Annotated in this window: 56 protein-coding genes, 1 tRNA gene, 1 pseudogene and 2 riboswitches (1 of these 60 running past the window's edge); of the genes and pseudogenes, 34 read left to right on the forward strand and 24 right to left on the reverse strand. The window is 68.3% G+C overall.

What is annotated here, in order from left to right:
* Positions 1-401: 401 nt before the first annotated feature.
* The 4 genes from EV193_RS05560 to EV193_RS05575 all read left to right on the forward strand — a co-directional run bounded on the left by EV193_RS05560 (position 402) and on the right by EV193_RS05575 (position 4,669).
* Entirely contained in the window at positions 402-1,253 is an 852-nt protein-coding gene (locus EV193_RS05560) for a sporulation protein (RefSeq protein ID WP_130342932.1), read from the forward strand.
* A gap of 97 nt (positions 1,254-1,350) precedes the next feature.
* Positions 1,351-1,452: riboswitch (glycine riboswitch) on the forward strand.
* Positions 1,453-1,561, forward strand: a riboswitch (glycine riboswitch).
* 44 nt (positions 1,562-1,605) lie between these two features.
* Positions 1,606-2,895 carry a serine hydroxymethyltransferase gene (glyA, locus tag EV193_RS05565; RefSeq protein ID WP_130342933.1) on the forward strand — a complete coding sequence of 430 codons (1,290 nt, stop codon included), beginning with the start codon at positions 1,606-1,608 and terminating at the stop codon, positions 2,893-2,895.
* A gap of 10 nt (positions 2,896-2,905) precedes the next feature.
* Positions 2,906-4,288, forward strand: a complete 1,383-nt coding sequence (locus tag EV193_RS05570) for an L-serine ammonia-lyase (RefSeq protein ID WP_130342934.1) — start codon at positions 2,906-2,908, stop codon at positions 4,286-4,288.
* An 84-nt stretch (positions 4,289-4,372) separates the two neighbouring features.
* Positions 4,373-4,669: an iron-sulfur cluster biosynthesis family protein gene (locus EV193_RS05575; protein ID WP_130342935.1), complete on the forward strand. Its 297-nt coding sequence runs from the start codon at positions 4,373-4,375 to the stop codon at positions 4,667-4,669.
* On the opposite strand, the gene EV193_RS05580 is transcribed toward EV193_RS05575, so the two are convergent.
* A complete protein-coding gene (locus EV193_RS05580) occupies positions 4,666-6,423 on the reverse strand; it encodes a glycosyltransferase family protein (RefSeq protein WP_130342936.1) in 1,758 nt (585 codons plus the stop codon). The genes EV193_RS05575 and EV193_RS05580 overlap by 4 nt on opposite strands.
* A 196-nt stretch (positions 6,424-6,619) precedes the next feature.
* Between EV193_RS05580 and EV193_RS05585 the strand changes: the two genes are divergently transcribed.
* A tRNA-Leu gene (locus EV193_RS05585) sits at positions 6,620-6,693 on the forward strand.
* A gap of 238 nt (positions 6,694-6,931) precedes the next feature.
* Positions 6,932-7,891, forward strand: coding sequence for a UbiA family prenyltransferase (locus EV193_RS05590; protein WP_130342937.1), 960 nt, complete (start codon positions 6,932-6,934; stop codon positions 7,889-7,891).
* Positions 7,892-7,989: 98 nt separating this feature from the next.
* On the opposite strand, the gene EV193_RS05595 is transcribed toward EV193_RS05590, so the two are convergent.
* The 3 genes from EV193_RS05595 to EV193_RS05605 form a co-directional block, all read right to left on the reverse strand.
* Positions 7,990-8,439 (reverse strand): hypothetical protein, encoded by a 450-nt coding sequence (locus tag EV193_RS05595; protein ID WP_242613168.1) that lies wholly within the window; start codon positions 8,437-8,439, stop codon positions 7,990-7,992.
* A 622-nt stretch (positions 8,440-9,061) separates the two neighbouring features.
* On the reverse strand, positions 9,062-9,235 hold the full coding sequence (locus EV193_RS33150) for a hypothetical protein (RefSeq protein WP_165401249.1): 174 nt from the start codon (positions 9,233-9,235) through the stop codon (positions 9,062-9,064).
* Positions 9,236-9,477: 242 nt separating this feature from the next.
* Positions 9,478-9,777, reverse strand: coding sequence for a hypothetical protein (locus tag EV193_RS05605; protein WP_130342939.1), 300 nt, complete (start codon positions 9,775-9,777; stop codon positions 9,478-9,480).
* A 607-nt stretch (positions 9,778-10,384) separates the two neighbouring features.
* On the opposite strand from EV193_RS05605, the gene EV193_RS05610 reads away from it, so the two are divergent.
* Together EV193_RS05610 and EV193_RS34540 are read left to right on the forward strand one after the other, a co-directional pair.
* Positions 10,385-11,143: a trypsin-like serine peptidase gene (locus EV193_RS05610; protein WP_165401250.1), complete on the forward strand. Its 759-nt coding sequence runs from the start codon at positions 10,385-10,387 to the stop codon at positions 11,141-11,143.
* 144 nt (positions 11,144-11,287) lie between these two features.
* Complete coding sequence (locus EV193_RS34540; RefSeq protein WP_341273139.1) at positions 11,288-11,443, forward strand: CNNM domain-containing protein; 156 nt, start codon at positions 11,288-11,290, stop codon at positions 11,441-11,443.
* Between the two features lie 302 nt (positions 11,444-11,745).
* On the opposite strand, the gene EV193_RS05620 is transcribed toward EV193_RS34540, so the two are convergent.
* Both EV193_RS05620 and EV193_RS05625 read right to left on the reverse strand, forming a co-directional pair.
* Positions 11,746-12,507, reverse strand: coding sequence for an MvdC/MvdD family ATP grasp protein (locus EV193_RS05620; protein WP_130342941.1), 762 nt, complete (start codon positions 12,505-12,507; stop codon positions 11,746-11,748).
* Positions 12,504-12,818, reverse strand: coding sequence for a hypothetical protein (locus EV193_RS05625; protein WP_130342942.1), 315 nt, complete (start codon positions 12,816-12,818; stop codon positions 12,504-12,506). The genes EV193_RS05620 and EV193_RS05625 overlap by 4 nt, the downstream gene beginning before the upstream one ends.
* 567 nt (positions 12,819-13,385) lie before the next feature.
* On the opposite strand from EV193_RS05625, the gene EV193_RS05635 reads away from it, so the two are divergent.
* Genes EV193_RS05635 through EV193_RS05650 form a run of 4 tightly spaced genes read left to right on the forward strand, consistent with a single transcriptional unit; the run spans position 13,386 to position 16,616 of the window.
* Positions 13,386-14,246: a helix-turn-helix domain-containing protein gene (locus EV193_RS05635; protein WP_130342944.1), complete on the forward strand. Its 861-nt coding sequence runs from the start codon at positions 13,386-13,388 to the stop codon at positions 14,244-14,246.
* 10 nt (positions 14,247-14,256) lie between these two features.
* Positions 14,257-14,517 (forward strand): DUF397 domain-containing protein, encoded by a 261-nt coding sequence (locus tag EV193_RS05640; RefSeq protein ID WP_130342945.1) that lies wholly within the window; start codon positions 14,257-14,259, stop codon positions 14,515-14,517.
* Between the two features lie 10 nt (positions 14,518-14,527).
* Positions 14,528-15,646, forward strand: a complete 1,119-nt coding sequence (locus EV193_RS05645) for an XRE family transcriptional regulator (protein WP_242613169.1) — start codon at positions 14,528-14,530, stop codon at positions 15,644-15,646.
* 43 nt (positions 15,647-15,689) lie between these two features.
* A complete protein-coding gene (locus EV193_RS05650; RefSeq protein WP_130343615.1) occupies positions 15,690-16,616 on the forward strand; it encodes a LysR family transcriptional regulator in 927 nt (308 codons plus the stop codon).
* Positions 16,617-16,693: 77 nt separating this feature from the next.
* Here EV193_RS05650 and EV193_RS05655 read toward each other — a convergent pair whose 3' ends face one another.
* Positions 16,694-17,290, reverse strand: coding sequence for a hypothetical protein (locus EV193_RS05655; RefSeq protein WP_130342946.1), 597 nt, complete (start codon positions 17,288-17,290; stop codon positions 16,694-16,696).
* Between the two features lie 253 nt (positions 17,291-17,543).
* Between EV193_RS05655 and EV193_RS05660 the strand changes: the two genes are divergently transcribed.
* The gene (locus tag EV193_RS05660) at positions 17,544-17,894 is read left to right on the forward strand and encodes a VanW family protein (protein WP_130342947.1); all 351 of its coding nucleotides are present in this window, start codon (positions 17,544-17,546) and stop codon (positions 17,892-17,894) included.
* A 4-nt stretch (positions 17,895-17,898) separates the two neighbouring features.
* Here the strand turns inward: EV193_RS05660 and betT are convergent, their stop codons facing one another.
* From betT to EV193_RS05675, 3 genes are read right to left on the reverse strand one after another with little or no spacing between them, the layout of a single operon-like run.
* Positions 17,899-19,917 (reverse strand): choline BCCT transporter BetT, encoded by a 2,019-nt coding sequence (gene betT, locus EV193_RS05665; protein ID WP_130342948.1) that lies wholly within the window; start codon positions 19,915-19,917, stop codon positions 17,899-17,901.
* Positions 19,914-21,587 (reverse strand): choline dehydrogenase, encoded by a 1,674-nt coding sequence (gene betA / locus EV193_RS05670; RefSeq protein ID WP_130342949.1) that lies wholly within the window; start codon positions 21,585-21,587, stop codon positions 19,914-19,916. The genes betT and betA overlap by 4 nt, the downstream gene beginning before the upstream one ends.
* Positions 21,584-23,053 (reverse strand): aldehyde dehydrogenase family protein, encoded by a 1,470-nt coding sequence (locus EV193_RS05675; RefSeq protein ID WP_130342950.1) that lies wholly within the window; start codon positions 23,051-23,053, stop codon positions 21,584-21,586. The genes betA and EV193_RS05675 overlap by 4 nt, the downstream gene beginning before the upstream one ends.
* A gap of 65 nt (positions 23,054-23,118) precedes the next feature.
* Here EV193_RS05675 and EV193_RS05680 point away from each other — a divergent pair, with 65 nt between their 5' ends.
* Positions 23,119-23,676 (forward strand): TetR/AcrR family transcriptional regulator, encoded by a 558-nt coding sequence (locus EV193_RS05680; protein WP_423202135.1) that lies wholly within the window; start codon positions 23,119-23,121, stop codon positions 23,674-23,676.
* A 131-nt stretch (positions 23,677-23,807) separates the two neighbouring features.
* Here EV193_RS05680 and EV193_RS05685 read toward each other — a convergent pair whose 3' ends face one another.
* Positions 23,808-24,542, reverse strand: coding sequence for an MIP/aquaporin family protein (locus tag EV193_RS05685; protein WP_130342952.1), 735 nt, complete (start codon positions 24,540-24,542; stop codon positions 23,808-23,810).
* Positions 24,543-24,722: 180 nt separating this feature from the next.
* Here EV193_RS05685 and EV193_RS05690 point away from each other — a divergent pair, with 180 nt between their 5' ends.
* Complete coding sequence (locus EV193_RS05690) at positions 24,723-25,724, forward strand: asparaginase (RefSeq protein WP_242613171.1); 1,002 nt, start codon at positions 24,723-24,725, stop codon at positions 25,722-25,724.
* A gap of 82 nt (positions 25,725-25,806) precedes the next feature.
* On the opposite strand, the gene EV193_RS05695 is transcribed toward EV193_RS05690, so the two are convergent.
* The gene (locus EV193_RS05695; RefSeq protein ID WP_130342953.1) at positions 25,807-26,010 is read right to left on the reverse strand and encodes a cold-shock protein; all 204 of its coding nucleotides are present in this window, start codon (positions 26,008-26,010) and stop codon (positions 25,807-25,809) included.
* Between the two features lie 275 nt (positions 26,011-26,285).
* Here EV193_RS05695 and EV193_RS05700 point away from each other — a divergent pair, with 275 nt between their 5' ends.
* Positions 26,286-27,182: an isocyanide synthase family protein gene (locus EV193_RS05700; protein ID WP_165401251.1), complete on the forward strand. Its 897-nt coding sequence runs from the start codon at positions 26,286-26,288 to the stop codon at positions 27,180-27,182.
* Positions 27,183-27,223: 41 nt separating this feature from the next.
* Here the strand turns inward: EV193_RS05700 and EV193_RS33155 are convergent, their stop codons facing one another.
* Positions 27,224-27,391, reverse strand: coding sequence for a hypothetical protein (locus EV193_RS33155; RefSeq protein WP_165401252.1), 168 nt, complete (start codon positions 27,389-27,391; stop codon positions 27,224-27,226).
* A 202-nt stretch (positions 27,392-27,593) separates the two neighbouring features.
* Here EV193_RS33155 and EV193_RS05705 point away from each other — a divergent pair, with 202 nt between their 5' ends.
* The 5 genes from EV193_RS05705 to EV193_RS05725 all read left to right on the forward strand — a co-directional run bounded on the left by EV193_RS05705 (position 27,594) and on the right by EV193_RS05725 (position 33,455).
* A complete protein-coding gene (locus EV193_RS05705) occupies positions 27,594-27,779 on the forward strand; it encodes a hypothetical protein (RefSeq protein WP_130342955.1) in 186 nt (61 codons plus the stop codon).
* Positions 27,776-28,411, forward strand: coding sequence for an RNA polymerase sigma factor (locus tag EV193_RS05710; protein WP_130342956.1), 636 nt, complete (start codon positions 27,776-27,778; stop codon positions 28,409-28,411). The genes EV193_RS05705 and EV193_RS05710 overlap by 4 nt, the downstream gene beginning before the upstream one ends.
* Positions 28,412-28,511: 100 nt before the next feature.
* Complete coding sequence (locus tag EV193_RS05715) at positions 28,512-30,734, forward strand: EAL domain-containing protein (RefSeq protein ID WP_165401253.1); 2,223 nt, start codon at positions 28,512-28,514, stop codon at positions 30,732-30,734.
* A gap of 51 nt (positions 30,735-30,785) precedes the next feature.
* Positions 30,786-33,080, forward strand: coding sequence for an ATP-binding protein (locus EV193_RS05720; protein WP_130342958.1), 2,295 nt, complete (start codon positions 30,786-30,788; stop codon positions 33,078-33,080).
* A gap of 123 nt (positions 33,081-33,203) precedes the next feature.
* On the forward strand, positions 33,204-33,455 hold the full coding sequence (locus EV193_RS05725; protein ID WP_130342959.1) for a hypothetical protein: 252 nt from the start codon (positions 33,204-33,206) through the stop codon (positions 33,453-33,455).
* A gap of 107 nt (positions 33,456-33,562) precedes the next feature.
* Here the strand turns inward: EV193_RS05725 and EV193_RS34700 are convergent.
* Positions 33,563-33,646 (reverse strand): annotated as a pseudogene (locus EV193_RS34700) (ArsR family transcriptional regulator); the annotation flags it as partial.
* Between EV193_RS34700 and EV193_RS05735 the strand changes: the two are divergent.
* A complete protein-coding gene (locus tag EV193_RS05735) occupies positions 33,640-33,939 on the forward strand; it encodes a hypothetical protein (RefSeq protein ID WP_130342961.1) in 300 nt (99 codons plus the stop codon). The pseudogene EV193_RS34700 and the gene EV193_RS05735 sit on opposite strands and share 7 nt — an antisense overlap.
* Here EV193_RS05735 and EV193_RS05740 read toward each other — a convergent pair.
* The 10 genes from EV193_RS05740 to EV193_RS05785 form a co-directional block, all read right to left on the reverse strand.
* Positions 33,905-35,845, reverse strand: a complete 1,941-nt coding sequence (locus EV193_RS05740) for an NAD(P)/FAD-dependent oxidoreductase (RefSeq protein WP_130342962.1) — start codon at positions 35,843-35,845, stop codon at positions 33,905-33,907. The two genes, EV193_RS05735 and EV193_RS05740, sit on opposite strands and share 35 nt — an antisense overlap.
* The gene (locus tag EV193_RS05745; protein WP_207222525.1) at positions 35,845-36,810 is read right to left on the reverse strand and encodes a polyprenyl synthetase family protein; all 966 of its coding nucleotides are present in this window, start codon (positions 36,808-36,810) and stop codon (positions 35,845-35,847) included. The genes EV193_RS05740 and EV193_RS05745 overlap by 1 nt, the downstream gene beginning before the upstream one ends.
* Before the next feature lie 4 nt (positions 36,811-36,814).
* Positions 36,815-38,425 carry a hypothetical protein gene (locus tag EV193_RS05750; RefSeq protein WP_130342963.1) on the reverse strand — a complete coding sequence of 537 codons (1,611 nt, stop codon included), beginning with the start codon at positions 38,423-38,425 and terminating at the stop codon, positions 36,815-36,817.
* 26 nt (positions 38,426-38,451) lie between these two features.
* Positions 38,452-38,940: a hypothetical protein gene (locus EV193_RS05755; protein WP_130342964.1), complete on the reverse strand. Its 489-nt coding sequence runs from the start codon at positions 38,938-38,940 to the stop codon at positions 38,452-38,454.
* Positions 38,941-38,949: 9 nt separating this feature from the next.
* Positions 38,950-39,576 carry a DUF6461 domain-containing protein gene (locus EV193_RS05760; RefSeq protein WP_130342965.1) on the reverse strand — a complete coding sequence of 209 codons (627 nt, stop codon included), beginning with the start codon at positions 39,574-39,576 and terminating at the stop codon, positions 38,950-38,952.
* Positions 39,577-39,581: 5 nt separating this feature from the next.
* Entirely contained in the window at positions 39,582-40,913 is a 1,332-nt protein-coding gene (locus EV193_RS05765) for a hypothetical protein (RefSeq protein WP_130342966.1), read from the reverse strand.
* A 213-nt stretch (positions 40,914-41,126) separates the two neighbouring features.
* Entirely contained in the window at positions 41,127-42,674 is a 1,548-nt protein-coding gene (locus tag EV193_RS05770; protein WP_130343618.1) for a S8 family peptidase, read from the reverse strand.
* 188 nt (positions 42,675-42,862) lie between these two features.
* Positions 42,863-43,213, reverse strand: a complete 351-nt coding sequence (locus tag EV193_RS05775; RefSeq protein ID WP_130342967.1) for a hypothetical protein — start codon at positions 43,211-43,213, stop codon at positions 42,863-42,865.
* 51 nt (positions 43,214-43,264) lie between these two features.
* Positions 43,265-44,179 (reverse strand): polysaccharide lyase, encoded by a 915-nt coding sequence (locus EV193_RS05780; RefSeq protein ID WP_242613173.1) that lies wholly within the window; start codon positions 44,177-44,179, stop codon positions 43,265-43,267.
* Positions 44,180-44,222: 43 nt separating this feature from the next.
* Positions 44,223-45,398 (reverse strand): ROK family transcriptional regulator, encoded by a 1,176-nt coding sequence (locus tag EV193_RS05785; protein ID WP_130342968.1) that lies wholly within the window; start codon positions 45,396-45,398, stop codon positions 44,223-44,225.
* Between the two features lie 94 nt (positions 45,399-45,492).
* Here EV193_RS05785 and EV193_RS05790 point away from each other — a divergent pair, with 94 nt between their 5' ends.
* The 12 genes from EV193_RS05790 to EV193_RS05845 form a co-directional block, all read left to right on the forward strand.
* The gene (locus EV193_RS05790) at positions 45,493-46,635 is read left to right on the forward strand and encodes a Gfo/Idh/MocA family protein (protein ID WP_130342969.1); all 1,143 of its coding nucleotides are present in this window, start codon (positions 45,493-45,495) and stop codon (positions 46,633-46,635) included.
* Positions 46,632-48,110 carry a sugar ABC transporter ATP-binding protein gene (locus EV193_RS05795; protein WP_242613174.1) on the forward strand — a complete coding sequence of 493 codons (1,479 nt, stop codon included), beginning with the start codon at positions 46,632-46,634 and terminating at the stop codon, positions 48,108-48,110. The genes EV193_RS05790 and EV193_RS05795 overlap by 4 nt, the downstream gene beginning before the upstream one ends.
* Before the next feature lie 2 nt (positions 48,111-48,112).
* The gene (locus EV193_RS05800; protein ID WP_423202146.1) at positions 48,113-49,132 is read left to right on the forward strand and encodes an ABC transporter permease; all 1,020 of its coding nucleotides are present in this window, start codon (positions 48,113-48,115) and stop codon (positions 49,130-49,132) included.
* A complete protein-coding gene (locus tag EV193_RS05805) occupies positions 49,129-50,106 on the forward strand; it encodes an ABC transporter permease (protein WP_130342971.1) in 978 nt (325 codons plus the stop codon). The genes EV193_RS05800 and EV193_RS05805 overlap by 4 nt, the downstream gene beginning before the upstream one ends.
* A gap of 25 nt (positions 50,107-50,131) precedes the next feature.
* Positions 50,132-51,322 carry a substrate-binding domain-containing protein gene (locus tag EV193_RS05810; RefSeq protein WP_130342972.1) on the forward strand — a complete coding sequence of 397 codons (1,191 nt, stop codon included), beginning with the start codon at positions 50,132-50,134 and terminating at the stop codon, positions 51,320-51,322.
* A 1-nt stretch (position 51,323) separates the two neighbouring features.
* Positions 51,324-52,187 carry a sugar phosphate isomerase/epimerase family protein gene (locus EV193_RS05815; RefSeq protein WP_130342973.1) on the forward strand — a complete coding sequence of 288 codons (864 nt, stop codon included), beginning with the start codon at positions 51,324-51,326 and terminating at the stop codon, positions 52,185-52,187.
* Positions 52,184-53,194 carry a sugar phosphate isomerase/epimerase family protein gene (locus tag EV193_RS05820; protein ID WP_130342974.1) on the forward strand — a complete coding sequence of 337 codons (1,011 nt, stop codon included), beginning with the start codon at positions 52,184-52,186 and terminating at the stop codon, positions 53,192-53,194. The genes EV193_RS05815 and EV193_RS05820 overlap by 4 nt, the downstream gene beginning before the upstream one ends.
* A 115-nt stretch (positions 53,195-53,309) precedes the next feature.
* The gene (locus tag EV193_RS05825; protein ID WP_130342975.1) at positions 53,310-54,743 is read left to right on the forward strand and encodes a S1 family peptidase; all 1,434 of its coding nucleotides are present in this window, start codon (positions 53,310-53,312) and stop codon (positions 54,741-54,743) included.
* A 117-nt stretch (positions 54,744-54,860) separates the two neighbouring features.
* The gene (locus EV193_RS05830; protein WP_130342976.1) at positions 54,861-55,835 is read left to right on the forward strand and encodes a LysR family transcriptional regulator; all 975 of its coding nucleotides are present in this window, start codon (positions 54,861-54,863) and stop codon (positions 55,833-55,835) included.
* Positions 55,836-55,952: 117 nt separating this feature from the next.
* Positions 55,953-56,135 (forward strand): YegP family protein, encoded by a 183-nt coding sequence (locus EV193_RS05835; protein WP_130342977.1) that lies wholly within the window; start codon positions 55,953-55,955, stop codon positions 56,133-56,135.
* Between the two features lie 45 nt (positions 56,136-56,180).
* Positions 56,181-56,984, forward strand: a complete 804-nt coding sequence (locus tag EV193_RS05840) for an alpha/beta fold hydrolase (protein WP_130342978.1) — start codon at positions 56,181-56,183, stop codon at positions 56,982-56,984.
* On the forward strand, positions 56,981-57,089 hold the beginning of the coding sequence (locus EV193_RS05845; protein ID WP_130342979.1) for a lipase family protein. 1,007 nt of this gene lie beyond the right edge of the window; 109 of the gene's 1,116 nt are visible here — the first part of the coding sequence; it begins with the start codon at positions 56,981-56,983; its stop codon lies off the right edge, out of view. The genes EV193_RS05840 and EV193_RS05845 overlap by 4 nt, the downstream gene beginning before the upstream one ends.

Below are 57,089 nucleotides of genomic sequence, written 5' to 3' on the forward strand. Positions count from 1 at the left end.
AACCAGACACCCCAGAATGATACTAACCAGACCACCCATACCAGTCAATTTAACGCGGCGTGTTCAACATTCCATGGAACCAACAAAGCTTAACTCAGTGGTATTGACCAGAATGGACCGACGCACACCACATCATCCACTGGCTCAACGGCGGAATCACCAGCGAAGAAACAATGGCACTACTCTGCCGATACCACCACACCGTCATCCACGAACAGGACTGGCGCATCGTCATGCGCGACGGATTCCCGTATTATATTCCACCGCGCTGGGTAGATCCCGACCAGAAACCCATCCGCAACACCACGCAGGACGTTGTTGCTTGACGCGCTCGGTTCCGCCATGATCGATTTGAACGTTTCGCCCGATTTTCGTTGCCGTGACAAGGAGTTCGCGTTCGGATGGTCTTCAAGAAGATGATGCAGAAGTTCGGCGTCGGCGGCCCGTCGGTCGACACCGTGCTGGACGACCCGCATTGTGTCCCGGGCGGCCGGCTGACCGGCGAGGTGCGGCTGGTCGGCGGCGAGGCCGACGCCGCGATCGAGCACATCGCGCTGTCGCTGACGGTCCAGGGCGGTCGCGGCGGCCGGTCGCAACTGGAGCTGCACCGCGTCGTGGTCGCCGAGGCGATGACGCTGGCGGCCAAGGAGCAGCGCGAGATCCGGTTCACCCTCGAGGTGCCGTGGGAGACCCCGGTGACCGAGGTGTCCGGCCAACAGCTCCCCGGGATGGAGCTGGGCCTGCGCACCGAGTTGTCCATCGCCAAGGCGGTGGACAAGGGCGACCTCGACCCGGTGTTCGTCGCGCCGCTGCCGTCCCAGGACGCGGTACTCGACGCGATCGGCGTGCTGGACTTCCAGTTCAACGGCGCCACCGTCATGCCGGGCAAGCAGACGCCCGTGCAGGCGATGGTGTTCTTCCCGCCGCCGAACCGCCCGGTGCCCGAGGTCATGCTGGTCATGATCGCGGGGGCGGACGGGCTCACGGTGATCATGGAGACCACGAACGGCGTGGGCATCGGGCACACCGACGCCGCGCACGACGAGGCCGTCGACTGGCCCGCGAAGATCACCGAATGGCTCGATCAGCTCGCCGCGAACCCGCACCTGGCGCACGGGTACGACGACGACGAGTACGGCGGCGGCCGGCGCGGACCGGGCATGGGCGGCATGGTCGCCGGCGCGGCCGGGGGTGTGGTCGGCGGCATGATGCTCGGCGAGATGCTCGACGGCGACGACGGCGGGTTCTTCTGATCCCGGCTTGACGAGGCCCCTATCCGGCTGCGGGGAGTGGACGTAGCCGGTGGGGGCCACGTAGCTTTGGGCACGGACAACCGCATATCGGGCCGGATGAACTGGAGCGGGAGAGCCCCCACGCAGAGTCACCTGTGATGGGGCACCGAAGGAGCAACCTCCCCCGGAATCTCTCAGGTACAGCTACCGCTTCGGTCAGGCCGCTCTGGAAAGCAGGCGCCACGCGCGCCTCACCCACGGTGCAAGTCGCTCGCGCAGATTCCTGGGCGACGGCGAAGCTCTCAGGTGCCCATGACAGAGAGGGGGAGTTCCACGCGGGACGACGGCGTCCCGTGGCGACCAAGGAGCTCCCATGACCACGGCACCACACATCGAATCGACGCTGCACGCGCCACTGTCCACTGTGGACCCAGAGGTGGCCGGCGCGGTGCGCGCCGAGCTCGTGCGCCAGCAGTCCACGCTGGAGATGATCGCCTCGGAGAACTTCGCGCCGGTGGCCGTGCTCGAGGCGCAGGGCTCCACGCTGACCAACAAGTACGCCGAGGGCCTGCCCGGACGGCGGTACTACGGCGGCTGCGAGCACGTCGACGTGATCGAGACGCTCGCCCGCGACCGGGTGAAGGCGCTGTTCGGCGCCGAGCACGCCAACGTCCAGCCGCACTCCGGCGCGTCGGCCAACGCCGCCGCCATGTTCGCGCTGCTGCAGCCCGGTGACACGATCCTCGGCCTGGACCTGGCGCACGGCGGGCACCTCACGCACGGCATGCGGATCAACTTCTCCGGCAAGCTCTACAACGTCGTGCCCTACCGCGTGCACGACGAGACCGGCATCGTGGACATGGCCGAGGTGGAGCGCCTGACGCTGGAGCACCGACCCAAGCTGATCATCGCCGGCTGGTCCGCTTACCCGCGTCAGCTCGACTTCGCCGAGTTCCGCCGGATCGCCGACCTCGTCGGGGCGTACCTGATGGTGGACATGGCGCACTTCGCCGGCCTGGTCGCCGCTGGGCTGCACCCGAACCCGGTGCCGCACGCCGACGTGGTCACCACGACGACGCACAAGACGCTCGGCGGGCCGCGCGGGGGAGTGATCCTGTGCCGCTCCGAGCTGGCCAAGAAGATCAACTCGGCGGTGTTCCCCGGCCAGCAGGGCGGTCCGCTGGAGCACGTGATCGCGGCCAAGGCGGTGGCGTTCAAGATCGCCGCCGGCGAGGAGTTCCGCGAGCGGGCCGAGCGCACCGTGGCCGGCGCCCGCACGCTGGCCGCCCGGCTGGCCGAACAGGACTGCCGCGAGGCGGGCGTGAAGGTGCTCACCGGAGGCACCGACGTGCACCTCGTACTCGTCGACCTTGTCGAGTCCACATTGGACGGTCAGCAGGCCGAGGACAGGTTGCATACCATCGGGATCACGGTCAACCGCAACGCCGTACCGAACGACCCTCGCCCGCCGATGGTCACCTCGGGGCTGCGCATCGGCACCCCGGCGCTGGCCACCCGCGGCTTCCGCGAGGCCGACTTCACGGAGGTCGCCGACGTGATCGCCGAAGCGCTGATCTCGGACTTCGACGAGCAGGTCCAGCAGCGGCTGAGTGCGCGGGTGAGCCGGCTGGCCGACGAGCACCCGCTCTACCCGGACTTGTGAGGACCTGACCGTGGCGATCAGCGTGTTCGACCTGTTCAGTATCGGCATCGGCCCGTCCAGCTCACACACCGTCGGGCCGATGCGGGCGGCGCGGATGTTCACCGACACGTTGGCCGAGCAGGGGCTGCTGGAGCGCACCGCGCACGTGCACGTCGAGCTGTTCGGCTCGCTCGGCGCGACCGGCCACGGGCACGGCAGCGACAAGGCCGTGCTGCTGGGCCTGGAGGGGGAGCGGCCCGAGGACGTGGACACCGACTCGGTGCCGGTCCGGGTGGCCGCGATCAAGGAGCACAAGCGGCTGCGGCTGGCCGGCGCGCACGAGATCAACTTCGACGTGGACACCGATCTCGTGATGCACCGGCGCAAGACGCTTCCGTTGCACCCCAACGGAATGACCTATCTCGCGCGGGACACCCGCGGGAGGTTGCTCGGCGAGCACACGTACTACTCGGTCGGCGGCGGGTTCGTCGTGCGGCCACCGGAGGACGGCTCCGACGAGGGGCCGACGATCACCGAGGACACCACGGCGCTGGAGTACCCGTTCCGCACCGGGATGGAACTGCTCGCGCACTGCGCGGAGACCGGGCTCTCGATCGCGGCGATCATGCGGCGCAACGAGCTGGCCTGGCGTACCGAGGAGGAGATCAACTCCGGCCTGCTGAACATCTGGCGGGTCATGCGGGCGTGTGTCGCGCGCGGTTGTGAGACCGACGGTGTGCTGCCCGGTGGGCTGAAGGTTCCCAGACGTGCCAACGCGTTGTACGAGAAACTGTCCACAGAGGACAGTTCGCGGGACCCGCTGTACGTGATGGACTGGGTGACCCTGTTCGCGCTCGCGGTCAACGAGGAGAACGCCTCCGGCGGCCGGGTGGTCACCGCTCCGACCAACGGTGCGGCCGGCATCATCCCCGCGGTGCTGCACTACTACGAGCGATTCGTGCACGACGCCAGTGACGACGGGGTGGTCGACTTCCTGCTGACCGCCGGCGCGATCGGCGTGATCCTCAAGGAGACGGGCTCGATCTCCGGCGCGGAGGTCGGCTGCCAGGGTGAGGTCGGCTCGGCGTGCGCGATGGCGGCGGCCGGCCTGGTCGCCGTGCGCGGCGGCTCGCCGGCGCAGATCGAGAACGCCGCCGAGATCGGGCTGGAGCACCACCTCGGGCTGACCTGCGACCCGGTCGGCGGGCTGGTGCAGATCCCGTGCATCGAGCGCAACGCGGTCGGCTCGACCAAGGCCATCCACGCCGCGCGCACCGCCCTGCGCGGCGACGGCACGCACATCGTGAGCCTGGACAAGGCGATCAAGACGATGCGGGAGACCGGCGCGGACATGCACACCAAGTACAAGGAGACCGCGCGCGGTGGGCTCGCGCTGAACGTCATCGAGTGCTAACAGCGCTGTGACCTGGTGTTGTGCGAGATACCCCAGGTTGCCCCTACGGTGGGTAGGCAAGAGTGACCGACGAATGGAGGACACATGCTTGCCGTGACCCAGGCGGCCGCGGACGCGATCACGTCGCTGACGGCCGGAGACGGCGAGGCCGGCAACGGCGGACTACGGTTCAGCGTGCACGAGGAGCACGAGGCCGGGGCGTCGCTGGCGATGGAGGTGGCGAACGCTCCGCAGGAGGGTGACGCGGTGGTCACCGCCGAACCCAACGCGAACGTCTACCTCGAGCCCAAGGCGGCGGCCTACCTCGAGGACAAGCTCCTCGACGTGCAGCCCGACGACCAGGGCCAGCTGAGCTTTTCCTTGCGGGACAACAAGGTCTAAACGTCCGGCTCGCCGATGGTCACGCCGGCCACGCAGACCGGCGGACCGGGTTGGGCTCTGCTCACGTCGACGCTCTGCGCCGAACCGTCGGCGTGGTCGAGCACCAGGTACAGCTCCTGCAGGCCGGGCTTGAAGTCGACCTTGGTCGATTGCCCGCCGACGGTGATCGTGCCGGCTCCGGCGCGCGCGGTGTAGTACTCGAGCTTGAGCACCTGGCGGGCGATGATCGGCCCGTTGAGCTGGATGCCGGTGATCTGCTCGTTGACCGACCAGCCGCAGTCCGGCACCGGCCCGCGCGCGCCGGTGACCGTGTTGGTCAGCGAGGTCAACGGGCGCGGCGTGCCGTTGTCGTCGAGCAGGTACAGCGCGTCGGTCGGGCGGTTGAACCGCGGCGGGCCGGGCAGCAGACCGATCACGCGTGACGGCCGGGCGTTGGGCCCGAACCAGGAGATCATCACGTCTTCGGGCACCGACCGGTCGTAGATCACGATGCCCGGATCGTCGATGAGGGCCGCGCGGGCGTTCGCGACGTACTCGCGCGCGCTGCCGAACCGCAGCGCGGGGGCGAGGCGCAGGAAGCTGCTCATCGCCCCGGCCGCGAGTGCGGCGACCACGGCGGCGACCAGAAGCCGCGCCGGCAACGGGAGCCCGTGCCGGCGGGGTGGCGCCTGTTCGGACGTCGACGGCCGCAGAAAGGCGATCGCCGCGCACAGGGCGGCGACCGGCACGATGTCGGCGACGTACCGGCCGTCGGTGCCGATCACCGGGCCGACCAGGTGCAGGCGTGCCACCGCGACCAGTGCCACACCGACGGCCACGTAGCCGGCGAGCAGTAACCAAGCGAGCGCGGCCCGTCCCCGCCCGACGACGAGCCCGCCCACGATCAGCCCGACGCTGGCCACGATCGTGACCACCTGCCACGCCGTCGCCGGTGGCAGCACTCCGGCCGAACCGCCGGCCGCCGGGTGCAGATCGGTGCCGTACAGGCCGGGCAGCAGCGTGTCCAACACCATGCGCTTGACCAGTTCGAGCCGCCCGCCGATGTCGTTGCCGGCCCGCTGCCCCTCGGTGAGCCCCAGGTAGAGGCCGGCATACGCGCCGATCAGCACGCCGTACCCAAGCCACAGCCGCCAGTACTGCCGCACCGTCCAGAGCAGCCGCGCACGGCCGTGCGGCGCCAGCGCCGTGGTGATGCCGAACATCAGCACGGGGATCAGCACAGCCTTCTCGTAAAACGCGAGCCCGACGAGCACCCACACGGCGGCCACGATCGCCTGCCGACGCTCGCCGGTCTGCACATGGCGGGTGTGCGCCAGTAGTGCGCCGACCATCGCGAGTAGATACGGGACGAACTGTGCCGCATACGCCCACCAGAGCGTGGTGAACAAGATCAGCGGCGAGAACGTGACCGCCGCGAACGGAACCAGGATCGCCGGCCGGGCGGTGAACAGCCGGACGAGCAGCCGCCACAGCAAGATTGAGGTGGCCGCCTGCATGATCAGGATCGGCAGGACGGCGGCCGGGTAGCTGAGCGGCGCGAGCCAGGTCACCACCCAGGCCAGGGCGAACAAGCCTGGAGCGAGGTGCCCGTTGTAATCCTGGAAGAGATAGCCGAAATCGACCGGATTCCCGCGCTCCGCGAGGAAGGTGATGAGGAAGTCGTCGTGCGCGAAGTACCCCCGCATGGCGGCCCACGCGTGCGCGGCGAACGGGATCGTGCCCACGACGATGGCGATCGCGGTCAGCGGCGCCATCGGCCGGCTCGTCGTCGAAGCCCGCCGAGGTGGCCGCTCGTGGACCCTAGTCGGGGCGTCGAGGCTCACCCAAGCTCCTGGAACCGTTTGCGCTGGTACGTCGATCACTTGTTCGCGCCGTGCACCTGGGTGTTACACCGGAGCCTCGCCCACCCGCGCACCGCCACCGGCGGATCGCGTAAAGTTCTCTCCCGTCGCCCCCGTAGCCCAATCGGCAGAGGCAACGGATTCAAAACCCGTCCAGTGTGAGTTCGACTCTCACCGGGGGCACTTACAGCATCCGCGCGAACGGTGGCCGGCGACAGGTCAGCCAGAAGGATCCACCTCGGCGGGGTCGACGACGGCGCCTGCGGCCAGCACACCATCGCGAGTCGTCCACATAACTGCTCGTGATCAACTGGTGGCCGCACCCGTCTCCACGGTCCTCAGTCGAGACAACACCAAGATCCTGATGTATTCTTTCCTGGTGAGTTACACTACCTGACGCGACGATAGTCGAGAGTTTGCGATGGCCGAAAGCGCAGTCCCGAACTCAGGTAAATCGGATGGTCGCCCGACTGCGTTCACATCGAAGCCTTCGGCAACAATGCCGAAATGGCGCCACCCGGTTCGGCGAATCGGATTCGAGTTCTACCTCAGCTGGCGCTTTCTGCAATCTAATTACCCGCCTGCGGTTCTCTTTTCGCTGATTCTCACCCTCGGTGCCTGGCATATATCAGACGCGTCGTTCGAACGTCTCCTGCTCGCTCTCGTGACATCGCTGTCGTACAGCTGGCTTTTCCTCTACGTTCACGAACTGCCGAACCAAATCGTGGGAGCCGCCGAAGACGCCGTCAACAAACCGAACCGGCCGATTCCGTCAGGACTGTGCACGCCACAGCAAGCGCAGCGACGGTGGTATCCGGTTGTCGGCATGTATTTGGCAGTGGCGACGTTCCTCGGCGTGCTGCCGTGGGCAATCTGCTGGATTGCCGTGGTTTACTTGTACCACTACACCGGTTGGCATCGCCACTGGGTGATAAAGGCTCTCGAACCCCCTGCCGGAGCAGCTGTGTTGACAGCTGGATCATGGTCAGCGGCGACCGGGCAGATCACATCGATCGCCTGGACATGGATACTCGCATACTTCCTGTTCTGGAGCGGCGCCTGCGTCCTGCAGGATCAGCGAGACGTCGCTGGCGACGAACTCGCCGGTCGCCGAACGCTACCCATGGTCATCGGAGACCGCGCCAGTCGAATCGCCGGTGCCGCATTCCTCGGCGTCCTGCCCGCAACGCTGGTGGCCCCGATGACAATCTGGGCGCCGAAGACCCTCGCCGTGTTCATACTCGACGTCACGTACACCACGATCTGCTGGCTGCTGGCTTGGCGACTGCTCAAGCGCCGCGATCGAATTTCGGATGATCTGACCTACCGGGTCTACGCCGCCTTGTCCTGCGCTCTCGCCGCCAGCCCACTCCTACTCTGACTGCGACGGGTTGGCGCCGGCACAGCCGCTGCAATTCTTATCGCGAACGCTTTGGTGCTCGGTGGCGCACCGAAATTGAGGTCACCCGAACCGCATGGTTACCGGCGAACGTTCCACAACGGAAGGCCGTGCATCGCGGTGATCACCGCGCGCTCCAGCGCGAGTGCGTTGGCGCGGTCTCCCGTACTGGTCCACCGGACGTACAAGTCCAGGTGATCAATAGCCGCGCGTGCCCACTGTTTCGCGCTGTGCACTTCGCCGGACTCCAAGAGAGCCAGCCGTTCGCGAACCCATTTTGGGTCGGCCAGCGCGCGGTTGAACGCGGCTTCGCCGAGTCCGCTTACGGCTGCCTTGCCCGAGGAGTAAATGTAGAGCCGCCCGCGAATGCCCTTGCCTTTGCGTTTGCCGGCCATTCCGACATACACGATCGGGCCGTCTGATCCGGTGCGTGCCATATAGACACCCGGCGCACGTGTCGCCTCTAAACACGCCTGGTCGAATGGGCACCACGCCGACCATTCGGCCATCGCGTCGATGTCAGCGGTCATCGGGGAATTCTAGCGTCGTCACGACTTGATCGACTGAGCGCAGCGAGCGCGACGCCAATATTGATGTCGGGGAACGGCTCGCTTTCGATCTCCTCGCGCCACGCGGCGAGGACGGTGACCAGCTCACACCACGTGACCACGGCGCATCCCTCTACCTCGATTGGACCCGGGCGACGCCTCGATGCCGGTGACGTCGCCCACGTCGAGCCCAGCCAGTTCCCCGGCGCGCGGACCCGTGTACGCCACAAATTCCACCATCAGCCCGTAAACCGGGTAGGTCTCCGCGATCGTGTGTGCCCCGAGAGAGGGGCATCGCACCGCTGATTGAGCGGTCGAAAGATCAGCGTCTTGTGTTCGTGGGTAACGGGCTTGTCGATGGCGCCGAGCGAGTGCAGGTCGATGACTACCTCGTTGAACGTTCGTACACCTGTGTGGTGTGCCCCGCGCAGCCGGCACGTTGGAGTACTTAGCCTCCACCTTGCGTCGGGCCGAACCATCCATCGGGCAATTTGGCGACAGTCGATTTCGCGACGCTGCAGGTACGACTTGATCGCCGACCCCCTGGGCGCTGTCATGTCCAGGTCGGAGGAGGCCGAATCTCAAGGACCGAGGCGGACGACGCTCAGAATCCGCGGATCGGGTCCCGGCGCAGACGTTCGCACAATTGCGTCGGCAGCACACGGTGCTCCCAGAGGATGCGGGCAATATCAGCATGGAGGACCTCGCCCGACGCCCCGGTGGCCGTGCCGCGCAGCTGTTTCCATGCCCGCACCGTGTCGTGCGCGATGTCCAGCATGAGCTTCGGAGAACCCGCCGATCTCCGGCATCGGCAACGCACCGCAACCCGTCCAACGCGACTACAACCTCGCCGTCACCCACTAGCCACGCCGTCGGTGAACCCGCGTCCCGCACACCACACCAGGTGCGCGGGACGCACCCGCTGGAGATACAAGGCCAGCACGATGACCACCTGGTGCTGCACGGGCGGTCAGAGTGGGGCGATCATGGCGACCATGACGGGATCGCTGCCGGCAGTGATCACGGACGTAGATGCCAGGTGGCGATCAGTTGCCGAGCCTCGGCCAGAGAGCTCCGCACGACCGACTGATCGAGGTTGAAGGCCGTCGCGACATCCTCAAGCGTCACCGAGCCCGATTCGGCGAGACGATCCAGCACCTCCAGGAGGGCCCGCTGCCGAAGGTCGCGCGGCTGCGCCGGTGGCGGTTCGGGTGTGGGCATCGGCCGTGCGGCCCGCATCTCCTCCGGCGTCCAGCGCCGTGTCGCCGGCGTCCCGGGGTGCGCGCGAAAGCCCCCTGCGACGGGCTCGTCGTCGTTCATATCAACATAGAGTAGTCGCTGACTAGGAAAGTCAAGGGCTGAATGGGCCTCAGCCGGGGGGTGGGTGGCCTCCACGTCACGTCGCGAAGTCTTTACCTGGCGAGCTGTTCGATCACCCGATCGGCGGTAGGTGCGGGTCCCGACCGCCATTACTCTTTTGATCTGCACTGGGGTTTCGGGGGCCCATTCGTGCATTTCTGTTGAACGTCATGGGGAGTCTATGTGGATACGAGATCGAGATTAGCGAGATGTGTTGCACGGGCGTTGGTGGCGGCGACGATACTCGCGGCGGCCTTGTCAGCAACGGAATTAGCAAACGTCGATATAAACGATCAGAAGCGTTCCCAATCCGGATGGAGTATCACCGAAGCCGCGACTACGGTCAGAGCTGACGGCGCAGAAAAGAGTAAAGCACTTCGCAAAGTGTGGACGCCGGACCGCATGAGAAAGGCGAGACCGCTGCCCACCCCGGTGATCACGGCGCCTGACCTTGCTCGCGAGCCGGAAAGACTACGAACTGGAGGCGGCGAGCATCCCGCCGATACCGCCGAGTGCGGGCGTTCTACCGGTAGGTCCCGCCGCGGTGTACGACTCCGACGCTCCAACGGTGGGAAAGCTCTTCTTTCTGGATGCGACAACCAACATCGACTACCGCTGCTCCGCATCCGTGGTGGTCGCACCGAACAAGAGAACGGTACTGACGGCGGCACATTGCCTGTTCGACCCATCTCGACAGGTCGGGTACGTCGATCACTTCTTCGCCCCAGCCTACGTCGACGGTAATGCACCGTACGGCGTCTGGGACATGGCCGAGTACATTGTTCACGACAAATGGGTCAACGAGGGAAAGCTTCACTTCGACTACGGTTTCATGCGGATGACCCGAGACGACGGCGTACACATTCAAGACGTGGTCGGAGCGCTCGGTTTCGCATGGAATCAAACGAACGGGTTCATCGATGCGATGGGCTACCCAGCGAATCCACCATACGACGGAGAAAGGCAGAAACGCGACTTCACTAACAGCACCATTGTCGACTTCGCGAACGACGGCGGTGGAGTGCTGGAGGGTTGGTTCGACGAGATCATCAGCGACTTTGGAGGCGGATCGAGTGGCGGACCATTCGTCCGAGACTACAATCCACAGAATCGACTGGGCTTCGCCCGGGGCGTCAACTCGTTCAGGATCCCCGACCGGCCATACGTGTATTCGGCGTACTTCGACGGTGATGCGAAAGTCGGTAAGGACTTCGCGGGCGAGAGCGGCACCGGAACGCAAACTCTGCGAGCATCCCGATGGGCTCCAGAAGGTGTCGGACCGCTCACAACGAGAGCCACGACGCCTGGGACGACATGGTGTCCGTAACCTTGGATCTGGGTAGCGTTGCACTTGTCGCCGCACCCTTGGAACCGGTGCCACAGCCGGCCCTGGACGATCCCACGATCAGCCTCATCGTTCTCGGGTTCCTGGTCGTGCTGAACGCGGCGGTCAAACCTGGCCGAACCGCTCGTGCCACCGCTGGAGTTCCTTGCCCCTGCGGCCGAGCCGGTGGCGATCGCGGTGGTGACGCTGCTGCTGGCGTTCATCACTCTCGTATTCGGTGAGCTGGCGCCCAAACGGCTGGCCATGCAGCACGCGCTGCGCTGGGCGCTGGTCGTGGCCTGACCGCTGGACTGGCTGGCGACGGTCTCCCGGCCCGCCGTGTGGCTACTCAGCAAAGCCACCGACCTGACCGTCCGCGCGTTCGGTGGCAATCCTTACGCCGCGAAGGAAGAGTTGTCTGCGTTGCCTTGGCCGCTTGGACCTACGGCGGCGACTCATGGTTGTGATCCTAGTGACTAGACGGTCACTCTGCGGCCGCTTCGCCTCAGATGAGGAAGAGAGGGCTGTTGCGGGCGGAGCGACGCGCGCTCTTCGCCTGTACCCGAACTCCGTCCGGCCTGAGTTTGAGATTGACTCCTCTGGGTTCAGGTGTCGGCTGCGGTGAGCAGGTCGGTGAAGGTGTCGATGAGGGGCGCGTTGGGGTGAGTGTTGAGGCGGTCGAATTGGTCGGCGTCGCTGCTGTGGAACCACCAGTGGCCGCTGTGGTCGATCGTGAAGGCGAAGGCGGCGTAGGTCAGGCCGAGGTGGTTCATGTAGCGGCGCAGTGCTCTTTCCACCGATGGGGGCGTGACGATCCACTCGTGGCTCGCGAGGGTGAAGGTGTGGTCGCCGATCGCGATGATGTGCGCTTCGTGGGCCGTCTCGACGGGGTCTTGGAATTCGGTGAGGGTTGAGGACACCTGGTCGAGGTCATGTGTCCCGTTGGTGAACCAGCGAGCCGCTTCGGGGGAGTTGGTGACGAGGGTGGCGGGGACCTGGAGGCCGGAGCCGACCGCGGTCGCGAGTTGCAACGGTCTGGACGCGGCGTCGGCGGCGCGAATGGGGTGGTTGACCCAGAGGACGTGATCCAGTGCGGCGAGCACTCCGTTGAACGAGAGTTCGGCTGATACGGGGAGAATGGTGCGTTCTCGGCACCAGATGGACCGGATGTCTTGCAGCACAACGGATTGCCCCGCCGTGCACAGCCAGCCGGACCATGCCGCGTCACTCAGTTCAGCGTCGAGCACGAGCTGATCGGGGAACCAGTTCGGGTCGGCCAGGAATACCGGGACGTCGCGCCGGCGGAGTTCATGAACCACAGCGTCGATCGTGGCGTCGGCGCGTTCGGCGAAGATGACGACGGTCATCGCCGCGGCACCCGATTCGACGCAAGCCGGCACAGAGCCGCACGACCGGTGGCGGTCGTTTCCAGGCGCTCCAAGGGCTCGTCGAGTGCGCACTTCGTGATCATGAGCAGGCCGTCGCCGATCAGGGTGTCGGCGGCGATCGCGAGGTGCGCGGGCAGTCGTCGTCGGGTGTCGGCGATCAGATCGCCGGTGCGCACCAGATCACCTTGGGCCGCGCGTTTCAGCGTCGAGCAACGGCTGGTCGTCAGGGCGGCGACATCGCGCAGGTCGACGTCGGGCGGATTCGCGTAGTCCTCGAGGCGCCGGCGCATCGGGTTCTCCTGGTTCGGATTGAGGCCGGGAGCCGCACGGCTGGGGCGGGAGGCGGGTGGCACCGTGCGGCTCCCGGGCGGACGCGGGTATGCGGTGGACAAGCTCTGGAACCCCACCGCGCGCTCCCCGCGCCCGCTTCGGGAATCACGCGGCACTCGGGAGCGCATCCGAGCCCGGCGGTGTGCGCCGGTCGCCGCGTGACGGTGGACGCCCAGCGGGCAGCGCCGCGTCGGGGGAACGACGCTGCTCGCCGGGCAGACAAGGGGCGGCTGGCTCGTCGGCTTCGCGGCACCGACGGACGCGCTGTCGCTCGATGACGAGCGACCCGACGAGCAGTGCCGCGGGCCCGCCGACCACCAACACAGCCATCAGGCCGAGGGATTGGAACCAGGTCATGGCCTGCGTCCTTCCGTGTGGCCCGATGGTCTAGAGTGGAACTTCCAGGTTCTACTGAGAACCTTACTTTGGAACTTCTACTTTGCAACTCCACGGACGGGTGACATTCGTTGCCGCGCTCTGTGACGGGCGACCAAGATGGGCGTCCCCACCCCGGCAGGAGGAACGTCGTGGACTCACCGACGCTGCAGCGTCGCCGGCTCGCCAAGGCACTCAAGCGCGCTCGCGAGGCGGCGGGCATGACACAGGAGCAAGCGGGCAAGGCCATCGACGGCGCGAAGAGCAAGATCAGCCGGGTCGAGGCGGCGCAGAGCGGGTTTCGGGTGACCGACCTGAACGTGCTCATCGAGCTGTACGGCGTGGACGAGGTGACTGCAGCGCGTATGCGGGAGCTTGCCCGCGCCGGTCGCCGACGCGGTCGGTGGAGCGCCTATCGCAATGTCACGCCGGACTGGTTCACGGACTACCTTGATCTTGAGGATGACGCCTCAACCATCCGCTGGTACAAGCCCGAGGTCGTCCCTGGAGTTCTGCAGACCGAGGCGTACATCCGCGCGGTGTTCACAACGGCGGCGCCGCGGCGGGCTGACGACGAGGTCGAGCGTCTCGTTCGGGTAAGGCTTGAACGCCAGGCGGTGCTCGACCGCAGGAGAACCCAATCGCACTTCATTCTGAGTGAGTCCGTGCTGCGGCGTGTCGTGGGCAATCCCACCCTGATGGCCAACCAGGCGCTGCACATCGCTGAGATCGCGGAATACAGCAATGTCGACGTGCAGATCTTGCCGTTCAACGCCCAGACCTACTGCCCGGCGAGCGTCGTGTTCACCATGCTGCGGTTTGACGACAACCCAAGTACCGACGTGGTGTACCTGGAGGACTACACCGACGCCGACTACCTCGACGACGAGGCGCCGGTCCGCGCATACACTGACCTGTGGAACCGCTTGTCGGCGGCCGCGCTTGGTCAGGTCGAGTCCCAGGAACTGCTCAGGGAGATCGCCGGCGAGCACAAGCATCCCAAGCCGAAGTGAGCCGACAGCGATGAACACCCCGGATCTCTCCCGCTTCGCCTGGCGGAAGAGCAGTTACAGCAGCGACAACGGCGGCGCGTGTGTCGAGATCGGCCTGCCGCCCGAAGCGTGGCGCAAGAGCAGCTACAGCGAGGACAACGGCGGTGACTGCGTCGAGGTGGCCGCACTCGCCGACGCGGCCGCGATCCGCGACTCGAAGAATCCGGACGGCGGCGCGCTCATGTTGAGCGGCGCCGTCTGGAACGCATTCCGGACCGCGATCCGCGCCTGACACGATCAACATGAACGAGGGCGGCTCATCGAGCCGCCCTCGTTTGTCTGCGGCCGAATGGCTTCGCGTTCGTAAGGCGCCAGGGGTACGCGGACGTGAATTGACCGAACTGGCCGCTCGGCTCTATCCGGAATCGCAGCGCGCTCCTGGTGGCCACGTGTTGGCCGGCCCGGGTTGGCTGTTGGACGAACCGGTCGAACTCGACTCGGTTCGCTTGATCTGGTCCGACATCGAGGACCCTGTTCCCAGTCTCGGGCCAGTTGATCACGTGCTGCCCTTGACCGACCGGGGCGAGCGGTATGCCGACTACAGCAGAGCTGTGCGCGACCTGGTGCGTCCTCGGCTGTTGGAGAACCGGTTGAGCTACCGGCTCCTGGATGTCCAGAGCCACAACGGTTTGGCGCTGACCTTCGGGACGACGACGTTCTTCGAGGTGTTCAACGTCAAGCAGATGATCGCGCACGAGTTCAAGGCCGAGTGGCTGTCGTCAGACGGCTCGGTACCGTCCTGGGATTCCCTGCCACTCCGGTCCGCCCTCGGCGATCCGTTCGACCCTCGGCGACTGTTGATGTCCCCTGGTGTCAGCACGCTGACCATCCGGCGGGACAAGGCCGGCGAGCACCGGTTCGTGCTGCACGAACGGGACAGTGCGAAAGTCGCTGACGGGGGCGGCCTGTGCCACGTGATGCCAGCGGGCGAATTCCAGCCGTCCTCCGTCGCGCCGGCCGACGTGGCCAACGATTTCTCCCTGTGGCGGAACATCATGCGAGAGTTCTCAGAGGAATTCCTCGGAAACTCTGAGCATGACGAACCTTTTCGTTCGTTCGAGCGTGCACGCGCGGAGGGCCGGTTCCGACTGTGGCACTACGGCCTGGCGCTCGAACCTCTGGAACTCGGCGCGGTCCAACTGACCGTGGCTGTCATCGACGACGACGTATTCGACCGGCTGTTCGCTCACATGGTGACAACCAATGACGAAGGCCGGGTGGTCGGCGCGGGCGGCAGGACCGACATGCCTTTCACCGAGGAGGCGATCAGTCGCCTTGATCCAAGGCTGTCCGCGAGTGCGTTGACCCTTCTTCGGCTGGCTTGGCGCGACCGGAAACGATTGCTGCCGCCGGCCGGGTGAATCACTTGTAATGACAATTGCGCGTCGAGCGATGACCGGCCGTATGCGGACCGTGCTCGCGGAGGTGGCGGTGGATCGGTGGGCGGCTCCGACGACGCATCAGCTGCGGATCTTCTTGGTGCTCGCCGACGAGCTGCATTTCGGCCGCGCCGCCGCCCTCATGTTCATGACCCAACCAGCCCTCAGCCGTCAGTTCGACGCGCTGGAGCGACGCCTTGGCGTCCAACTCATCGCGCGCACCAACCGCTCCGCCGAACTCACCCCGGCCGGACAAGCCATCTTGCCGGAGGCCCGTGCCGTGGTCGACGCGATGCGCGGTTTGCGGCGCGTGACGCGGGGACATCTCAGGGCGGTCGCCGGACACCTGGTCATCGGTACCGCCGAGGCCTCAATGCCCTACACCCAGGCCATTCTGGACGAACTCCGACGCGGCCATCCCGACCTCACCTTCGAGGTGCGGCCGCTGGACCTGGTCGAGCAGTACGAAAGCCTGCTCGCCGATGAGGTCGACGCGGTCTTCTGCCGGCCGCCCGTGCCCGAGGGAATCGCGACGATTCAACTGGCCACCGAGCCTCGGGTGGTGTGTCTGTCCGCCGACGATCCGCTCGCCGAGTTGCCCGAGATCCGGCTGGCGCGGTTGCGCGACCACCCTGTCGTCTCCTACCCGTCCGAATGCCCGCAGGTCTGGCGCGACTTCTGGACCGTGGCCGTCCGTCCCGACGACACCGCCGTCGGCAGTGGGCCTGTGGTTCGCGACGTCGAGACCCTGCTGACCACGGTCGCACTCGGCGAAGCCATCGCATTCCTTCCCGCGGTGGCACGCCGATTCCTTCCCCGTCCCGGCATCGCTTTTCTCGACGTGATCGACCTCTCGCCGTGCCTGTCCGCACTGGCCTGGCACGCGGCGAACGGTGACCGCCCCACCATCACGGCGCTTCGCAGAGCTGCGGAGACCGCGCGTAACCGATAGACCGCCGAACGCGCGGCAGAAGCGGCCTGCCCGCGCGACCCGAGGGCCGTGCGGGCAGGCGTGCGCAAGCGGACTGGTTATCCGTGCCTGATCCGGAAGGATTCGATGCGGTCGTTCATCTTCGATCCGACCCACCCTTGGAGCAGGCAGTTGCAGGCCTTGTACGCCGACCACGTCTGGTTGTCGCCCTGTGCGAGCGCCAGGTCGTATCCGGTAACGACGTTACAGCCGTTGAGCGAATTGAATCCAGATACGTTGTTGGCCCAATCATCATAGATATTGATCCGGTACCCGACCGCGTCGCATCCGCCATAGTTGCCATGGATTCTGGTCAGCTTGGGAGGATTGTTATTGGCATTCCAGAACCACTCCATGAGCAATGTCTCGCCCGCGATGCCTGCTTGCCGCGTCGCGACCGACATGTCGTCGGAACATGTTCGCGACAAGATTGGCGAAGTCTGATCGGCCGGAGCCTTGCCGACGACCACAACGCAGTAGGCTCCGCTACCCGTGGAGGGTTTCATCGCTGACGCGGCGGTCGGCGCCACAGTCATGGCGAACATCACACAAAATACAGCGAACAGCGTCTTGACGGTGTTCCTTGGCGTCAACTTGAACTCCAGGTCGAATGATAATAATGCCTCAACGGGTGACGGAGCTGATTGTTGCCACACCGAACCGTCAATGCAATGAACGATATACAGTCGTATATGGTCCGGCGATGGGCGAGACTCGGGCCGAACCGAACCACGCGGTGTGCCTCGGTAAGAACGCGACGCGGCGGCTTCCTGACATCGCCTGAGGAAAGTTCAGGCATACGGTTCTGGATATGGGTGATCTTCAGTTCGCTCGCTGGTTTGCCGCAGGGGAGAAACCTACTGCGGCCGGTTGTTCTCACTGCCCCGGTCACCAGCGTGCCGCACCAGTGTGATCGACCTGAATTTTCGCAATGACAATCCCACCGCCGTGGCGATCCAGACCATTTGGACGCCCGCCACGATCACGGTGAAGCTGTGGGGGACGAAGCGCTACACGGTCGAATTCGTCAACGGCGGCCGCTACGGCTCCACGGGTGCGCCGACAACGGTCAAATCTCCGGGCGATTCGTGTCGCACCAGCAAGGGGCAGTCCGGATTCAGCACCTCGGATACCCAGATCGTCGGTGATCTGGCCGGAAAGGAAATCCGCCGAACGCCTCGGACAGTGGTGTACAACTCGGTGCCGGCGATTCGCTGCGAAGTCAAGCCCGCACCTCCGAGCGCACCGCCGCCCGCCTGACCGATCAGCCGGCGGGTCCGTCGAGGCTGGAGCGGTGCAGGCGGAGGAACTCCAGGTGGCGTTCGTACTGGTCGAGGATGTCGCCGATGAGTTGGTCCTTGGTGTAGCCGAGCACGTCGTAGCCCTGCCCGCCGTCGGTCAGGTACACGTCCATCCGGAAGTACGTGCGGCCGCTTCCCTTGGTGGCAAAGGATGGCCGCCCGGTCTCGTGCGCGCGGAAGTGGTAGCGGAAGGTCTCCTCGTCGCCGTGCGGCACCGCCAGTTCCAGCCGCGGCAGGCCCTCGGCCGTGCTCTCCTCGACGGACGCCTCCGAGCCCTGCGCGCGCAGTTCGTCGGCCACCTCGGTGAGTGCGGGCCGGCCCACCTCGTCGACGAACGTGGTGACCGCGTCGCGGCCGGGGTAGCTCATCACCCGGCCCAGCCGGTGCCGCCAGGTGCGCTCGTTGGTCAGCGACGCGACGCGCTCGGACAGCGATGCGGGCAGGGTGGTGCGGATCGCGTCCTCGCGATGCCGCTCGACCCGCAGCGCCCGGTACAGCCCGAGCATCACGGCGAACATCACGAACGAGAACGGCAGGCCCATGATGATCGTCGCCTTCGTCAGCGCGCCGACACCACCGGCGAGCAGCATCGCGAGCGTGAGCAGACCGGTCGCCAGCGCCCAATACGCCCGCACCCATTTCGCCGAGTCGACGTTCACCTCGGTGGGCATCCGGGAGGTGAGGTTGCCCATCACCAGCGCGCCGGAGTCGGCCGAGGTGACGTAGAAAAGCAGGCCGACGATCGTGGCCAGGCCCGCGCTGAACGTCACGCCGGGGTACTCGGCGAGCAGTTGGTAGAAACCCTGCTGCGGCGTGGTCATCGCGGTCTGGCCGAACTCCGCGTTGCCGCCGCGCACGATCGCCAGCGCGCTGTTGCCGAAGATCGACAGGAAGCACAGCGTGAACAGCAGCGGGATCACCAGAGTGGCCGCCACGAACTGCCGAATGGTGCGACCGCGGGAGATCCTGGCGAGGAACAGGCCCACGAACGGCGCCCACGCGATCCACCACGCCCAGAAGAACAGCGTCCACGTGTTGAGCCACTCGGTCGGCTGCTCCCAGCCGAAGGTGTTCAGCGTCATCGCGGGGAACCGGCTGACGTAGTCGCCGATGTTGAGCACCAGCCGGTTCAACAACCGCACCGGGTTCTGGAAGATCAGCACGTACAGCATCAGCAGGAGCGCCAGCAGCACGTTGGCCTGGGACAGCCGCTTGATTCCCTTGTCCACTCCGGTGACCGCGGAGATCGTGGCCATCACGACGGCGAGCGCGATCAGGCCGATCTGCGCGCCGAGGCCCTCCGGGATACCGAACAGGAACTTGAGGCCGTAGTTGAGTTGCACGACGCCGATGCCCAGCGACACCGCGATTCCGAAGATCGTGCCGATCACCGCGGCCAGCTCGGCGGTGTCGCCCGCGCGGCCGTGTATGCGCTTGCCGATGACCGGGTAGAGCGCCGACCGGATAGATAACGGGAGCCGGTGGCGGAACGCGAAGTAACCGAGCGCCATGCCCATCAGCGCGTACATCGCCCAGCCGGTGACGCCGTAGTGGAACATCGTCCACACCACGGCCTGCCGCGCCGCCTCGACGGTCTCCGGGGCGCCCTCCGGCGGCGCGAGGTAGTGCGACACGGGCCCGGACACGGAGAAGAACAGCAGGTCGATGCCGATGCCGGCGGCGAAGAGCATGGCGGCCCAGGAGAACATGCCGAAGTCGGGCTTCGCGTGCTGCGGGCCGAGCTTGATCTTGCCGTAGCGGGACACCGCCAGGAACACGACGAAGCCGAGGAACACGGTGGCGGCGACGAAGTAGTACCAGCCGAGGCCCTGGGACACCCAGCCGACGGCGGTGCCCAGCGCACTCTCCGCCCCGGTCGGGGAGATGATCGCCCACAGCGAGATCGCGATGATCAGTGCGGACGATCCGTAGAACACGAACCTGTTGATGCGCGGCGGTTTCCGCTCGATTAAGTCGGTCACGACGGTCGCCTCTCCTGGTCGGCACCGTGCCGATGGAAGTCCACTGTGGACGGTTCGAGCGGGGTGTCGCCGCGGATCAGGTCGGCCGCCTTCTCCGCCAACATGATCACCGGCGCGTAGATGTTTCCGTTGGTGACATAGGGCATCGCGGACGCGTCGACCACTCGCAGCCCGTCCACGCCGTGCACGGCCATGGAGTCCGGGTCGAGCACCGACATCTCGTCCACGCCCATCTTCGCGGTGCACGACGGGTGGTAGGCGGTCTCCGCGTCGCGGGCCACCCAGTCCAGGATCTCGTTGTCGGACTGGACATCCGGGCCCGGCGACAGCTCGCCGCCGTCGTAGGGAGCGAAGGCGGGCTGGCGAAGGATCTCCCGCGCGACCCGCACCGCCTCGACCCATTCCTTGCGATCGTTGGGCGTGGACAGATAGTTGAACCGCAGCGCCGGGTGTGTGCGGGGATTCGTCGAGGTGATCTTCACCGAGCCGCGCACGTCGGAGTACATCGGTCCGATGTGGACCTGGTAGCCGTGCTCCGCGTTCACCGGCGTGCCGTCGTAGCGCACGGCGATCGGCAGGAAGTGGAACATCAGGTTCGGGTAGGCCACCTCGTCGTTGCCGCGGACGAACCCGCCGGCCTCGAAGTGGTTGGTGGCCGCCGGACCGGTCTTGGTGAGCATCCAGCGCAGCCCGATCGCGGGGCGGTTGCGCAGTTTCAGCGCCGGGTTGAACGAGATCGGCTGGGTGCACGCGTGCTGTACGTACACCTCGAGGTGGTCCTGCAGGTTCTCGCCGACACCCGGCAGCGCGTGCACCATCTCGACACCGAGCGGCCGCAGCTCGTCCGGGTTGCCGATACCGGACAGTTGGAGCAACTGCGGGGTGTTGATCGCGCCACCGCAGAGGATCACCTCGCCGGCCCGCACCTCGCGCTTCGGGCGGCCGGGGCGACGGTAGGCGACGCCGACCGCGCGGGTGCCCTCGAACAGCACCCGATCGACCTGCGCGAGGCAGCGCACGGTCAGGTTCTTCCGGTGCCGCACCGGATGCAGGTACGCCCGCGCCGCCGACCACCTCCGTCCATTTCGGACAGTGCGGTCGAAGCGCGCGAAACCCTCCTGCTGGCGGCCGTTCACGTCGGAGGTGAGCGGGTAACCGGCCTCCTGCGCGGCGGACAGGAACGCCTCGAACAACGGGTTGTCCGACGGTCCGCGCTCCAGCCACAGCGGGCCGCCCTGGCCGCGCCAGTCGTCCTCCCCGGCGACGCAGTGCTCCATCTTTTTGAAGTACGGCAAGCAATGCGCGTAGTCCCATGTGGACATACCGGGGTCGGCGCCCCAGCGTTCCAGGTCCAACGGGTTGCCCCGCTGGAAGATCATGCCGTTGATGGAGCTGGAGCCGCCGAGTACCCGCCCTCGGCCGTGGCTGACCCGCCGGCCGCCCATGTGCGGCTCCGGCTCGGACTCGTAGCACCAGTCGTAGAGCCGGTTGCCGATCACCATGGTCAGCGCGGCTGGCATGTGGATGAACGGATCCCAGATCCAGTCCGGGCGTCCGGCCTCCAGCACGAGCACCGACGTGCCGGGGTCCTCGGTGAGCCGGTTGGCGAGCACGCAGCCCGCGGATCCGCCGCCGACGATGACGTAGTCGTAGGTCCTGTCCTGGCTCATGGTGTGTCTCCTCCGGAGAACCAGCCGGACGGCGCGGGCCGGATGTTGTGGTAGACGTGCTTGGCCTCGCGGTACTCGCCGAGGCCGGACGGGCCCAGCTCGCGGCCGATGCCGGACTTGCCGAACCCGCCCCATTCCGCTTGTGGCACATAGGGATGGAAGTCGTTGATCCACACCGTGCCGTGCCGCAGCGTGCCGGCGACCCGCTGCGCGCGCGACGCGTCGTTGGTCCACACGGCGCCGGCGAGCCCGTACTCGGTGTCGTTGGCGAGCGCGATCGCCTGCTCCTCGGTGTCGAACGGCTCCACCGTGAGCACCGGGCCGAAGACCTCCTCGCGCACGATCGCCATCGTCGAGTCGCAGCCGGTGAAGATCGTGGGACGCAGGAAGTACCCGTCATCGAGGCCTTCGGGGCGGGTGCCGCCGGTGACGAGGGTGGCGCCCTCCTCGACGGCTCGCGCGATGTGCGCCTCCACCTTGTCGCGGTGTTCCGCGGAGACCAGCGGGCCGCACTCCGTCTTCTCGTCCGCCCCGTCGCCGAGCCGGATGGCGTCCGCGCGGCGGGCCAGTTCGGCGACGAACCGGTCGTGGATCGAGGAGTGCACGATCAGCCGGGAGCCGGCCGAGCAGACCTGTCCACTGTGCAGGAACGCGGCGGTGAGCGCGTTGTCCACGGCCGTCTCGAAGTCCGCGTCGGGGAACACGACGTTCGGGTTCTTCCCGCCCAACTCCAGCGCGAGCTTCTTCACGCCGGGTGCCGCCGCGGCCATGATCCGCTGCCCGGTCGCCAGCCCGCCGGTGAACGACACGAGGTCGACGTCCGGGTGGGCGACCAGCGCGCCGCCGACCGTGGCGCCGTCGCCGAGCACCAGGTTCACCACGCCGTCGGGCACCCCGGCCTCGGCGGCCAGCCGTACCAAGTGGACAGTGGACAGCGGGGTGAGCTCGCTCGGCTTGAGCACCGCCGTGTTGCCGGCGGCCAGCGCGGGCGCGAGCTTCCAGGACATCTGCAGCAGCGGGTAGTTCCACGGCGCGATCAGCGCGCAGACGCCGACCGGCTCGTAGGTGACCCGGCTGACCACGTCCATGTTGCCGGTGTCCACGACGCGGCCGGCGTCGGTGGTGGCGAGGTTCGCGTAGTAGCGGAAGACGCCGACGACGTCGTCCACGTCGATGCGCCCCTCCGGCACGGTCTTGCCGGTGTCGCGGCTCTCCGTGCGGGCGATCTCCTCGCGGTCGCGGACCAGCAGCCCGGCGATCGTGCGCAGCAGTTCGCCGCGGTCGGCGGCCGAGGTCTGCCGCCACGGGCCGCGGAACGCCATGCGCGCGGCGGCGACGGCGGCGTCGACCTCGGCCTCGCCGGCTTCGCTGACCGTCGCCAACTCCGTGCCGTTCGCGGGATTGCGGATCGGTCTGCCAGGTGCCGTCGAGGAGATCCACGTTCCGTTGACGAACAACTCTGGCATGTGATCCTCTCCCGACCCGCGAAATGCGTACGACCGTACACATAAAGTGTACTAATGTACACATCGTGACGTCAGCGACGAACCGCCGCCGCGGCCCGACCGACCCGGACCGCCGCGACCGCATCGCCCGCGCGGCCATCGCCGTCGTCGCCGAGCAGGGGATCCGCAAGCTCAGCCACCGGACCGTGGCCGCGAAGGCCGGGGTGCCGCTCGGCTCGACCACCTATCACTTCGCCACGCTCGACGATCTGCTCGCCGCCGCGCTGGACAAGGCGGCTGAGCGGAGCGTCGCGGAACTGCGTGCGTGGGAGCAGGCGTTGTCACCGGACGCGGATCTGGCGACCGCACTGGCGGACTTCGTGCTCGCGTCGATCGCCGAGCGTCGCGCGGAGACGATGGCCGAGTACAACCTCTACGCGCTCGCGCTGCATCGCGCGCACCTGCGCACGGCGGCGGTCGCGTGGGACGACGCGCTTGCCGACGTGCTGTGCGCGCGCACTGACGAACTCACCGGCAGGATGCTCGGCGTGCTGCTGTGCGGTCTGCTGATGCAGGCGGTACTTCGCGAGGATCCGTTGGCCCGCAACGACATCGAGGCCCAACTCCGCCGCGCCCTGTCGTGACGATCACGGATTCGCGGTCGTCCTCCGTGGCCGGCGCCGGGATCGGAGGCTCCACGATCCAGCCGAGCGCGGCGGCGGTCCGCAGTGCGCACGCGTAGCAGGTTCGCGGGGAGGGTGGTGGCGCGTCCATGTCAGAGCCGGCTCGTCGCGGTGGGCTCGACGGATTCCGACGGGCGGCGGCCCGCGACCCAGTCCCAGAGGAAGGCCGCGGCGAGGCCGCCGACGATCGGGCCGGCGAGGTAGGCGAGCAGTTGTGACCACGCGGCCGGCTCGCCGGCGAGCGACAGGATCGTGTCCGGGCCGAGCGTGCGCGCCAGGTTCACCGACGCGCCGGTGAGCGGGCCAAACACCAGGATCTGTGTGGTCAGGGCGAGCCCGATACCGAAGCCGTGCACGCCTTTCGGCGCGTTGGGCGCCACGGCCAGCGCGAAGACCGCGGTCACCAGAATGAACGCGCCGATCGCCTCCGCGACCAGTGCCTGCCCGTACCCGACGCCGGTGCCGAACGTCGTCGCACCAAGGCCGGCCGCCGTGGCGGTGCCGGCGTAGGCCGCGTACACCAGGCCGGCGCCCGTCACCCCGCCCACGAGCTGCACGGCCAGGTAGGCCGGCACCTCCCGCCACGGGAACCGTCCGCGCGCGGCGAGCGCCACCGTCACGGTCGGGTTGAAATGACCACCGGACACCGCACCGAACGCGTAGATCGCCACGGCTAAGGCCAGCCCGTGCGCCAGTGCGACGAGCAGTAAGCCCGGTCCACCGACGTGGGCGGCCGCCACGGACACCGCGGCACCGATGCCGAACAGGCACAGGATGGTCGTTCCGGCGAGTTCAGCGAGCAGCCGGCGCGCCAGGGAGATGTCCACGTAATCGTCCTTTCGGTTGCGGGGCAAGGGTTTTAGGACGGTTCGTGGATTCAAACCTAGGGAGGGCTCGGCTGGCCGCGATACTGGCTGCGAGCGCGCGTAAGCGAATGGTAATAGCTGGGGGACCTCCCGGAGTAAGCTTCGGATCACTGTCCGCGATCGGTCCAGGGAGGAGTTCCCGTGTCCATTGCCCAGCCGGCAGGTCGCCGCGTCGCCGTGTTCGCCCTCGGCGGCACCATCGCCATGGCCAGTAGCGATGCCGGGGGAGTCGTGCCGGCTCTGTCCGCCGGCCAGCTCGTCGACGCCGTGCCCGGGCTGGCGGACACCGGGATCACGGTGGAGGTCGAGGATGTCTGTCAGAAACCTGGCGCGTCTTTGACGTTCGAGGACATTGTCGAACTCGCGGACATCATTTCCGGTCGGCTCGCGGCCGGTGACGTCGACGGGGTCGTGGTCATCCAGGGCACCGACACGATCGAGGAGACGGCCTATCTGCTCGATCTCCTTCACGCGGGGCCGCAGCCGCTGGTCGTGACCGGCGCGATGCGCAACCCCACCCAGGCCGGCGCGGACGGGCCGGCGAACGTGCTCGCCGCGATCCAGACCGCGGCGAGCGCCGACACTCGCGGACAAGGGTGTCTGGTCGTGCTCGCGGACGAGATCCACGCCGCCCGGCGCGTTCGCAAGACGCACGCCACCAGTGGTGCGACTTTCCAGTCACCGAACGGCGGCGCGCTCGGTGCGGTCGTGGAGGGCCGGGCCCGGCTTCACAACGTGCTCGCGCACCGCACGAACGTGCCGTCCGACCCGTGGCTGGCCGGCAAGCGCGTCGGCGTGGTCACGATCACCCTCGGCGATGACGGAACGCTCATCGAGGCCGCCGCGGATCGGCTCGACGGCTTGGTCGTCGCCGCTTTCGGGGTCGGCCACGTGCCTTCTGGGCTTGTGCCGCTTCTGTCGGAGCTTGCCGAGCGGATCCCTGTGGTGCTGGCGTCCCGGACGGGGGGCGGCTCGACATTGCGCTCCACGTACGGGTTTCCGGGCAGTGAGCGTGACCTGCTCGACCGTGGTCTCGTGGGCGCCGGGTTCCTCGACCCGCTCAAGGCGCGCATCCTGCTGTACGCCCTGCTCGCCGCCGGCGCCGACCGTGCCGCCATCGCTGCCGCGTTCGAGGCCGCATAGGCATGCGAAAGCCGGCAGGCCCCGCTGTGTCGCGGGGCCTGCCGGGTTTCAGTAGAACGTCCGAGCTGTCGCCCGGGCCAAATCAGATGACGGTGACGCCAGTGGCCTGCGGGCCCTTCTGGCCCTGCCCGACCTCGAACTGCACGCGCTGGTTCTCCTCGAGCGACTTGAAGCCGCCACCCTGGATCTCCGAGTAGTGCACGAAGACGTCGGCGGTGCCGTCGTCAGGGGCGATGAAGCCGAAACCCTTTTCAGAGTTGAACCACTTCACAACGCCTTGAGCCATTTTCTGTCTCCTCGACAGGTGGGAATTCGGAACGCCGCTGGTGCGGCGGCCGGGTTGTCCGCGACGGGATCGCTTCGACCAACCTGGAGTCAGACGGGCGGCCCGCGACAACGTTTCGCGAGCGCGTTTATACACGAACACAAAACTAACGACCGAGTAGAGCCTACACCGCCAGCGCGTGTCGCGCGACGCCGGGCGCCCAGTGGCTTCGCGCGCCGGCCCTGTGCGGTCGGTTATGCGGTCCCTTATGCGGTCGTCGGCGAGCGTGGGTGCTCGTGGACGCCGATCGAGAAGGGCAGGTCAGGGTGCACGATCTCGACGCCGGACGGGCCGTGCTGGACCGGGTCCTGCTGCACCGGCGGTCCTCGCCGATCGGCCGGCAGTGCTCCGAGACCCCGTGCGCTCGATGCGCGGCGCCGCACCTGGGCCGGGTGGCCCGCGCGGTGGCGGCCGGCAAGCCCATCGAGCTGGTGCTGCCCGCCTTCCCGACGAAGTCGCCGAATCCGGCCAAGGTGCTCGGCATCCGCCCGGACATGGCCGAGGAGCTGGCCCTGCGGTTCCTCGCCGAGCTGTGCGGGGACATCGAGAAGATCCACCCGCCCGGTGCCAAGGTGATCATCTGCTCGGACGGCCGGGTCTTCGAGGAACTGATCAAGGTGCCGGACCGGGACATCACCGCCTACCAGCACGGCATGCGTGAACTGGTCGACAAGATTTCCCCTGATTTTCACCAACTGTTCAACTTGGACGACGTCTGCCCGGGTCAGAGCCACGACCAGATGCGGGCGATGATCGACGACGAGTTCGGCGAACCGTTCGAGGAGCCGCGTGCCGAACTCAAGGCCGACGAGAACGGCCTGGCCATGTACCGGGGCATCGTCCGGTTCCTGGTCGAGGACCTCTGGCACGAGAGCTTCCCGGGCTCCAAGTCCGCGTTGCAACGGGATTGCCGCAAGCGTGCCTACAGGGTCGTCGCGCGCAGCCGTGCCTGGGGCCGCCTGCTGGCCGCGCGATTCCCGGACGCGGTGCGGCTGTCCATCCACCCGCAGCCGTGCGGATCGACGGCCGGCCGAGTCACTACGAGCTGCCCGCCGCCCTGTCACACGCGCGGGGGCGAGCTGATCGAAATACCGGGTGCGTCGCCGACCGCGCGACGAAGTTCCGCCGCGTAGTTGCGCAGGTTCGCGGCCGCGGAGGGCGGCGCGTTGTCTCCTCACAGCACTTGATGGAGGTGCCGGGTCGATACGGGTCGCCCGGCCATGAGCGCGGTCGCGGCGATAAGCGCACGGATCTTCGGACCGCGGAGAGGCATGCTCTGGCCGTCGACAATCAATTCGACGGGACCGAGAAGTCGCACGTGGACGCGGTCGCCGTTCGTCACCCGCCCACTTTACGGCGACGCGTGTAGCCGACTCCAGAAACTGTAGTTCGGCTTTTCCCTGTCGATTCCAGCCAATCGGGTCTTGACAGAGCCCGTCAAATCACACGATCGGGTGAACCTTGTCCTGGGTTGCCCTGCTGGCAAGTGAAACCGGGTGTGTGCTCGTCCGAGCACACGGTCCCCACACCTTGAGGACGATTTAGTGTTTCCTGACCTGCTGCCCTCCTACGAGTGGCTCGTGTGGTGCCCGACGTTGGCCCTTGCTTGGTGGATGCTGAGTGCCCGCGGGCGGCGCCGCGATGCCACCGGCAACGGCGGTCGGCGGCTGACCGTGGAGGTCACCGTCGGCGTCCGGCGCTCCGGCTGGGACCGGGGTTCGGCTTCGTGAAGAAGGGCCAACTGGGGGACGCCGGCGACGTCCAGCGTGATGCCGAGATGACTTTGTTCTTCAAGGAGAATCTCCGGCCGCTGATTCGCTATCTCCTGCGCAGATTCGGAAGTGATCTGGACGTCGACTCGGTCGTCCAGGAAACGTTCGAGCGGCTGTGGAAGAGATGGGACGACATCACGGGTGATCGAACCGCGTACATGTTCACGGTTGCCAAGAACCTCGCCATCGACCGGCTGAAGAAGAACCGGCCGCCCGACGCGGTCGCCGAGGACTTCGACTCCTATGTGAGCTATCAGTTCTCCAGCCCGGAGTCCTATGCCGAATTCATCGAAATAATGCATGCCATCAATGACATGCCGAAGTCCTTGCGCGAGCCGATGCGCTGGCGGATGCGTGGGCTGACCACAGCCGAGATCGCCGAGGTGTTGGGGATGAAGCAGGCGACGGTCACGAAGAGCATCAACCGTGGCCGCGCGGAGCTTTCCGCGCGTGGGTTGGGTGGGAGTGGTCAACGCGCACGGTCGCGGAAACCGGCGGCGCCGCGCAAGGCGAAGAGCGAGGCGCCCGACGGCGATCCCGACTTTCCCACGGAGGCAGATTCGAAGAGTGCGGGGTGGCACCATGTTTAGGGCATTGCTCGGTCGTATTCCAGGAACCCGGGAGTATCGGCGCCTCCAGGTCGTCGATGAACGTCTCGCGGCGGCGGCGCAGGTACTGCGTGAGCCACCCATGGACGACGCGACGCTGGAATTGGCTGTCGCGAGGATAACCGAAAAGGTGGCGCACCTTGTCGAGCCTGATTCCCATGCGGATTCCCATGCGGATTCCGAGGAGGTCCGCACGCTGGAGCAGACGGTCGAGGCGTGGGCGAAGGTGCTGGCATCGGTGGTGTACATCCCGCTGTCTCGTGCCGAGATCCATGCCGAGCTGCTGGAACTGGCGGGGCGGTTCCTCGACGCGCCGGACTCCGAGCTGTCGACGGCCGCGACCCGCGCGGGGGTCACGCTGGGGCGCGATCTCAAGGTGACCCCGGCGGCGTTCGACGAGCTGATGGAATGGTTCGTGCCGTGGTTCGAGCAACGCGGCATCGGAGCGAATGATCCGCACGTTCGGGCCCGGGTCATCGCGCGGCTGGCCAGCGGCTATTCGACCGGGGTGCGGGAGCGGCTGTTCGACGAACAGTCCGCCATCTTCGAAACGGCGCGAAATCGGAGACGGCGTGACCAGGAGAAGCTCCTGCTGGTCGAGCCGATCGTGTTCCGACGGCTTCTCGAAGCAGCGAACCGCCCGATGGCGATGCTCGACAGGTGGGGAAGGTTCATGGATCTGAACAGGGCGATGCGTGATCTCCTGGCCTTCGGGGAAGGGGAGCCGGATGCGATGCTGGAGGACTTCGTGCACTCCGACTCGGATTGCGCGAGAGTCCGCGAGGTGATCGATGACGTGCACGGCGGCGAGCCAATGCACGTTGAATTCGCGGTCGCGTGGCCGGACGGCATATTCAAGGCGTGGGTTCGAGGTACCATGAAGTGGACCGACGGCAGTGAAAAATGCCCCGCACGTATCTGTGCGGTGTTCGATGACGCGACTGCCGACTTCGGATGGCGCCGGAACCTCGATAATGTCGTCAATTCCGATGAACTGACCGACTTGCCGGCGCGGCGTAAATTCATCGATCAGGCGGCCCACACTTTCCAAGACGCGAATCGTGACGATCAGACTGTCGGAATGTGTGCGATTCGAATCGCGGGCCTCTCTCGGATCGGTCACGATCTCGGTGCGGACTACGCGAACCGGGTCGTCACCACGGTCGCCGCGCGCATCGCGGGTGCGATCTCCGGCGTCGCGGGCGCCTCGGCGGGACGATTGGACCGGGACACGTTCGCGGTGTCGCTCACCGATCCCGCCGGGGTAGGTGAGGTGGTCACGCGGGTCTCGGCCTGGTTGTCCGACCCGATGCGCGCGGATCACCACGAGCTGACGATCACGCCGCGGGTGGGAGTCGCCAAGGCGCATCCCGGCGATGTCACGGCCGCCGAGTTGCTCGCCAGGGCCGAGCAGGCCCTCAACTCCGAGACGACGGTGACGCGGCGTCCCTGGACGATCGTGACCGACGAGGCCACCGAGGACGAACGCAACCAGGGCCGTTTGATCAGCGCCCTCTCCACGGCCGTGCGGAACTCCGAGTTGAGCCTGATGTACAGCCCGATCGTCCAGGTCGAGGACGGCGCGCCGGCGGGTTTGCGAGTGCACGTGCTGTGGCGGCACCCCGTCCATGGAGAGCGCTTCGTCGATGATCTCGTCGAGACCGCGCACGAGATCGGGCTGAATCCGCCGATCTGTCAGTGGGCTCTCCAGGAGGCCGCGCTCCACGCGTCGGCATGGCGGAAGCTGTTCCGGCAGAGCGCGCCATTCGTTCAGCTGCGAATTCCACGAGGACTTGTCGGCGACGAGCTGCTCAACGAACGGATACGCGAAATCCTGATCGAGAGCGCGCTTCCGCCGGGCCTGCTGCATCTGGTGCTCCCCGGACCGGCGGTGCGTGATCGAGCGGAATCCCTCGTCACCCTTGACCGGTTGGGTGTGTACCTCCAGCTCGACGAGTTCGGCACGGCGTTCTCCCGGTTCGACACGTTGTGCGATCTGCCGATCCATGGCGTTTCGATTCCGGCGCCGTTGTCCCGAAATCTCCGCCTCGGCCCCGATGGCCGCATTCAACGGGTCGCGGTCAACTCGTTCATCTCGCTCGCGACCGATCTCAAACTGTCGACGCAACTGGACGCGATCGACACCGTCGAACAATTTCAGGCGGCACGGTTGACGACGGCCGGATTCGCGCACGGTGACGTCGTCGGAAAGCCGATGCCGGAGGAGGACGTCGAAGCATACCTGTACGACCGGCCGAACGACCTGCCGCACAACGTCGCTCTCGTTCGCCAACGGGCACTCTGATCACGACCCGACCTGCGCCGATGCGGCCGACAGCGTACCGTTCGCGCCACCATGAGTACCGGGCATTTCCGGCCCGCGCACGCGGCCGAGCTGACCAGTTACGTGGGCCGCGAGCGGGAGACCGTCGAGGCGCGGCGGCTGCTGTCGGCGTCCCGGCTGGTGACGTTGACCGGGTCCGGCGGCGTCGGCAAGACGCGGCTGGCGCTGCGGGTGATGCGCGAGGTCGCGGACGACTTCGCCGACGGCGCCGTGTTCGTTCCGCTGGCCGAGTTGGGGGAGCCGGCTCTGCTGACGAACACGGTCGGCGCGGAACTCGGGTTGCCGGAACCCACCGAGCAGACGGTTCTCGACCATCTTCGCAGCCGGAATCTGCTGATGGTGCTGGACAACTGCGAGCACCTTATCGCCGCCTGTGCCAAGTTCGTGCACCTGATCGTCACGAGCACCGAGAAGGTCACCCTGCTGGCCACCAGCAGGCAGTCCCTCGATTCCGCCGGCGAGCGAGTGATGACGGTGCCTGGGCTGTCCGTACCCGCCGACGACATCGGTATCTCGCCGGAGAATGTCGGCGGGTATGACGCCGTGCGGCTGTTCGTGGATCGCGCTCGCGAGGTGTGGCCGTCCTTCCAACTCACCGCCGAGAACACCGCCGCCGTTGTGCGCCTGAATCGGCAATTGGAGGGAGTGCCGCTGGCGATCGAACTGGCCGCCGCTCGAATTCGGGCGCTGTCACCGGAACAGATCGCCGAACGGCTGCAACAGCATCCGGTCGGCCTGCTCGCGGCGAAAACCGGGGCGGTGGTCGAACGTCAGCAATCACTGCGGGCCACCATCGACTGGAGTTATGCCCTCTGTTCTCCCGGCGAGCAGTCGCTGTGGGCGCGCGTATCGGTATTCGTCGGCTCGTTCGATCTGCCCACCGCCGAGCACGTGTGCGCCGGGAACGGCATCGACGCGGCGGACATTCTCGATCTGGTCGACGGCCTGGTCGGCAAGTCTGTGCTGATCCGGGTCGAGCAGGCCGATCGCGTTCGGTACCGACTCCTGGAAACGCTGCGCGAGTACGGGATCGAGCGTCTGGAACAGGCCGGTGAACTGGTTCGACTCCAGCGCCGCCACCAGGGGTGGCTCGCCGAACTGGCCGACTCCTTCGCCGCGGACTGGGTCGGGCCGGACCAGGTGGCCTGGGTACGCCGGCTACGCGGCGAACACGCCAACCTGCGTGCCGCGATGATGTTCTGTCTCCAGCAACCCGATACGGCCAACCTCGCACTGCGGATGACCTGGCAACTCCGGGACTACTTCGCCGTCCGCGGCTTCGACACCGAACTGGGCATCTGGATCAACCGTGCCCTGGCCGCGGCACCCCCGGACGCGCCGGACCGGGTGCCCGGCCTGGCGGTCAGCGCGATCTTCGCCGCCGTGCACAACAAGCCCGATGTCGCCGCCTACCTGGTCGACCAGGTGTGCCGGCTCGCCACGCGACGCGGCGACGATTTGTCCGGTGCGTGGGCGGCCTGGGCTCGCACGATCTTCGCGGTCATCCAGAACGACGCGGCTGGCGTCGTCCCGGACGCGACCGAGGCGGCGGAGGTGTTCGGCCGGCACGGGCTGCTGGGCCCTCGGCTCACGATGCTCGGTTCGGCCGCCTCCGCGACGATCATGTCCGACCCCACCGCCGGCCGGGCCGGGCTGGCGGAGATCATCGAGTTCTGCGCGCAGCGACACGAGTACTACCAGCGCAGCGCCGCGTTGATGTTGCTCGCCCGCGCCAACGTGGTCCTCGGCGATCTGGCCGACGCCGAACGAGCGGCCATCGACGGGCTGGAAGCCGCCGCGAAGCTGGACAACGCGTTCTTCGGCTCACTGTGCCTGGAAACCCTGGCGTGGCTGGCGTCGGTGACCGACCGGCACGAGCGGGCCGCGCTGCTCCTGGGCGCGGGCGAGTCGATGTACTCCGACGAAGGCTCGTTGGCCAGGCACGGCCGGCTGGACGCGACCTGGCACCGGAAAGGCACCGACCGGGCACGGAAGGCGCTGGGCGAGGCCACGTTCGAGAACGCGTTGCGCCGGGGACGGGAACTTCCCCTCGCCGTCGCGATTCACTACGCCGTGCACGACGAATTGCCGCGGGAATCGACCGACGCCCAGAATTCGCTGACCAAACGCGAGGTCGAGATCGCCGATCTGGTCGCGGAGGGTCTCACCAATCGCGACATCGCCGCCCGGCTGACCATTTCGATACGCACGGTGGACACCCACGTCAATCGCATTCTGCACAAGCTGGGCCTCGCGAATCGTGCGAGTCTCGCGGCGTGGGTCGCGGACCGTCGCACCTCCTCCTGATCGCCTGCCTGGGCAATCCTGTCAATCACCGCTCTTCGGACGGTCCGGCCTGGCAAATCGTTCAGCGACCTGTGGGGACACGACCACCTGAAGGACCAGGTGGGAGTGGGACGAAAACGGGCCGTGAGGATCCTCGAACCGCTGCTGTTGCTCGCGGCGGTCGGCGTGGCCTACGTGGGCCAGGTCCGGGGCCAGGCGTCGTGGCACTGGCTGGCCGGCGGCTTGCTCGCCGCCCTCATCGCCGCGTGGTCAATATCGGGCAGCGGCGCTTCATGGGACGCGGTAGGCAGGCACGTGCCCGTCTACCTGGACCAGTTCACCGTCGTGACCGTGTGCCTCGTCCACACGTCACGTCCCGGGCGACCTCGTCACTGAGCGACGAGATCGCCGCCGAGTGCGCTCACGGTGTTGCCGACCTCGGCCAGCACGTCGGGCACGAGTGAGTAGCAGACGGTGGTGCCGTCTCGGCGTGTCGCCACGATGCCGGCTCCCCTGAGCACCTTCAGGTGCGCGGAGATCGTCGGTTGGCTGACCGCGAAGGCGTCGGTGAAGTCTCGCGGTGCGATCGGTGTTGCCGCTGCTGCCCGAGTCGACCTGGCGCCCGACCTACGACGCGCTGTGGCAGACGGCGGCCGGCCTGCACAGCGCCTACCGGATTCACGCCGTGCCGGAGCCGGTTCCGACCTCGGAGCCGAGGACGCCGGCGGACCTCGCGGAGCACGCGATCGCCACCGGCGACCCGCACGCGATCAAGATGACCGAGGCCTGTCTTCGGCAGTACGACCGGCGCGCAGATCCGATCTTCCTGCACGCCGCCGGGCGAGCTAGCGAGGTACTCGCGCCGGACCACCCGTTCTGACCGGCGCGATGAGGGCGGAGACGAATTCGCGGAGCAGGCGGGTGGCGTGGTTGTCGCCGAGCGGGGTCAGGGTGGCCAGCGCGCGGTCGGCGTGCGCGTGGCACTCGACGGTCAAGCGGTCGGCGGTGCGGGGCGGGTCGGCGACCTCGTCGGCGGACAGTTCGCTGATTCCCTGGCCGACAAGACTGTCGATGCCGATCTCCAGGCGGGTGCGTTCGCCGCGGAGCGCCAGGGCCTCGTCCGCGCGCAGGAACGCGCCGCCGAGTTCGGTGCCGATCGACCGCAGTTCCTCGGCGACCGCGGGAGAACAGTCGCCCGCGGCGGCCCCGATGCGCAGCGGGAACTCGAAGATCGAGGCGAAGACGTCCGCGGCGGGAGTGCCGGCGGTCAACCTGCCGGTGCGCGTCGCGACGAGTTCGTCGAGCCACTCGGCGAAGGTGAACGAGTAGGCGGGGGAGTGCCGGGCCACCAGCCGGGACGCCTCCGCCAGCAGGAAGTCGCCGCCGAGCAGGACCGAAGTGGTGGCCCAGTCCGTGTGGGTTCCGTCGGACGCCTCGGCCGGCGGTGTGCCGACGAACGCCAGCGCCGCGAGGGACGCCAGCTCGATCGCCGCCGCCAGCGGCGCCAGCGTGACGTCCAGGGTGTCGGTGCCGGCCAGCACGCCCGCGCCGAACAGGATCGCCGGTCGCAGCCGTCGCCGGGTGATGGTGTCGCCGCTGGTCGCCAGCCGGGCCAGGAACGGCCACTTCGATCGCAGCGAGGACAGCAGCACCTCGTCGCAGGCGAGCAGGAACGGGCCGACCGTTATCCGTTCCGGGCCGTCGAGGTCGAGCAGCGCGGGGTCGGCCACGGCGGACACGCCCTCCGGTGCCACCATCGCCCGCCTGCCCTTGACCAGGAACGGGTGATCGCTGTCCACCGCGGCGGTCAGGGTGCGCCAGGCGAAGTGGTAGCGGCGGGTGGCCGCGCGCGAGAGGTCGGTGCGGCCCGCGAATCGGCCGGTCATTTCCCGCGCGAATCGCCGCAGTGCCAGCTCGGCCGAGTCGGGGTGCTCCTCGATGGCGGCCGCCGCGACGAGGGCGCTCTCCACGGCGTGGGTGATCCCCTCGCCGGTGAACGGGTTGACCAGACCGGCCGCGTCGCCCACCGCGAGGACGTGGCCGTCTCGTGCCGCGGCCTCGTCGAAGCCGGTGTCGATCGGGCCCGACGTGGCCACACCGATCGCCTCGGCGCCGGCGAACCGCGGATCACGTTCGGCCACTATCGCGAGCGCGCGATCGATCAGGTCGTCTTCGTCGGCGCCCGTCGGCGAGACGACGGTGATCGCCGCGGTGTTCGCCCCGGCGGGAAGCACCCAGACGGCGAGCCGGTCGCCGCCCGGGTCGTGGTCGGACGGGGTGGACAGGTGCAACGCCGGGCACGCCGTGTCGACCCCGCGAAACAGCTGGGTCCGCGCGATGCCCCGGCTGCCGGTCTGCCCGGCACCGGTCGCGAGGACGACGTGCCTGGCGATGATGTGCTCGCCGTCGTCCAACGCGACCACCACGCCGTCCGGTGACGGGTGAGTGTCCGTCGACCGGGCCGTCACGACGCGGGCACCACGCGCCACGGCACTGTCGTAGAGGTGCGCGACGAAATCCCCTCGGTTCACGGTCACCGACGGGAAGTCGATGCGTGCCGGCTGGGCCCGCGCCTGCGCGACGACCTCCACCACCTCCGTCCGGACGGCGTCGATCGTGATGCCGCACGACTCCAGGTGCGCTGTCGCGACGCTGCTGACCAGCACGGTGGGCCCGTCCTCAGGGTCGGGGCGGTGCCCGATCAGCACCACGTCGAGACCGGCGCCGGCCAGCCGGGCAGCGGCCGAGCAACCGGCCGGACCCGTTCCGATGACCGCCACATCCATCAGACACCGCCCAGCGTCACGACGATCTTGGCCAGCTGATCGCGGGGTGACCCGGCCGGCAGATCGTGCAGGGTGGCCGTGGCGTCGGTCAGTAGTTCACCGGCCAGTTCGCGGGCCAACCGGAGTCCGTCACGCTGCTCGACCAGCGCCCGGATGTGCGGCACGTCGGCGACGGTCAACGTGGGGGACAGCAGGGCCGAGCGCAGTTCCCCGTTCTCGTCGTCGGCCAGGGCGAGCAGCACCGGCGCGCCCCACAGGCCGCGCACCAGGTCCGTCCCGAACGGCTTGTCCTCTGCCTTGTCCGCGGCCTTGTCGCGCAGGTCGAGGCAGTCGTCCAGCACCTGGAAGGCGAGCCCGAGCTGGTGCCCGAGGCGGATCAGGCTCGTCATCACCGGACGTGCACAACGGCCCTCGGCCGCACCCAGCAGGCAACACAGCCGGAACAGGTCGGCGGTCTTGCGTTCGATCAACTCCAGGTAGTCGTCGATGCCCATGGCGGCGTCGAACGCCCGCTCCAGATCCAGCACCTGGCCGTAGGCCAGCCCGGCGGCAGCGCGGGACACGGCCTTCGCCGCGCCGTCGCCGAGGTCGGCCGCCTCCATTCCGGCCAGGGAGAAGCAGGACAGCCCGGCCAGCACCACGCGTTCGGTGCCGAACACCAGGTGCGCGGCCGGCGCGCCGCGGCGCACGTCCGCCTTGTCCACTACGTCGTCGTGCATCAGCGAGGCCAGGTGCAGGAACTCCACGATCGCACCGGCGCGCTCGATCCGGCCCGGCACCGGACGGCCGAACTCGCCGCAGGCGTGCACCAGCGCGGACCGCAGCCGCTTGCCCGGCCGGTCGATCAGCGAGTGCACCATCGGCGCCAACGTGGGCGGCATTCCGCGCACCAGGTAGCGCATTCGCCCGCTGACGGCCATGTCGAAGTCCGCCAGCAGCGGCGCCTCGGGGACCTCCGTGGTCACGGCGTCAGCGACCCTGCGGGTTGACCGGACCGATGACCTCGATGCTCGAGACCCCGGACATGACGTTGTAGACGCTCAGGTAGACCGAAGTCGAGTTCATGTAGTCGAGCACCTGTTGCCGGTTCATGCCCAGGGTCGGCAGCAGGATCTGGTCGTAGAGCGCGACCGCGGCGTCGTACTCCTCCTGGCTGAGCGCGCCGAGCATGGTCTCGCCGTCCAGCGCGAACCGGACGTCGTCCAGGTGTTCCTGGGTCACCACCGCGCCGGAGTTCGGGTTGGCCAGGACGCTGGCGACGAAGTCGCGGTACTTGGCGTGGTAGGTCTGCGCCCAGGCGCGCTCGGTCTCCTGGTTCTCGTTGCCCTCGCGTGCCTCGAGCCGGTCGATCACGGTCTGGGAGTTGACGTAGGTCGTGGAGATCAGCAGGCGTCCGACCAGGCTGTGCGCCAGGAACTCGTCCCTGATCTGGTCGGCCAGCTTGTTGTCCTCGGTGACCGCGACGGCGTAGTACTTCTCCACCGCCGCAAGGAACACGCACGGCAGCAGGAACAGCAACATCACCACGACCAGGTTGCCGTTGCCGCCGGCGCACACGACCGAACCGGAGTCGCCGAACCACGAGAAGAACAGCGACCAGATCAGGTTCTCGTACTGGACGATTCCGGCCTCGGTGCCGGTGTCCACCTGGATGTCGAAGCCGAAACCGAGAATCGTCGCCGACGTGTAGCCGGTGGTGCGGCCGACCTTCTCGATGTTCATGAACAGGTCCGGCCCGATGACGCCGACCAGCGCGCCACCGCCGGAGCCCGGGTTGCCGCCGATCGGCAGCCGCACGTTCATCGCGGCCAGCGTGACGTCCATCCTGGCCATGAAGCTGCTGCCGGCGCTGTCACCGGCGCACACCATGCCGACCGTCGGGTGTGTGCGGGAGATCGGCGCCATCGCGTTCTGCGCGAACTCGAGGGAGTAGTTGTCCTGGTCGTCCAGCTTCGCGATGGCCGCGTCCACATTGGTGCCGTCGACAAGGGGCGCCAGCCGTTTGAGCGTGGCGACCCGGTCGTCCCGCTCGTGGCCGCCGTCGTAGCGGCCGGGCTGGATGATCGGTTCGCCCGGCCGGCCCTGGTTCACCCGTGCCACGACGTGGTTGTTGGTGAGCAGGCACACCGTGTCGTCGACCGGGTCGATGACGAAGCAGCCCAGCGTGCCGGCGGTCGCGCCGTCCAGCGGGTTGGAGATCGAACAGCCCTGCATCAGCGGGCGCATCCGCTCCCGGACGCCCGGGTCGTCGGACAACGCGGTCTTCACCTTGGCGCGGGTCTCCGGCGGTCCGTCGGCGCGCACGTTGTTCACCCGGAACGGCCCGGCCTGGATCACGTCGACACCCCACCGCTTGCCGCCCACGGTGACCGCCGCCGGAAGCATCCGCCGCCGGGACACGTGCGCGGCCGGCCGCTTCTTGGCGACCATGGCGATCACCACGAATTCCTCGGTCCACTCCCCGCCCCGCTGGCGCACGCCCATCCCGGCGCCGGTGACGTTCGGGTCGTCGCCGTACTCCGCCAGCAGCGCACGCTTTCCCTCTTGCAGCGCCTGCTGCACGTCGAACGGGATCTTCATGCTGTTCCTTCCGTTGCCTGCTGGGATCACCAGCGCTGGATGCGGGCCAGGCCGTCGAGCCAGAGGCGGGCGGCGTTGTCGGAGCTGGGATCGAGGTGGGTGGAGACGGTGCCGGCGGCCAGGGCGACGGCGGCCACCAGCGCGGACCGCTGGGTCAGGTCGGCGTCGCGGTACAACCGGGACAGGCCGGGCAGCAGCGTCGCGTCACTGCTCAGGTCGACCCGCGCGCTGACGTGGTCGATGCCGCTGACGACCGTGGCAAACCGTTGCGGGGTCAGCTTTTCCGCGGCGGTGCGCAACCGTTTCGGCGTCGCCCGGGACACCGCCGGGCCGGGTTCGCCGAAGCTGGGGAACTCGATCGGGAACACGGCGCCGGCTCGGGCCACCGCCAGCACGGCCTTCTCCCGCCCGGGCGTCAGGTCGGCCGGGGCCGCCTGCGCGGTCTGCGCGCCGAGGAGGCCGATCCCGCCGATCCCGGCGGCGGAGGTGATGAACAAACGACGATTCACCGACATGGAGACTCCTCAGGAACGGGGTGGGAAGCCGGGCAGCGGATAGCGGTAGAGGTGCTCGCGGTACGCGGTGGGCAGCGGCTCGGCGTAGCGCTCCCGGGACAGCCGCACGCCGAACCGTTCGGTCAACAACTCCAGCGCGGGTACCAGTTCGCCGCCCGTGAACAGGTCGCCGGTGACCAGGCCGGCGGCCCGCAGTTCGGTGTCCAGAAAGCCGGGTTCCCGGCCGACCCGGGTCTCGTAGGGCTGGCCGACCCCGAACGAGACGACGACTCCGCCCTCACGCAGATACGTCACCGTGCCGAATCCCTTGGCGTTGAAGCTGACGCACACCACGTCGGTGGTCGCGGCCAGCCGCAGCGCGATGTTGTCCTGCTCGCCCTTCATCTGGATGAACTCGATCGCGACCGTCCATCCGGCGTCCTCGGCGACCCTGATCCACTGCGGCCCCTCCTCGTAGCCCGCCGTGGACAGCACCGGATCGGTGTCCACCTGCTCCGGTGTCATCGGCCGCGCCGAGGACGGGTCGAGGTCGAACGCGCGGAACATCTCCTCCGGTGCGAGCCCCTTGGCGAAGGTGAGACAGCCGCCGGGGGAGAACGGCGAGTCGCCGGTGATCACCCAATCCCAGTCGCCCATGATGGCTACTGGTCCACTCTGATCCAGAACCCGTCCCGGTCCACCAACCGGTTGGCGGTGACCAGGTTGCCGAACCGGCCGCCGACGCTCGAGTTCAGCCTTCCGGGGATGTGGGCGCGCACGCACGGCTCGGTGAACGTCGGGTTGCCCAGTGGCACGGTGTTCGGCCAGTCGGTGGCCAGCACGCCGGTGGGGTTGGGGATCTGCACCGCCGTGCCCTGCGCGCACTGGCTGCCGCTGGTGATGCCGCCGTAGTTGGCCGGGTTCTCGTAGGTCGCGGCGAACGGGAACTCGTCGCAGGTGTCCCGGTCCGGAGGGGTGTACTGACTCAGCGCCGCGTTCATCTGCTCGTCGTACACCATGTCACCGCACATGATCCGCCGGCCGGTGTCGTAGTTCGGCTGGTAGTGCAGCGGCTTGCCGTCCTCCTCGCGGCCCCAGTGCCGGCTGAAGCCCTGCGCCCAGGCGACCATCCACGCCGACGAGCCGGACTGCGCGATCGAGAGCTGCAAGGTGGGCGTGAAGTCCTGGTTGACGCAGCCCCTGTTGATGTTTCCGTTGCCAGTGACGCGCGAGTCGCAGCGGCCGACCAGGTACAGGTCGTCGAACGACCAGGCCGGCACGTCCGGCTGCGGCGCTCCGACCAGGCGCACGCCGAGGTTCCGGTGCTCGAACCGCGCGGTGTCCTCGGTGGCGGCCGGGCCGTCGTCCTCCTCGGTCCACACGTTCTCGTAGGTGAAGCGGGGGACGAAACGCACCAGTTCGCCGTCGGGTCTGGTCGAGGAGACGACGTGGCACTCGGTGCCCGGCGTGCCGGTGCAGCCGGAGAAGACGCGGGCGTCCAGGCCGTTCTCCAGTGTGCCCCAGCCGCCGCTCTTCACCGCGACCGTGGCGCCGTGCTCCCACCGCAGGGTCGACCGGTCATACCGGCTCCACTGCAGGTTCTCCAGGTTCATCCAGCCGGTGACCACCACGACCCCGTTCGGCCGCGTGGTGGTGGTGAACACCTCCCACACGGTGTCCGAGCAGGACAGGAAGCGGGTCGGTGTCGGGTTGTAGTCGGGTCCGGCCTGGAACTCGCATTCCGGCGGGTACGCGAGGTTCACCCGGGGCGTCGTACGCGGGCCGGTCCTGGCGTTGTCGCGGCCCTTGCGCACGCACAGCTTGTCGTGCGCGTTCTCGGCGACACAGACAGCGCCCGCCGCGGCGTCTGATGCCGTCGGCGGGCGCTGTTGGGCCTGCGCTGGAACCGCGGCCACGCTGAACACGACGAGCATGAGTGTCAGCGCGACCGCGCAGGTTCTCTTTCTGACAGTGCTCTTTCGGGCAGCGAGCATGGCGACTTTCCTCCCGTGAAGACACCAATGACTGCAGAAACGCGGCTGACCCGCGTGCCCCAAAAGCTCCCCCGGGACATTTCCATCAGACCCGCGAAAAACGCGTAGTTCAACGTGATCATCGCTGATTGGGCTCAATGGCCTATCGGTCGAACATGGCCATGCTCACGACGCGACAGTTATCGGCGAATCGCGTTGTCTCGCCGTGACAGTTCAGCCGGTAAACGTCCAGCTGTCGAGATGGCCGGTGTCGAACGGGTTCTCGTCGCGCACCCGCAGCGTCCAGGTCCCGCCGGCCGGGTACGCCGACAGATCGCGGGTGTAGGTCGTGTGCAGATCCTTGACGCCGTCCGAGGGGTTCGCCGCCCTCAGGTTGATCACCGCGCCGGTCGGAGCGATCAGGTCGATGGACACGTCGCCGCGCCAGGAATGCTTGACGCTGACCGTGATCCGGGCCTCCGGCGACGCGGCACGCGGGCAGTTCGCGATGGTGACCGAACTCGTCACCGCGGCGCCGGCGTCCGGGATCGCCACGTCGGTGCCGTTGGTCGCCGTGCACAGGGTCGCCGGCGGGGGAGTCGTGCCGACCGCGTTGGCGTAGAGCAGCTTGTTCGGCGTGCTGGGCGGTACCGCGCTGACCTTGTCGCGGGAGGCGTTCGCGACGAGGTGACCCTTCACCTGTGCCGGGCCGGCGGTGGGGTTGGCCGACAGGTACAGCGCCGCCGCGCCGGCGACGTGCGGGGTCGCCATCGACGTGCCGCTGATGGTGGAGGTGGACGTGTCGCTGTCCTTCCACGCCGAGGTGATGCCGACACCGGGTGCGTACAGATCGGCGCAGGGGCCGAAGTTGGACCACGGCGCCGGTGCGTCCTGGTTGTCCGTCGCCATCACCGTGATCGCCGGCGCGTTCAGACCGCCCATGCGCGCGGGCGACTGGGTGCACGCGTTGGCCGGGTTGCCGAGGATGCCGTTGTCCGCGGCGACGGAGTAGCTCACGCCGGCGTCGACCGATCGCCGCACCGCGTCGTCGAGCGCGGCCGAGCCGAATCCGCCGAGGCTCATGTTCGCCACGGCCGGCTTCTGCGCGTTCGCCGTGACCCAGTCGATGCCCGCGATGATGCCCTCGTAGGAACCGGAGCCGCCGCAGTCGAGCACCTTGACGGCCTTGATCCGCACCCCCTTCGCCACGCCGTGCGCGGTGCCGCCGATGGTGCCGGCGACGTGCGTGCCGTGCCCGTGGCAGTCGCTGTTGACGCCGTCGCCCGTGGTGTTCGTTCCCCAGCTGGCGCGGCCGCCGAAGTCCTGGTGCGACACGCGGATCCCGGTGTCCAGGACGTAGGCGGTGACGTTGCCCGCCACCGTCGAGTAGCTGTACTTGTGATCAAGGGGCAGGTTGACCTGGTCCACCCGGTCCAGCCCCCAGGACGGCGGATTCGGTTGGTCGGCGGCGACGCTGACCCGCCGGTTCCGCTCCACGTAGGCGACGGCCGGGTCGGCGGCCAGCCTCCTGGCGTCCGACTCGCTCAGCCTCGCCGCGTAACCGTGCAGTGCCGATGAGAAGACTCGCGTGATCTCCGCGTCGTAGACGGCCGCGTGCGCGTTCACCGCGGTACCGGGTTTCAGCACGACGATGTAGCTGCCGTCGATGACGTCCCCGCCGCCGGCGCCGAGGACGACGCCCTGCGCCGCCCCGGCGGACGGCTGGTTCACCAGCGTGGTCAGCACCGCCGCCACACTCACGGCGACCGTCCTTGCCCACATTCGTCTTCGTCTGCTCACGTGACTCCTCCCAAGCCAAAAGGTGATCCCCCGCCCGGAACGAGGCTATGAGGAGAGGAGCGCGCGCAGACAGCCTCGACGATCAGTTCGGCGCCGTCATCGGAATTCCTGTCACCAGCTGCGGGAATTGACGCGGGCGAGCTATCCGAATGCGCAAGAATTCCCGGAAATCACTGCCCGCGCGCCACCTGCGCCCGGTGCCACACGACCGGCACGCCGTCGACCTCCGAGACCCGGTCCTCGGCGGGTACCTCCTCCGAGACGCCCACCGCGATCACCGGGCGACCTCCGCACTGGCTGACGCCGATCCGGGTGACGTTGGGTGTGTCGGCCAGCTTCGCGGACAGTTGTCCTTTGGCCGCAAGGGCTTTCTGTGGTGTCACCGCTGGGGCGTTCCCGAGTGCCGCGCACGCCTCCTGCACCGTCGCGGGCAGGTTCCCAGACCCGTCACCGCACGCCGCCGCGGTGACCATGACGAGCGCGACCAGCGCGCACCCCGCTCCACGAAGACGTCGGTTCACGGTCGGGAAAATACCGGAGACCTCGCGGCGTCCGCGAGAACTCCGGTGGTCTCAGCCGATCTTTGTCGTATCCGCCTGAAAATTGCGGAACTGCGCGTTCACGTCCCTGCGTGGCCCCCACTCGGTGGCATGGCCGCCGAAGAACGTGGAGAAGAAGACGCCGGCGAACGGAATGCCGCTGATCTGGGAGATTCCGTTCTCCTGCAGCACCTGCTTGTTGTCGTACCAAACAGTGAGCGTTCCGGTCCTCCGGTCGACGGACTGCTCGATGGAATGCCACTGTCCGTCGGACTGCCAGTTCCACGCGCCGGTCCCGACGTCCTTGCCGTAACCGTCGCCGAGCGAGGGGTCGTAAACGTACAGGCAGCCTTTCGGTTGGTCGCCGCGGACGCGCCACATGTATCGGGTGGACCAGGCCTGGCCGTGCTGTCCGCCGCTCGCCTGACCGGGCGGGCCGCCGTAGAGGCCGGGCAGTTTGCCGCCCTTGGTGCCGAAGTCCCAGTCGGTCGGGAACTTCACCTCGTAGCGCAGGTGCACGGTCGGCGCGTCGGCGAGATCGGGCCGGCCCAGGTCGCGGAAATTGGTGTAGAACTGCCCGCCGCCCTCGCTCGGGCAGTCCTTGCACGACGGTGCGGAGGAACCCTTGCCGTAGAAGACGTTCAGCTCCTGGCCCTGCGGCGTCATCCGGTCGAAGCCGAAGTCGCCCTCGTCGACGAAGCCCCACTTCTGCTTCCACGACGTACTCGGGAAATCACTGAAATCGCCGGTCCACGGGGCGGCCTTCGGTGTGTCCGCCGTAGCCGCGAGACCCGGCGCGGTGGAAATGGTGAGCAGTGAAGCGAACACAATTCCGAAATTGAGGCCGGTGCGCCGGGTTTTGGAGAAATGCCGATTTATTCTCACACGAATGCCTCCTCGCATACCGTTGGCAGCATTGAGCACACCACAGGGCAACAGGTTGGTCAATAGTACGTGAGTGGGATTCATGAATGTGAATAAGGGCGCGGATTCAGGCGAGTTGGCGATCCACCTCGGCGGGGGACAGGGCGTGCTGAATGACCATGGCCGCAGCACCCAGCACGCCCGCGTCCACGCCGACCTGAGCGGGAATGATCCGCAGGTGCTCGGTGGCCAGCGGCAGCGAGCGGCGGTAGATCGACTCGCGCACACCGGCCAGCAGCATCTCGCCGGCCGCCGCCAGGGAGCCGCCGACCACGATCAGCGACGGGTTGAACATGCTCACGCAGGCGGCCAGCACGTCTCCGATGTCCCGGCCGGCCTGTCGTACGGCCTGGCTCGCCTCGAGGTTGCCCGACCGCACCAGTGCGACCACGTCGGAGCTGGTCTGAGCCGCGATTCCCTTTGCTCGCAAGGAAGTCGCGATCGCGGGCCCGCTCGCGATGGCCTCGAGACAGCCGCTGTTCCCGCAGCGGCACAGCACCTCGCCGCCGCGGGGCGCCGCGACGTGCCCGAGGTCGCCGGCCGCCCCGACCGCGCCGCGGTGCAGCACGCCGTTGCTGATGAACCCCGAGCCGATACCGGTCGCGACCTTCACCACGATCATGTCGTCCGCGTCCGGGAACGACTTGGTGTGCTCGCCCAGCGCCATCAGGTTGACCTCGTTGTCCACGAGCACCGGGACACCGAATTCCGCACCGACCCGCGCGGGCACGTCGTAGCCGTCCCAGCCGGGCATGATCGGCGGATTCTTCGGCCGCCCGGACGAGTGCTCGACCGGGCCGGGCAGGCCGATGCCGATTCCGGCGACCCGCATCGCCGCGAGGTCGTCCCGCTTGAGCAGCTCCCGCCACGCCTGAACCAGTTGGGAGAGAACGGTTTTCGGGCCGTCGGCGATGTCCAGGCGCAGCTTGCTGGTGGCCAGCGGCGAGTCGGTCAGGTCGGTCACCGCCAGCGTCGCGTGGGTCGCGCCCACTTCGGCGGCGAGCACGATCCTGGCTCGTGCGTTGAACACGACCTGGCCGGCCGGGCGCCCGCCGGTGGACACGCCACTGCGGTCGCGGACGAAGCCGGCGTCGAGCAGCGCGTCGAGTCTGGTCCGGACGGTGGATCGGGCCAGGCCGGTCTCCAGGGTCAGCTCGGCGCGGGTTCGGGGCGCGCCGTCCAGCAGCAGCCGGAGCAGTTGCCCTGGTGACGCGGCGTTCGGGTGCCGAGGTTCGTCGCTCATCCCGGCAAGTCAAGCACACCGGAGCCGATGTTTTGGGCAACGACCGTCATACTTTTGGTTGACAGTCGCCAATAGTCTCCATACGGTTCGCCCCATGACTGTGACCCACGGAACACTCGCGGCCGGAGGGGGTCAGCTCGGCGCCAGGACGCTGCGAACCGCCGTGGTGGGCGCCGGGTTCATGGGCTGGGTGCACGCCGAGTCCGCACGGCGCGCCGGCGGCCGGGTCGTCGGGGTCACCTCGGGCAAGCCGGGCAAGGCCGCCGACGCCGTGGCTGCCGCCGCGGCCGCGGTCGGCGCGGACCGGGGATACCCGGACCTGGAGAGCATGCTCGCCGACGCCGCGATCGACGTGTTGCACGTGTGCACGCCCAACAGCTCGCACGCCGAGATCGCGGGGAAGGCGCTGGCCGCCGGCGTGCACGTGGTCTGCGAGAAGCCGTTGGCCACCGATGTCGCCGACGCGGCGACACTGGTCACGGCGGCGGCCGGCGCCGGGCGGGTGGCCGCCGTTCCGTTCGTGTACCGGTTCCATCCGATGGTTCGCGAGATGCGGGCCAGGCTCGCCGCGGGCCAGGCCGGCATCGTGTCCACGGTCATCGGCGGCTACCTGCAGGACTGGCTGGCCGGCTCGGCGGATCGCGACTGGCGGGTGGACCCGGCGTTGGGCGGGCCGTCCCGGGCGTTCGCCGACATCGGCTCGCACTGGTGCGACCTGTTCGAGTTCGTCAGCGGCGACCGGATCGCCCGGCTGTCCGCGCAGACCGTGGTGGTGCGGGACCGGGGCGGGTCGGGCGAGTCCAACGAGGACCTCGCGACCGTCCAGTTCGCCACCGCGTCCGGAGTGGTCGGCGTACTCGTCGTGTCGCAGGTGGCCGCCGGGCGCAAGAACCGGCTGCACCTGGAGGTCTCCGGGACCGACGCGAGCTTCGGGTTCGACCAGGAGGACCCGGAGCGGCTGTGGGTCGGCGCGCGCGAGGGCAATCGCGTGCTGATGCGCGACCCGGACACGCTGTCGCCGGGTGCCGCCCGGTACACGCGGCTGCCGGCCGGCCATGCCCAGGGCTATCAGGACTGCTTCGACGCGTTCGTGGCCGACACCCACAGCGCGATCCGCGGCGAGGACCTGGTCGACGGGCTGCCGACGTTCGCCGACGGTCTGCGCGCGGTGCGGATCACCGACGCGGTGCTGCGGTCGGCCGCCTCCGGTGGTGCCTGGACGGAGGTGCCGGCGTGACCGTCTCCCTCGAAGGGATCACCAAGAGCTTCCTCGGCGTGCCGGTGCTGCGCGGTGTGGATCTCGAGTTGCGCGCCGGCGAGGTGCACGCGCTGGTGGGGGGGAACGGTGCCGGCAAGTCCACGCTGCTGAAGGTGCTGGCCGGGGTGCACCGGCCGGACTCGGGCCGGATCGTGGTGGGGGACAAGGAGAAGACGTTCGCCGCGCCGCGCGACGCGCAGGCCGCCGGGATCGCGATCATCCACCAGGAATTCAATCTTCTCGAAAATCGAACGGTCGCCGAGAACGTGTTCCTCGGCCGCGAACCGGTGCGGCGCGGCCAGGTCGACCGGCGCGCGATGCGGGCCGAGACGGCGAAGCTGCTGGACTGGCTCGGCGAGGACGGCATCGATCCGGCCGTCGAGGTGGCGCGGTTGTCGGTGGCGCGGAAGCAGGTCGTGGAGATCGTCAAGGCGCTGTCGACCGAGGCGACCGTGCTCGCCATGGACGAGCCGACCGCCGCCCTGGCCGACCACGAGGTGGAGCTGCTCTACGACCTGGTGCGCCGGCTGCGTGAACGCGGGATCGCGATTCTCTATGTGTCCCACCGGATGCGCGAGGTCTTCGATCTCAGCCAGCGGATCACCGTGTTGAAGGACGGCGCGTTCGTGGTGTGCTCCGCGACCGAGGACCTGACCTCCGACCAACTCGTGCGGCACATGGTCGGCCGCCCGCTCGACGCGCTGTACCCGGAGCGCCCGGCGGAGGTCGGCGAGGTGCGATTGTCCTTGCGTGGCGCGGGAAACGCGCGGGTCCGCGACCTGAGCTTCGACATCCGCGCGGGGGAGATCGTCGGCCTGGCCGGGCTGCAGGGGTCCGGCCGGTCGGCGATCGCCCGTGCCATCTGGGGCGTCGAGCCGTTCACCACCGGCGTCATGGAACTGGACGGCGCGCCGGTCCGGGTGACCCGCCCGCGCGCGGCCGTCCGCAAGGGCATCGGCTATGTCACCGAGGATCGCAAGGGCGAGGGGCTGGCGTTGCGGCAATCGGTGCGGGACAACGCTTTGCTCGTCCGGCGGGCGGCGCTGCGGGGTGCTGTGTCCCGGCGCAGTGGCGATCTGGCGGCACTGTTGAAGTCGGTCGCGGTGGTGTCCCGGGGACAACACCAGGAGGTGCGGTACCTGTCCGGTGGCAATCAGCAGAAGGTCGTGCTGGGCAAGTGGCTCGCCGTCCGGCCGAGGGTGCTGATCGTGGACGAGCCGACCCGCGGTATCGACGTGGGCGCCAAGCAGGCCGTGTACCGGCTGTTGCGCGATCTGGCCGCGGACGGCGTGGCGATCCTGATGATCTCCTCCGAGCTGCCGGAGCTGATCGGCATGAGCGACCGGATCCTCGTGATGCACGACGGCGCCATCGCGGGCGAACTGCCGGCCGGCGCGTCCGAGGAGGCCGTCATGGGGCTGGCCACCGGGCACGCGATCGGAGACGTGGCATGAGCCTGCTCCAGGAGACCCCTTCGCGCCCGCGTCGTGCGTCCTCGGTGCGGGCGCGAAGGTTCACCCTCACACCGACCACGACCGTGTACCTCGCGCTGGTGGCGCTGCTGATCATCGGCAGCGTTCTGGTGGCGATCGACGGCGGCGTGCTGCTGGACCAGGGCGGCATCCTCAACATCCTCACCCGCAGCACGGTGCTCGGGCTGGTCGCGATCGGCCAGACCATGGTGATCGTCACCGGCTCGCTGGACCTGTCGGTGGCCTACCTGGTCGGGCTGTGCTCGCTGGTGGCCGCCGAGACGATGGCCGGCAGCGAGTCGATGATGGTGCCCGGGGTGCTGCTGGCCCTCGCCGTCGCCGCCGTGGTCGGGCTGATCAACGGGCTCGTGATCACCGTGCTCAAGGCGCACGCGTTCATCGCCACGCTCGGGATCGCGTTGGTGATCAAGGGATATCTCGAGCACACCTACACCGGCCCGGCGGGCAGCGTGCCGCGCACGTTCCAGCATCTCGGGTACGACCGGATCGGGCCGGTCCCGATCGCGGCACTGCTGATGCTGCTGATCGGCGCCGGCGCGTGGTGGTACCTGCGGCGCACCCGCCCGGGCTACCACATGTACGCCGTGGGCGGGGACCTCGAGGTGGCGCGGCTGTCCGGGGTGCGCACCGGTCGCACGATCGTCATGGCGCACGTGCTGTGCGCGGTCGCGGCCGGGCTCGCGGGTGTGTTCCTGGCCAGTCGCCTGGGTTCCGGCGCGCCGTACGTCGGCACGGACGCCGGGTACGACCTGGAGTCGATCGCGGCGGTGGTGCTCGGCGGGACCGTGCTCGCCGGCGGCCGCGGCGGTGTGGTGGGCACCATCGGCGGCGTCCTCATACTGTCCACTTTGGACACGATCTTCGACGATCTCGCGGTCGACCCGTTCTTCAAGGACGTGGTGCGCGGGGTCGTGCTCATCGTCGCGGTGGCGCTGTACGCCCGCCGCCAACTGGCTGGCCAACTGTCCGGGAGGTCGGCGTGAGGTGGCGGCCGAGGTTGGCGGAGGGCACCGCACCGGTCCTGGTCGTGCTCGCGCTTCTGTTGGTGGCACTGGCTTTCGCGGGTTCGGCCTACTCGGAGCCGGCCGGCTATCTCGCGTTGCTTAAGCGGGCAGCGCCGCTGGTGATCCTGGCGATCGGCCAGTACTTCGTGATCGTGTCCGGCGGGTTCGACCTGTCGGTCGGCTCGCTGGTCACCGCTGAGGTGGTGATCGCCGCCCGGCTGATCGACGGCGACGACGCGAACACGGCGTGGGTGATCGCGCTGCTGCTCGGCTTCGGCATCCTCGTCGGACTGGTCAACGGACTGATCACCACCCGCCTGCTGGTGCCGTCCTTCATCGTGACGCTCGGCATGTTGCTGGTGCTCGACGGCGCGGTGTTCCTGTGGTCGGGCGGCGCGCCGAGGGGTGCGCTGTCGCCGTCGTTCCGGGTGTTCGGCCGGGGCGGGGTGGACGTGCCGGTGCTCGGCCAGGTGCCGTGGTCGGTGATCATCCTGCTGGTCGTGCTGATCGCCGCGGTGCTGTTCATGCGCGGCGGTACCGGTCGCACGCTGGTCGCGGTGGGGGACAACGAGAACGCCGTGCGGCTCGCCGGCGGGCGGGTGGAAGCGTTGCGGCTACTGGCTTTCGTGCTCTCCGGCGTGCTCGCCGCGCTGGCCGCGATCCTGCTCGCCGGGTTCGCCGGAGTGTCCGCCCAAGTCGGGCAGGGCCTGGAGTTCCGGGCCATCACCGCCGTGGTGCTCGGGGGTGTCCTGCTCGGCGGCGGGCGCGGCTCGGTGGTCGCCGCCGCGGCGGGCGCGCTGTCCCTGGAAGCACTGTTCTCGTTGCTGAACCTGCTCGGCGTGCCGGCCGCACTCGAATCCGCCGTGCAGGGCGTGATCATCATCGCCGCGGTCGCCTACGCGAACCTCGGCGGCCGTCTCCGCCTGCGCAAACCGAGTCCCAGCGTGCCCTGAATCCCCACCACCGCAAGGAGAACCGATGAACAGGAAATGGTCCGTCGTGGCCGTCGCGGGACTGCTCGCGATGGCCGGGTGCGCCAGCGACTTACCGGATCAGGGACCGGGCGGCTCGGCCACCCGCGCGGCCGACCCGTCCAAGTCGGACTACTTCGACCAGGCGGAGTTCGACCGCCAGCTCAAGTTCCGCACCGCCGCGGCGGTCGGCCTGGACGGCGGCGACGGCGCGGGCAAGCCGTGGGAGCAGATGCTCGACCCGAAGCTGGTCGACACCGCGAAGTTCGCCAAGCCCGGCGGCAACTACCACGTGTGCTTCTCCAACGCCTCGGTGGACAACCCGTGGCGGCAGGTCGGCTGGAAGACCATGCAGGAGGAGGTGAAGCTGCACCCGGAGATCACCAAGTTCACCAACCTGGACGCGGAAGCCAAGGACGACAAGCAGATCAGCGACATCCAGTCGTTCGCCACCCGGCAGTGCAGCGCGATCATCATCTCCCCGAACACCACCGCGACGCTGACGCCCGCCGTGGAGTCGGCGTGCAAGATCGGCGTGCCGGTGATCGTGTTCGACCGCGGCGTCAAGACCGACTGCCCGGTGACCTTCGTCCACCCCATCGGCGGGTTCGCGTTCGGCGTGAACGGCGCGGAGTTCCTCAAGGAGAAGGTGGCACCCGGCGGCAAGATCTTGGCGCTGCGCATCCTGCCCGGCGTGGACGTGCTGGAGACGCGATGGGCCGGCGCGAACAAGGTCTTCGAGGGCAGCGGGTTGAAGGTGGTGGGCGTCCGGTTCACCGACGGCGACGCGGCCAAGACCAAGAGCATCGTCAACGAGTACATCCAGCGTGAAGGCACGATCGACGGCGTGTGGATGGACGCCGGCGCCACCGCGGTGGCCGCGGTGGAGGCGTTCCAGGACGCGGGCAAGCCGATCCCGCCGTTCGTCGGCGAGGACCAGCAGGACTTCCTGCGCATGTGGGTCAAGGAGAAGATGACCGCCATCGCGCCCACCTATCCGACCTACCAGTGGCGCACCCCGATCATCGCGGCGGTGCGGATCCTGGCCGGCAAGCAGGTTCCCAAGGAATGGGTGCTGCCGCAGCCGAAGATCACTCAGGACACCCTGCAGAGCTATCTCAAGCAGGACATGCCGCCGCTGCACTACGCGATGTGCGGGTGCGAGTCGATGCCGAGCTACCCGGGGGCGTGGAAGTAGCTTGCCCGCGATCGGTGTCAGTACCTGGGTGTGGGCCTCGCCGTTGACCGACGAGGTGCTCGCCGACCTGGCCGTCCGCGCGGCCGGGTGGGGCTTCGACGTCCTCGAACTCCCCGTGGAGAACGTCGACGACTGGAGCCCTGCCCGTGCCGCGCGGGTGCTCGGTGATCACGGGCTGGGTGCGACCGTCTGCCTGGTGATGCCGCCGGGCCGGGAGCTGGTCGCCGCATCGGATCAGGTGATCGCGTCCACACAGGACTATCTGCGGCGGGTCGTGGACATCGCCGTGGAGGTGGGTTCGCCGGTGATCGCCGGACCGGCGTACGCGTCGGTCGGCCGGACCTGGCGGCTGTCCGAGCGCGAGCGCGTCGACACGATCCGGCGGCTGCGCGACAACCTCGTCCCGGTTGTGGAGCACGCGCGTGCGGCCGGTGTGCGGGTCGCCGTCGAACCGCTCAACCGGTACGAGACCAGCCTGCTCAACACGATCGGGCAGACCCTCGACGCGCTCGACGGCCTGCCCACCGACGGCTGCGGGGTGGCCGTCGACGTCTACCACCAGAACATCGAGGAACGACATGTCGGCGACGCGATCCGGTCCGCGCGTGGCCGGATCGCGCACGTCCAGGTGTGCGCGAACGACCGGGGCGCACCGGGTGCCGATCACCTCGACTGGCCGGATTTCCTTGCCGCACTTGAGGAATCCGGCTACTCGGGTCCGCTGTGCATCGAGTCGTTCACCGCGCACAACGAGTCCATCGCCACCGCCGCGTCGATCTGGCGCCGTCTCGCGTCCACACAGGACGCTCTAGCCGTCGACGGGCTGCGGTTCCTCCGAGCTCTCATGAAGGAGTCCACTCGATGAGTCGACCGATCACCCTGTTCACCGGGCAGTGGGCCGATCTGCCGTTCGAGGAGGTGTGCGAGCTGGCCGCCGGGTGGGGCTACGACGGCCTGGAGATCGCCTGCTCCGGCGACCACTTCGAGGTCGACCGCGCGCTGTCCGAGGACGGGTACGTGGAGGAGAAGCTCGCGCAGCTCGAACGGCACGGGCTGGCGGTGTACGCGATCTCGAATCACCTTGTGGGGCAAGCGATCTGCGACGATCCGATCGACTTCCGGCACCAGGCGATCCTGCCCGCCCGGGTCTGGGGCGACGGCGAACCGGAGGGCGTGCGGCAGCGCGCGGCCGCGGACATGGAGGACGCGGCACGGGCCGCGGCGAAGCTCGGCGTGGACACCGTCGTCGGGTTCACCGGCTCGAAGATCTGGAAGTACGTGGCGATGTTCCCGCCGGTGCCGCAGGAGGTCATCGACGACGGCTACGCGGACTTCGCCCGGCGCTGGGACCCGATTCTGGACGTGTTCGACGAGGTCGGCGTCCGGTTCGCGCACGAGGTGCACCCGTCCGAGATCGCGTACGACTATTGGACCACCCGGCGTGCCATGGACGCGCTGAACAATCGGCCGGCGTTCGGTTTGAATTGGGACCCGTCGCATTTCGTGTGGCAGGACCTTGACCCGGTCGGGTTCATTCTGGATTTCGCCGACCGGATCTACCACGTCGATTGCAAGGACACCAAGAAGCGCTTCGACGGCCGCAACGGACGCCTCGGCTCGCACCTGCCGTGGGCGCATCCTCGGCGCGGCTGGGACTTCGTGTCCACCGGTCACGGCGACGTGCCGTGGGAGGAGTGTTTCCGTGCGCTCAACGCGATCGGCTACCGCGGGCCGATCTCGGTGGAGTGGGAGGACGCCGGCATGGACCGGCTGCGCGGCGCGGCCGAGGCCGTCGGCTTCATCAGGAATCTGGTGTTCGAACAGCCCACCACGGCGTTCGACGCCGCGTTCGCCAGGCGTGATATGACCTAAATGTTATCTCCCCTCTGAGTTGTCGTGGTGGTTACGGTCGCGGCGCTGGCCGGTCAATGCTCGAGAACCGGTGGCTATCCGTATTTTCCGCCCCTGCGCTTCGAGGAGAAACGGTATGGCAGGAAAGGCACTCACCACACTGACGGCCGCGCTACTGGTGTCCGGCGTGGCTCTCGCGATCACCCCGTCCGCGGCCGCCGCGCCGACCCCCGACCCCGACATGTTCAGCGCGCTGCAACGCGATCTCAGCTTGACCGCCGAGGCCGCCGGTGTGCGCCTTGACAACGAATCCCGTGCGGCGACAGCGGACCGTTCGCTGCGCAAACGACACGGCGACCGGCTCGGCGGCAGCTGGTTCGACGGCGACAAGCTGGTCGTCGCGGTCACCGACACGACGCTGATCGGCGCGGTGCGCGACGCCGGGGCCGAGGCGAAGGTGGTCACCCGGTCCGAACGGGAACTCGACCGGCTCAAGGCCGCGATGGACTCCCGCAAGGGCGAGGCGCCGCGCACGATTCCCGGCTGGTTCGTCGACGTCACGTCCAACACGATCACCGTGCAGTCCCGCGCGCACGCGACGGACGCGGCGCGCGAATTCGTGGCGGCCAGCGGTGTGCCGGCCGACGCCGTCCGGATCGTCCACTCCGACGAGATACCGCGTCCGTTGATCGACGTCGTCGGCGGCAACGCCTACTACATCGGCAGCGGCACCCGCTGTTCGGTCGGATTCACGGTCAACGGCGGCTTCGTGACGGCCGGCCACTGCGGCAGGACCGGCGCCACGACGAGCCAGCCGAGCGGATCGTTCGCCGGTTCGAGCTTCCCGGGCAACGACTACGCCCACGTTCGCGTGGCGGCCGGCAACAATCTCATCGGCGCGGTCAACAACTACGCCGGCGGCCGGGTGGCGGTGGCCGGATCCCAGGACGCCCCGGTCGGCTCGTCCATCTGCCGGTCCGGCTCGACCACCGGCTGGCGCTGCGGCACCATCCAGGCCCGCAACGCGTCGGTCACCTACCCGCAGGGCACCGTCAGCGGCCTGATCCGCACCAACGCGTGCGCGGAACCGGGTGACTCCGGCGGATCGGCGATCTCGGGCAGCCAGGCGCAGGGCGTCACGTCCGGCGGGTCCGGCAACTGCAGTTCCGGTGGCACCACGTTCTTCCAGCCGGTCAACGAGATCCTGCAGACCTACGGGCTCACGTTGATCACCGACGGCGGCAACCCGCCGGGCGAGCCGTGCACCGGATCGCAGAACACGTACAACGGATCGGTCGCCCAGGGAGCCACGTCGGTGCAGCCGAACGGCTCCAACTACCAGTCCACCGCGGCCGGCACGCACAGCGGCTGCCTGGACGGTCCGGACGGCGCCGACTTCGATCTGTACCTGCAGAAGTGGAACGGCAGCAGTTGGGCCGAGGTGGCCAGCGGCACCAGCCCGGGGCCGGACGAGACGGTCGACTACAACGGCACGGCCGGCTACTACCGCTGGGTCGTGCACGCGTACAGCGGGTCGGGCAACTACACGCTCGGCACGCGCAAACCCTGACCCCGGAAGCGATTCCGGGCACCTGAATGGCTTCGGCGGCGGCTCGACGTTCGGCCGCACCCCCGATCGGGCCGCCGCCGAGCCCACTTGTGTGGTGAATCGTCCTACTGTCTTCCCATGGAGCTCGAGCTTCGGCATTTCAAGATCGTCTGCGCGGTGGCCGACACCGGGAGCATCACGAAAGCCGCCGCCCGGCTGGGCCTCGCTCAGCCGGCGCTCACCGCTCAGCTGCGCCGGATCGAGCGTGCGCTCGGCGGCCCGCTCTTCGAACGTGACCACCGCGGCACCCGGCCCACCCCGCTCGGTGATCTCGTGCTCGACCGCGCGCGGATGCTGTTGCCCGCGGTGTCGGAGCTGAAGGAGGAGGCCGTCCGGCTGGCCAACCAGGCGTCGGCGTCCGGAGCGTTGCCGGCCCGATTACAGCTCGGCTCCACGAACGGACCGGCGCGCGGTGGGCTGATGCACCACCTCGCCGTCGACTACCCGACGATCCGGGTCACCATGCGGACCTCGTGGTCCTCGGACGATCTCGCCGTGAAGGTGGCCGACGGCACGCTCGACTTCATCGTGATCGGCGTGTGCGGGAACGGTGCGCCGCCGGCACAATCGGGCGTCAGCTGGCGGACCATGTCGCTCGACCCGGTGTTCGTGCTGATGGCCGAGCACCACCGGCTGGCCGACCGGGCGGAGGTGGACCTCGCCGATCTGGCCGCCGAGCAGTGGGCCGCGACGCCGGGCGACGGCTGTTTCGCCGGGTGCTTCGCCGCGGCGTGCGCCAAGGCGGGGTTCGCGCCGCGCACGCTGTACGAGGTGGACGTGGCCTCCTGCGTCGACCTCGCGTCGGACGGCGACGCCGTGGTGCTGTGCCAACCCACGTTCCGGATGCCGGCCGGCGTGGTGACCGTGCCGCTGGCCGGACAGCCGCTCACCTGGCTGCAGGTCATCGGGTGGCGCCGGGACTCGCCGGCCTCGGAGTTCGCCGAACGTCTGCTGGAGATCGCCGGCAAGGGGTACACCGACGCGATCGAGCGGACTCCGCACTACGGCGCCTGGCTGGACCGGCATCCGGCGTTCGGCCTCGTCAGGTCGTGATCGCGGTCGGCGGCCACGACATTCGCGCGATGACCCACGATCCCGATCTAGTCGGCGGATGTGCCGTAACGGAGTCACACTGAGGGAGCACGGTCCGAGATCGAAAGGAGATACGTCGTGGCTGCGAAGTTCGAGCTTTACAACGACAAGGCCGGCAAATTCCGATTCCGTTTGAAGGCCGGCAACGGTGAAATCGTCGCGACCGGCGAGGCGTACGAGACGAAGGCCAGTGCGCTCAAGGGTGTGGACGCGGTCAAGCGGGCCGCCGCCAACGCCGAGGTCGACGACAAGACGGACTGACCCTCCTCTGGACAAGGGTGCACCGATCGGTGAACACTACTGTCTATGGTGGTGTTCGAGTTCGACGGTCTGACGATCGCCTACGACCACGCCGGCACCGGCGATCCGATCGTGTTCCTGCACAACCTCGGCGGCGATCGTGGCATCTGGTCGGCCCAGTTCGACGCGCTGGCCGCCACGCGCAGCGTCTACGCGGTGGACTGGTTTGGCTACGGCGACTCCACCGTTCCCGATGACGGCTACACCATCGACCGCTATCTGCGGCTGCTCGCCGCGTTTGTCGAGGCACACGACCTGCGCGACGTGACGCTCGTCGGCAACTGCTTCGGCAGCGCGATGTCGTTGCTGCACGCCCGGCGGAATCCGGCCGGCGTGCGGGCGCTGGTGCTGGTCAACCCGCTGACCGCGGCCACGCTGCGCCCCACGAGATCCGGCTTGGCCGCCCGTGCGCTGCGCCGAGTCCCGCTCGACCCGCTCGGCCGCGCGCTCCGCCTGCCGTCGGCGATCGCCGGTCTGGTGGTGCGCGAGCAGTTGGGCGGCAGAACCGGCGGCGAGGTGGTCGCCTCGTTGCGGCGGCGGTGGACCGAGCCACGCCGGCTGCTGCCGATCACCGCGATCCTGCGCGAACTCCCGCGACTTGCCGAACTCGACACCTTTCGGCCCGACGGCGATTTTCCGCCGATCACCACCGTCTGGGGCGAGCGCAACCGCGTGCTGTCGGCCGCCGCCGGACGCCGGCTGGACACCACGCTCCGGCCCGATCGGTCCCTGGTGCTGCCGCGCTGCGGGCATCTCGCCATGGTCGAGGACCCCGACCCGGTCACCGACGCCGTGCGCGCCGCCGCATGATCCGCGCCGCCGTCACCGTGACCGCCGCGATCGCGGCACTCGTCGCCGCGCCCACCGCACCCGCAGCGGTGGGTGCGCCCGGCGAGGTCATCGGCGTGGCACCGC

Origin of the sequence: Herbihabitans rhizosphaerae (genome assembly GCF_004216555.1) — a bacterium.
Taxonomy (GTDB): Bacteria; Actinomycetota; Actinomycetes; order Mycobacteriales; family Pseudonocardiaceae; genus Herbihabitans; species Herbihabitans rhizosphaerae.

Bases quoted from the DNA above. Each gene is read 5' to 3' on its own strand.
- EV193_RS05650 (WP_130343615.1), top strand. From the start codon at position 15,690: ATGCGGACCGTGCTCGCGGAGGTGGCGGTGGATCGGTGGGCGGCTCCG.
- EV193_RS05750 (WP_130342963.1), bottom strand. From the start codon at position 38,425: ATGAAGATCCCGTTCGACGTGCAGCAGGCGCTGCAAGAGGGAAAGCGT.
- EV193_RS05640 (WP_130342945.1), top strand. From the start codon at position 14,257: ATGAACACCCCGGATCTCTCCCGCTTCGCCTGGCGGAAGAGCAGTTAC.
- glyA (WP_130342933.1), top strand. From the start codon at position 1,606: ATGACCACGGCACCACACATCGAATCGACGCTGCACGCGCCACTGTCC.
- EV193_RS05790 (WP_130342969.1), top strand. From the start codon at position 45,493: ATGACTGTGACCCACGGAACACTCGCGGCCGGAGGGGGTCAGCTCGGC.
- EV193_RS05755 (WP_130342964.1), bottom strand. From the start codon at position 38,940: ATGTCGGTGAATCGTCGTTTGTTCATCACCTCCGCCGCCGGGATCGGC.
- EV193_RS05645 (WP_242613169.1), top strand. From the start codon at position 14,528: ATGAACGAGGGCGGCTCATCGAGCCGCCCTCGTTTGTCTGCGGCCGAA.
- EV193_RS05560 (WP_130342932.1), top strand. From the start codon at position 402: ATGGTCTTCAAGAAGATGATGCAGAAGTTCGGCGTCGGCGGCCCGTCG.
- EV193_RS05695 (WP_130342953.1), bottom strand. From the start codon at position 26,010: ATGGCTCAAGGCGTTGTGAAGTGGTTCAACTCTGAAAAGGGTTTCGGC.
- EV193_RS05575 (WP_130342935.1), top strand. From the start codon at position 4,373: ATGCTTGCCGTGACCCAGGCGGCCGCGGACGCGATCACGTCGCTGACG.
- EV193_RS05715 (WP_165401253.1), top strand. From the start codon at position 28,512: ATGGACGACGCGACGCTGGAATTGGCTGTCGCGAGGATAACCGAAAAG.
- EV193_RS05740 (WP_130342962.1), bottom strand. From the start codon at position 35,845: ATGGATGTGGCGGTCATCGGAACGGGTCCGGCCGGTTGCTCGGCCGCT.
- EV193_RS05765 (WP_130342966.1), bottom strand. From the start codon at position 40,913: ATGCTCGCTGCCCGAAAGAGCACTGTCAGAAAGAGAACCTGCGCGGTC.
- EV193_RS05580 (WP_130342936.1), bottom strand. From the start codon at position 6,423: ATGGCGCCGCTGACCGCGATCGCCATCGTCGTGGGCACGATCCCGTTC.
- EV193_RS05820 (WP_130342974.1), top strand. From the start codon at position 52,184: ATGAGTCGACCGATCACCCTGTTCACCGGGCAGTGGGCCGATCTGCCG.
- EV193_RS05810 (WP_130342972.1), top strand. From the start codon at position 50,132: ATGAACAGGAAATGGTCCGTCGTGGCCGTCGCGGGACTGCTCGCGATG.
- EV193_RS05770 (WP_130343618.1), bottom strand. From the start codon at position 42,674: ATGTGGGCAAGGACGGTCGCCGTGAGTGTGGCGGCGGTGCTGACCACG.
- EV193_RS05830 (WP_130342976.1), top strand. From the start codon at position 54,861: ATGGAGCTCGAGCTTCGGCATTTCAAGATCGTCTGCGCGGTGGCCGAC.
- EV193_RS05760 (WP_130342965.1), bottom strand. From the start codon at position 39,576: ATGGGCGACTGGGATTGGGTGATCACCGGCGACTCGCCGTTCTCCCCC.
- EV193_RS05605 (WP_130342939.1), bottom strand. From the start codon at position 9,777: ATGAACGACGACGAGCCCGTCGCAGGGGGCTTTCGCGCGCACCCCGGG.
- EV193_RS05840 (WP_130342978.1), top strand. From the start codon at position 56,181: ATGGTGGTGTTCGAGTTCGACGGTCTGACGATCGCCTACGACCACGCC.
- EV193_RS33150 (WP_165401249.1), bottom strand. From the start codon at position 9,235: ATGCTGGACATCGCGCACGACACGGTGCGGGCATGGAAACAGCTGCGC.
- EV193_RS05590 (WP_130342937.1), top strand. From the start codon at position 6,932: ATGGCCGAAAGCGCAGTCCCGAACTCAGGTAAATCGGATGGTCGCCCG.
- betA (WP_130342949.1), bottom strand. From the start codon at position 21,587: ATGAGCCAGGACAGGACCTACGACTACGTCATCGTCGGCGGCGGATCC.
- EV193_RS05595 (WP_242613168.1), bottom strand. From the start codon at position 8,439: ATGACCGCTGACATCGACGCGATGGCCGAATGGTCGGCGTGGTGCCCA.
- EV193_RS05675 (WP_130342950.1), bottom strand. From the start codon at position 23,053: ATGCCAGAGTTGTTCGTCAACGGAACGTGGATCTCCTCGACGGCACCT.
- EV193_RS05785 (WP_130342968.1), bottom strand. From the start codon at position 45,398: ATGAGCGACGAACCTCGGCACCCGAACGCCGCGTCACCAGGGCAACTG.
- EV193_RS05625 (WP_130342942.1), bottom strand. From the start codon at position 12,818: ATGCGCCGGCGCCTCGAGGACTACGCGAATCCGCCCGACGTCGACCTG.
- EV193_RS05620 (WP_130342941.1), bottom strand. From the start codon at position 12,507: ATGACCGTCGTCATCTTCGCCGAACGCGCCGACGCCACGATCGACGCT.
- EV193_RS05720 (WP_130342958.1), top strand. From the start codon at position 30,786: ATGAGTACCGGGCATTTCCGGCCCGCGCACGCGGCCGAGCTGACCAGT.
- EV193_RS05825 (WP_130342975.1), top strand. From the start codon at position 53,310: ATGGCAGGAAAGGCACTCACCACACTGACGGCCGCGCTACTGGTGTCC.